The 57118-nt window shown below is 55.4% G+C and carries 50 protein-coding genes and 2 riboswitches (2 of these 52 only partly in view); of the genes, 23 read left to right on the forward strand and 27 right to left on the reverse strand.

Going from position 1 to position 57118, the window contains the following annotated elements; translation table 11 throughout:
• Both SD425_RS11010 and SD425_RS11015 read right to left on the reverse strand, forming a co-directional pair.
• On the reverse strand, positions 1 to 1048 hold the start of the coding sequence (locus SD425_RS11010; RefSeq protein ID WP_324678428.1) for a TonB-dependent receptor. The gene continues 1997 nt to the left of window position 1, outside the view; only the first 1048 of its 3045 coding nucleotides appear in the window; its start codon is at positions 1046 to 1048; the stop codon falls past the left edge of the window.
• Between the two features lie 164 nt (positions 1049 to 1212).
• A complete protein-coding gene (locus SD425_RS11015; RefSeq protein ID WP_324678430.1) occupies positions 1213 to 1473 on the reverse strand; it encodes a hypothetical protein in 261 nt (86 codons plus the stop codon).
• Between the two features lie 681 nt (positions 1474 to 2154).
• Positions 2155 to 2246, reverse strand: a riboswitch (SAM riboswitch).
• A 366-nt stretch (positions 2247 to 2612) separates the two neighbouring features.
• Positions 2613 to 2727, forward strand: a riboswitch (SAM riboswitch).
• A 143-nt stretch (positions 2728 to 2870) separates the two neighbouring features.
• Between SD425_RS11015 and SD425_RS11020 the strand changes: the two genes are divergently transcribed.
• A complete protein-coding gene (locus tag SD425_RS11020; protein ID WP_324678432.1) occupies positions 2871 to 4055 on the forward strand; it encodes a cysteine synthase family protein in 1185 nt (394 codons plus the stop codon).
• A gap of 176 nt (positions 4056 to 4231) precedes the next feature.
• Here SD425_RS11020 and SD425_RS11025 read toward each other — a convergent pair whose 3' ends face one another.
• From SD425_RS11025 to SD425_RS11045, 5 genes are all read right to left on the reverse strand, one after another.
• Positions 4232 to 4555, reverse strand: a complete 324-nt coding sequence (locus SD425_RS11025) for a hypothetical protein (protein WP_324678434.1) — start codon at positions 4553 to 4555, stop codon at positions 4232 to 4234.
• Between the two features lie 248 nt (positions 4556 to 4803).
• Positions 4804 to 5280, reverse strand: a complete 477-nt coding sequence (locus SD425_RS11030) for a hypothetical protein (RefSeq protein ID WP_324678436.1) — start codon at positions 5278 to 5280, stop codon at positions 4804 to 4806.
• A 312-nt stretch (positions 5281 to 5592) separates the two neighbouring features.
• Positions 5593 to 6942, reverse strand: a complete 1350-nt coding sequence (locus SD425_RS11035; protein ID WP_324678438.1) for a glycoside hydrolase family 88 protein — start codon at positions 6940 to 6942, stop codon at positions 5593 to 5595.
• A gap of 99 nt (positions 6943 to 7041) precedes the next feature.
• Entirely contained in the window at positions 7042 to 8379 is a 1338-nt protein-coding gene (locus SD425_RS11040; protein ID WP_324678440.1) for a rhamnogalacturonan acetylesterase, read from the reverse strand.
• Positions 8380 to 8600: 221 nt separating this feature from the next.
• The gene (locus tag SD425_RS11045) at positions 8601 to 10307 is read right to left on the reverse strand and encodes a right-handed parallel beta-helix repeat-containing protein (RefSeq protein ID WP_324678442.1); all 1707 of its coding nucleotides are present in this window, start codon (positions 10305 to 10307) and stop codon (positions 8601 to 8603) included.
• Positions 10308 to 10749: 442 nt separating this feature from the next.
• Between SD425_RS11045 and SD425_RS11050 the strand changes: the two genes are divergently transcribed.
• A complete protein-coding gene (locus tag SD425_RS11050) occupies positions 10750 to 11469 on the forward strand; it encodes a GAF domain-containing protein (protein WP_324678444.1) in 720 nt (239 codons plus the stop codon).
• A gap of 55 nt (positions 11470 to 11524) precedes the next feature.
• Here SD425_RS11050 and SD425_RS11055 read toward each other — a convergent pair whose 3' ends face one another.
• Together SD425_RS11055 and SD425_RS11060 are read right to left on the reverse strand one after the other, a co-directional pair.
• Complete coding sequence (locus SD425_RS11055; RefSeq protein ID WP_324678446.1) at positions 11525 to 11803, reverse strand: hypothetical protein; 279 nt, start codon at positions 11801 to 11803, stop codon at positions 11525 to 11527.
• Between the two features lie 536 nt (positions 11804 to 12339).
• A complete protein-coding gene (locus SD425_RS11060; RefSeq protein ID WP_324678448.1) occupies positions 12340 to 14211 on the reverse strand; it encodes a M2 family metallopeptidase in 1872 nt (623 codons plus the stop codon).
• Positions 14212 to 14408: 197 nt separating this feature from the next.
• Between SD425_RS11060 and SD425_RS11065 the strand changes: the two genes are divergently transcribed.
• The 3 genes from SD425_RS11065 to SD425_RS11075 all read left to right on the forward strand — a co-directional run bounded on the left by SD425_RS11065 (position 14409) and on the right by SD425_RS11075 (position 16443).
• Positions 14409 to 15221 carry a sterol desaturase family protein gene (locus tag SD425_RS11065; RefSeq protein WP_324678450.1) on the forward strand — a complete coding sequence of 271 codons (813 nt, stop codon included), beginning with the start codon at positions 14409 to 14411 and terminating at the stop codon, positions 15219 to 15221.
• Between the two features lie 40 nt (positions 15222 to 15261).
• Positions 15262 to 15849, forward strand: coding sequence for an O-methyltransferase (locus tag SD425_RS11070; protein WP_324678452.1), 588 nt, complete (start codon positions 15262 to 15264; stop codon positions 15847 to 15849).
• Positions 15850 to 15936: 87 nt separating this feature from the next.
• The gene (locus SD425_RS11075) at positions 15937 to 16443 is read left to right on the forward strand and encodes a hypothetical protein (RefSeq protein ID WP_324678454.1); all 507 of its coding nucleotides are present in this window, start codon (positions 15937 to 15939) and stop codon (positions 16441 to 16443) included.
• Positions 16444 to 16496: 53 nt separating this feature from the next.
• On the opposite strand, the gene SD425_RS11080 is transcribed toward SD425_RS11075, so the two are convergent.
• Both SD425_RS11080 and SD425_RS11085 read right to left on the reverse strand, forming a co-directional pair.
• On the reverse strand, positions 16497 to 17444 hold the full coding sequence (locus tag SD425_RS11080) for a zinc-dependent peptidase (RefSeq protein WP_324678456.1): 948 nt from the start codon (positions 17442 to 17444) through the stop codon (positions 16497 to 16499).
• 136 nt (positions 17445 to 17580) lie between these two features.
• Entirely contained in the window at positions 17581 to 17937 is a 357-nt protein-coding gene (locus tag SD425_RS11085) for a protein tyrosine phosphatase (RefSeq protein WP_324678458.1), read from the reverse strand.
• A gap of 232 nt (positions 17938 to 18169) precedes the next feature.
• Between SD425_RS11085 and SD425_RS11090 the strand changes: the two genes are divergently transcribed.
• The 3 genes from SD425_RS11090 to SD425_RS11100 all read left to right on the forward strand — a co-directional run bounded on the left by SD425_RS11090 (position 18170) and on the right by SD425_RS11100 (position 23206).
• Positions 18170 to 21040 (forward strand): glycosyl hydrolase, encoded by a 2871-nt coding sequence (locus SD425_RS11090; protein WP_324678460.1) that lies wholly within the window; start codon positions 18170 to 18172, stop codon positions 21038 to 21040.
• A gap of 201 nt (positions 21041 to 21241) precedes the next feature.
• Positions 21242 to 22558, forward strand: a complete 1317-nt coding sequence (locus SD425_RS11095) for a gluconate:H+ symporter (RefSeq protein ID WP_324678462.1) — start codon at positions 21242 to 21244, stop codon at positions 22556 to 22558.
• 126 nt (positions 22559 to 22684) lie between these two features.
• Positions 22685 to 23206 (forward strand): gluconokinase, encoded by a 522-nt coding sequence (locus SD425_RS11100; protein ID WP_324678464.1) that lies wholly within the window; start codon positions 22685 to 22687, stop codon positions 23204 to 23206.
• 147 nt (positions 23207 to 23353) lie between these two features.
• Here SD425_RS11100 and SD425_RS11105 read toward each other — a convergent pair whose 3' ends face one another.
• Entirely contained in the window at positions 23354 to 24736 is a 1383-nt protein-coding gene (locus tag SD425_RS11105) for a DEAD/DEAH box helicase (protein ID WP_324678466.1), read from the reverse strand.
• Between the two features lie 242 nt (positions 24737 to 24978).
• On the opposite strand from SD425_RS11105, the gene SD425_RS11110 reads away from it, so the two are divergent.
• The gene (locus tag SD425_RS11110) at positions 24979 to 26211 is read left to right on the forward strand and encodes an MFS transporter (RefSeq protein WP_324678469.1); all 1233 of its coding nucleotides are present in this window, start codon (positions 24979 to 24981) and stop codon (positions 26209 to 26211) included.
• A gap of 1 nt (position 26212) precedes the next feature.
• Here the strand turns inward: SD425_RS11110 and SD425_RS11115 are convergent, their stop codons facing one another.
• A complete protein-coding gene (locus SD425_RS11115; RefSeq protein WP_324678471.1) occupies positions 26213 to 27208 on the reverse strand; it encodes a YihY/virulence factor BrkB family protein in 996 nt (331 codons plus the stop codon).
• Between the two features lie 85 nt (positions 27209 to 27293).
• Here SD425_RS11115 and SD425_RS11120 point away from each other — a divergent pair, with 85 nt between their 5' ends.
• Complete coding sequence (locus tag SD425_RS11120; protein ID WP_324678474.1) at positions 27294 to 27803, forward strand: DUF2062 domain-containing protein; 510 nt, start codon at positions 27294 to 27296, stop codon at positions 27801 to 27803.
• A 60-nt stretch (positions 27804 to 27863) separates the two neighbouring features.
• On the opposite strand, the gene SD425_RS11125 is transcribed toward SD425_RS11120, so the two are convergent.
• The 4 genes from SD425_RS11125 to SD425_RS11140 all read right to left on the reverse strand — a co-directional run bounded on the left by SD425_RS11125 (position 27864) and on the right by SD425_RS11140 (position 30494).
• Complete coding sequence (locus tag SD425_RS11125; protein ID WP_324678475.1) at positions 27864 to 28811, reverse strand: enhanced serine sensitivity protein SseB C-terminal domain-containing protein; 948 nt, start codon at positions 28809 to 28811, stop codon at positions 27864 to 27866.
• A 131-nt stretch (positions 28812 to 28942) separates the two neighbouring features.
• Complete coding sequence (locus SD425_RS11130; protein ID WP_324678477.1) at positions 28943 to 29368, reverse strand: cytochrome c; 426 nt, start codon at positions 29366 to 29368, stop codon at positions 28943 to 28945.
• The gene (locus SD425_RS11135) at positions 29365 to 30060 is read right to left on the reverse strand and encodes an SCO family protein (RefSeq protein ID WP_324678479.1); all 696 of its coding nucleotides are present in this window, start codon (positions 30058 to 30060) and stop codon (positions 29365 to 29367) included. The genes SD425_RS11130 and SD425_RS11135 overlap by 4 nt, the downstream gene beginning before the upstream one ends.
• Entirely contained in the window at positions 30057 to 30494 is a 438-nt protein-coding gene (locus tag SD425_RS11140) for a hypothetical protein (RefSeq protein WP_324678481.1), read from the reverse strand. Before SD425_RS11140 ends, SD425_RS11135 begins: the two co-directional genes overlap by 4 nt.
• A gap of 312 nt (positions 30495 to 30806) precedes the next feature.
• Between SD425_RS11140 and SD425_RS11145 the strand changes: the two genes are divergently transcribed.
• The gene (locus SD425_RS11145; RefSeq protein WP_324678483.1) at positions 30807 to 31571 is read left to right on the forward strand and encodes a hypothetical protein; all 765 of its coding nucleotides are present in this window, start codon (positions 30807 to 30809) and stop codon (positions 31569 to 31571) included.
• Between the two features lie 39 nt (positions 31572 to 31610).
• On the opposite strand, the gene SD425_RS11150 is transcribed toward SD425_RS11145, so the two are convergent.
• Positions 31611 to 32963: a sensor histidine kinase gene (locus SD425_RS11150; RefSeq protein WP_324678485.1), complete on the reverse strand. Its 1353-nt coding sequence runs from the start codon at positions 32961 to 32963 to the stop codon at positions 31611 to 31613.
• Complete coding sequence (locus SD425_RS11155) at positions 32953 to 34335, reverse strand: sigma-54 dependent transcriptional regulator (protein ID WP_324678487.1); 1383 nt, start codon at positions 34333 to 34335, stop codon at positions 32953 to 32955. The genes SD425_RS11150 and SD425_RS11155 overlap by 11 nt, the downstream gene beginning before the upstream one ends.
• Before the next feature lie 310 nt (positions 34336 to 34645).
• On the opposite strand from SD425_RS11155, the gene SD425_RS11160 reads away from it, so the two are divergent.
• From SD425_RS11160 to SD425_RS11175, 4 genes are all read left to right on the forward strand, one after another.
• A complete protein-coding gene (locus SD425_RS11160; protein ID WP_324678489.1) occupies positions 34646 to 35905 on the forward strand; it encodes an efflux RND transporter periplasmic adaptor subunit in 1260 nt (419 codons plus the stop codon).
• A gap of 38 nt (positions 35906 to 35943) precedes the next feature.
• Complete coding sequence (locus SD425_RS11165) at positions 35944 to 36633, forward strand: ABC transporter ATP-binding protein (protein WP_324678491.1); 690 nt, start codon at positions 35944 to 35946, stop codon at positions 36631 to 36633.
• Between the two features lie 61 nt (positions 36634 to 36694).
• Complete coding sequence (locus SD425_RS11170; RefSeq protein ID WP_324678493.1) at positions 36695 to 39058, forward strand: ABC transporter permease; 2364 nt, start codon at positions 36695 to 36697, stop codon at positions 39056 to 39058.
• Between the two features lie 110 nt (positions 39059 to 39168).
• On the forward strand, positions 39169 to 41589 hold the full coding sequence (locus SD425_RS11175; RefSeq protein WP_324678496.1) for an ABC transporter permease: 2421 nt from the start codon (positions 39169 to 39171) through the stop codon (positions 41587 to 41589).
• A 574-nt stretch (positions 41590 to 42163) separates the two neighbouring features.
• On the opposite strand, the gene SD425_RS11180 is transcribed toward SD425_RS11175, so the two are convergent.
• Positions 42164 to 42358: a hypothetical protein gene (locus tag SD425_RS11180; protein WP_324678499.1), complete on the reverse strand. Its 195-nt coding sequence runs from the start codon at positions 42356 to 42358 to the stop codon at positions 42164 to 42166.
• 508 nt (positions 42359 to 42866) lie between these two features.
• Here SD425_RS11180 and SD425_RS11185 point away from each other — a divergent pair.
• On the forward strand, positions 42867 to 43730 hold the full coding sequence (locus tag SD425_RS11185; protein ID WP_324678501.1) for an AraC family transcriptional regulator: 864 nt from the start codon (positions 42867 to 42869) through the stop codon (positions 43728 to 43730).
• Positions 43731 to 43923: 193 nt separating this feature from the next.
• Positions 43924 to 44850 carry an alpha/beta hydrolase gene (locus tag SD425_RS11190; protein WP_324678503.1) on the forward strand — a complete coding sequence of 309 codons (927 nt, stop codon included), beginning with the start codon at positions 43924 to 43926 and terminating at the stop codon, positions 44848 to 44850.
• A gap of 37 nt (positions 44851 to 44887) precedes the next feature.
• On the opposite strand, the gene SD425_RS11195 is transcribed toward SD425_RS11190, so the two are convergent.
• Complete coding sequence (locus SD425_RS11195) at positions 44888 to 45394, reverse strand: DUF4112 domain-containing protein (RefSeq protein ID WP_324678505.1); 507 nt, start codon at positions 45392 to 45394, stop codon at positions 44888 to 44890.
• A gap of 163 nt (positions 45395 to 45557) precedes the next feature.
• On the opposite strand from SD425_RS11195, the gene SD425_RS11200 reads away from it, so the two are divergent.
• The gene (locus SD425_RS11200) at positions 45558 to 46547 is read left to right on the forward strand and encodes an aldo/keto reductase (protein ID WP_324678507.1); all 990 of its coding nucleotides are present in this window, start codon (positions 45558 to 45560) and stop codon (positions 46545 to 46547) included.
• 230 nt (positions 46548 to 46777) lie between these two features.
• Positions 46778 to 47176 carry a hypothetical protein gene (locus SD425_RS11205; RefSeq protein WP_324678509.1) on the forward strand — a complete coding sequence of 133 codons (399 nt, stop codon included), beginning with the start codon at positions 46778 to 46780 and terminating at the stop codon, positions 47174 to 47176.
• A gap of 22 nt (positions 47177 to 47198) precedes the next feature.
• On the opposite strand, the gene SD425_RS11210 is transcribed toward SD425_RS11205, so the two are convergent.
• Positions 47199 to 48650, reverse strand: a complete 1452-nt coding sequence (locus SD425_RS11210; protein WP_324678511.1) for a diadenylate cyclase — start codon at positions 48648 to 48650, stop codon at positions 47199 to 47201.
• A gap of 221 nt (positions 48651 to 48871) precedes the next feature.
• On the opposite strand from SD425_RS11210, the gene SD425_RS11215 reads away from it, so the two are divergent.
• Positions 48872 to 49123 carry a hypothetical protein gene (locus tag SD425_RS11215; RefSeq protein ID WP_324678513.1) on the forward strand — a complete coding sequence of 84 codons (252 nt, stop codon included), beginning with the start codon at positions 48872 to 48874 and terminating at the stop codon, positions 49121 to 49123.
• A 130-nt stretch (positions 49124 to 49253) separates the two neighbouring features.
• Here the strand turns inward: SD425_RS11215 and SD425_RS11220 are convergent, their stop codons facing one another.
• Positions 49254 to 50480, reverse strand: a complete 1227-nt coding sequence (locus tag SD425_RS11220; RefSeq protein WP_324678515.1) for a TIGR03862 family flavoprotein — start codon at positions 50478 to 50480, stop codon at positions 49254 to 49256.
• A gap of 176 nt (positions 50481 to 50656) precedes the next feature.
• Here SD425_RS11220 and SD425_RS11225 point away from each other — a divergent pair, with 176 nt between their 5' ends.
• Positions 50657 to 51844, forward strand: a complete 1188-nt coding sequence (locus SD425_RS11225; protein ID WP_324678517.1) for a cation:proton antiporter — start codon at positions 50657 to 50659, stop codon at positions 51842 to 51844.
• Between the two features lie 76 nt (positions 51845 to 51920).
• On the opposite strand, the gene SD425_RS11230 is transcribed toward SD425_RS11225, so the two are convergent.
• Positions 51921 to 53699: a chloride channel protein gene (locus SD425_RS11230; protein ID WP_324678519.1), complete on the reverse strand. Its 1779-nt coding sequence runs from the start codon at positions 53697 to 53699 to the stop codon at positions 51921 to 51923.
• Positions 53700 to 53838: 139 nt separating this feature from the next.
• Positions 53839 to 54666, reverse strand: coding sequence for a mechanosensitive ion channel family protein (locus SD425_RS11235; protein ID WP_324678521.1), 828 nt, complete (start codon positions 54664 to 54666; stop codon positions 53839 to 53841).
• A 459-nt stretch (positions 54667 to 55125) separates the two neighbouring features.
• On the opposite strand from SD425_RS11235, the gene SD425_RS30000 reads away from it, so the two are divergent.
• The gene (locus tag SD425_RS30000) at positions 55126 to 55278 is read left to right on the forward strand and encodes a transposase (RefSeq protein WP_416381038.1); all 153 of its coding nucleotides are present in this window, start codon (positions 55126 to 55128) and stop codon (positions 55276 to 55278) included.
• A 160-nt stretch (positions 55279 to 55438) separates the two neighbouring features.
• Positions 55439 to 56173 (forward strand): recombinase family protein, encoded by a 735-nt coding sequence (locus SD425_RS11240; protein WP_324678523.1) that lies wholly within the window; start codon positions 55439 to 55441, stop codon positions 56171 to 56173.
• Between the two features lie 8 nt (positions 56174 to 56181).
• Here SD425_RS11240 and SD425_RS11245 read toward each other — a convergent pair whose 3' ends face one another.
• Both SD425_RS11245 and SD425_RS11250 read right to left on the reverse strand, forming a co-directional pair.
• Positions 56182 to 56592: a response regulator gene (locus SD425_RS11245; protein ID WP_324678525.1), complete on the reverse strand. Its 411-nt coding sequence runs from the start codon at positions 56590 to 56592 to the stop codon at positions 56182 to 56184.
• A 34-nt stretch (positions 56593 to 56626) separates the two neighbouring features.
• On the reverse strand, positions 56627 to 57118 hold the end of the coding sequence (locus tag SD425_RS11250; RefSeq protein ID WP_324678527.1) for a PAS domain-containing protein. 2160 nt of this gene lie beyond the right edge of the window; the window shows 492 of its 2652 coding nt (coding positions 2161-2652); its start codon lies beyond the right edge, outside the window; its stop codon occupies positions 56627 to 56629.

The raw sequence follows: 57118 nt of genomic DNA on the forward strand, positions 1-57118 counted from the left end.
TGCCCCCCGACACCGACAAATCGTAGTTTTGCAACCGCGCCGTGCGGAACACCTGGCTCAGCCGGTCGTAGGTCGGCTGCTCCTCTGGCAATCCGCGCCCACCCTGCGACACTGGGCGATACGGCCGGTTCTCGGAGGTGTGCGGCGTGGTGCCGGTGGTGTTCAGCCAGTTTTCGTTCACTAGTGTCGCGTGCTCAGGGCCAGTAGCTAGGTCCCACAGCTTGGCCGCTTTGGCCCAACCCTCCGATGCGTTCAGGCTGATCTTCGGCTTCTGGTTGAAGTTGCCGCGCTTGGTTGTCACGAGAATGACACCGTTGGCGCCGCGGGCCCCGTAGAGCGCCGTAGCATCGGCATCCTTCAGAACTTCAATGTTCTCAATATCAGCCGGGTTTAGGTCGGCAATCGGTGAGCTAGCTTTGCCGCCGGTGCTGATGGTCTGCAGGCTGTTGTTGTTCATGAACACGCCATCCACCACGTACAGCGGCGTATTGGAGCCATTAATGGTGGTGGCGCCGCGCACCCGCACATTTGTAGCTTGGCCCGGCACCCCGCTGTTCGACGAAATCTGCACGCCGGATACCTTGCCCTGTAACTGCGCATCAAAGCTGCCGACTGGAATGTCCTTGGTATCTGAAGGGTCTACTTTCACGATGGAGCCCGTCAGATTTTTGCGCTGCTGAGTGCCGTAGCCGACCACTACCACTTCGTTGAGCTGGCCTTGGTTGGGGGCTAATCGCACGATGAGGCTGCCGTCGCGCCCAGGCGTGACTTCCTGCGACTTATAGCCGATGAATGAGAAAATAAGCGTGGCGTTTTCCGGCGTTTCGCTCAGCGTAAACGTGCCGTCTTGGTTCGTGGTAGTGCCGGCCGTAGTGCCTTTTACCCGCACCGTCACGCCCGGTAGCGCGGCGCCGTTTTCGTCTAATACTTTACCGGTAATAGGACCTGTCGCTGCTAGGTGAAAATAAGGAGCATTGGGAGCAGCCGTGCCGTGAGCCAACGCAGGTAGCCCCACGGCCAGTAAAATAAGTGGTACTAGTGATTTCATGTTACGAGAAATTTCCTGACGTGTGTCTAGGCTTGCGTAAGGCTGGTGTGCCTCCCCAACCATTGGTTGTGCAGGGTTGGAGAGGCGTTAGCAAGGATTATCTAAGCCGTTGCGGCTTGCTTAAGTGCAGCTAACCTTTTGGAATGCAGTATATTGCTGCTTCGTTATCTGTTGGAAGTGAGCGAGCCACGTCTTCGCAGCCAGCGCGTAAACTGACCTATTTGCGCCTCGCTAGGCGATTCGGTAGCTAGGTTATCCAGCAAGTCGGCGCGGTGCAGGCCGGCCAGAACTGCCTCTGCATAAGGGAAGCTGTTAAGTGAATGAGCGACTGGGGTAGCAGTCGTGATGGTGTCGTTGGGAGCAATAAACAGCGACTCATTGGCCGCAAAAACTTCACTCAGAACCTGGTTCATGATGATTGACATAGCTTGGAAAGGGTAGGAGAGCAGCGACAAGTCACTAGCTTAGTAGCAACTTCTTGTAGCAGGAGGCATGGTAGCGCTCCGTAGTCTGCAATGCGTGAATGCGCTCAGCACAAGTAAGTTGTGCTGGGGTTTAAGTAGGCTAGACATGGCTAGCCCTAGGTCCGCTCAAGAGCGGTATCCAGCCTAGGTAAGAGGTAATCTTACGGAAGAAGGAATTTTGACTATACCAGGAAGGTAGTTGCCTAGATAATCTATAGAAAGTAGGGGTTTTGTGCTTTTCCTGTTTCTAGCTTGCCTTCTTGCGCTACTGATTGCTTGTTCACGTGTTGAATAGCTCTGTTCAAGCCACACCAAAGAAGCAAAGAGAGGCGGAATAGGATTTTTCCGCTAGTATATCGCGATGGATCTTCCACAGACAAGAACTTACCAAGCAAAAGGCATGATCGTAGCGGTCCTAACAAATCTTGTTAAGATGCAGGACGCCTCAGCAGAAAGCAGTTCTTCTGTGAGAGAATGATGGCAAAAAAGGAAAAGCGGGGGCAATCAGCCTCAACAACAACCCATACAACCAGCCATGCTCATACAGACAGCTGTTGCGGACATACCACAACAGCCACGTTGCGAAGCAACGAGCATAGAAGATTGAGTGCAGAGTTGTTGGGAGTGATCCACGGCAACTTGTTTTTATATGGTCAGGATTTGGCACCGTTCCGGGTATTCCGGGGGTTGTCGGCGTATCGTCGAGCCTGTCTCTCCACGCCTCTGTATAAAAACCATCCTTCAACGAGAAGGGATTGATTGCGCCAAAGGTAAACTAGTAAGATTGAGGATTGCAAATAATTTTTTATAAAAATGTCAACCCAATGATGAGTAGGAATACACGACAGCGTGTTCGGCACCTGCGCCATTTGCGCCATACCATACCTAAGAAACGGCTTTTCTAATTAGTAGGGTTATAGCGCTAGCTGTAACCCTACAGGTCGTTCTACGCCGAACGTGCCGTGGCGCATTCCTACAAGCTGTTCAAGATCAGGACTTAAGAAAATAACATAATCTTGGCAAAAAGCTGCTTTTTTCGACGCTAGGCCTTGCATACTGTTTTTCGCCCTCTATATTTGCGATGCGCTCCTTCACCGGAGCACTTATCAAGAAAGGCGGAGGGACAGGCCCTATGAAGCCTTAGCAACCAGTAGGAATACCAGGTGCTAAATCCTGTTCTAAGTCGGCTGTGGCCAGCTTAGGAGAAGATAAGTTATAAGATGCTCATCACGCGGTGCTGCTCTTCTGACTTATCGGAAGGGCTTTTTTTATGCTCTTGCGGTAAGCTTTCTTGATCAAGTGCATACGGGAAAAGGGAGGCGTTTGTCAAACGTGTAAACCCCTCGTATTCCGCTGCTATGTCTGTTGCTACTTGCTCTCCCCGTTCCGTATCTTCTTCGTTCCTGACTGGTGCTCGTGCTGCTCGGCGCCCAACTGCTGTACATTTCAAAGTGCCGCAAGTAGCTAGCCTAGAAAACTATGCGACTTCGCTATCGAAAAACGGCTGTTGTCTTTCGCCGGAGCTGGAAGAAAAATTCAACCACCTCTGGCACCTCGTTGGCAACACGCCTATGCTGGAGCTGCATTATCGCTACCAAGGCCAGCCGGGCCGCATTTTCGTGAAGTGCGAGCACTACAACCTGACGGGCAGCCTCAAGGACCGCATGGCTCTGTACATTCTGCAAGAGGCGTACAAAAACGGTGAAATTAAGCCCGGCGACACGATTGTGGAGGCCACCAGCGGCAACACTGGCATTGCCTTCGCCGCCATCGGCAGAGCGCTGGGCCACCCCGTACGCATCATCATGCCCGACTGGCTGAGCGCTGAGCGGGTGAACATCATCAAGAGCCTAGGTGCCGAGATTACGCTGATTAGCAAAGTGCAGGGTGGTTTCTTGGGTAGCATTGCGTTGGCCGAAGAAATTGCTGCTTCCCGCTCCGATATATTTCTTCCCCGGCAGTTTGAGAACAGCTTCAATGCGAAAGCACACGCCAAAACTACCGGCGTGGAAATCTGCGCGCAACTGAAGCGGCTAGGTCGCGTACCCGATGCGTTCATTGCTGGCGTGGGCACGGGCGGTACGGTGATGGGGGTGGGCAGCTACCTGCGCAGCCAAAATTCAAATGTGCGTATCCACCCCCTAGAGCCAGCCGAGTCGCCGACGCTAACTACCGGCTACAAAGTAGGTTCGCACCGTATTCAGGGCATTTCGGACGAGTTCATTCCCGCCATTGTGAAGCTCGCTGAACTCAACGAGGTGGTGCAGGCAAATGATGGCGATGCTATTCTAGTGGCGCAAAAGCTAGCTACCGAGCTAGGCCTAGCCGTCGGTATTTCATCAGGGGCAAACGTGATTGGTGCCATCCGGCAAGCAGCTATCCTCGGCCCCGATGCTACTGTGGTAACGCTATTGTGCGACAGCAACAAGAAGTATCTCAGCACCGATCTGCTCAAGGAAGAGCCGGTGCGCGCAGGTTACTTGGCTCCCGAACTGGAGTTCACCCACTATCAACCCATTAGCCGGCTGAGTTTTCCGGTGTAGCGGGGCTAGCTTTCGCAAGAAGCCTTCTTTTAAACGTCATGCTTTGCTCCGGCTCAGCATGACGTTCTTTTTTGCCTGATTACTGCTTAGCATCTAAATGCTTGCGTAGATAATAATGCGTTTTAGATTTCGGCAGCGTTGTAGATAAACCTAAAACTGGAGTAGAAGAACCTAGGTTATTTTACCATCAGCGTCCGCACATTGCCAGTTTTTTTGTCCACTTCGAAAGCAGCGCGGTTGGGCATGCGGCCTGCCCAGTCGGTGCGGGGTACCAGCACTTGCCATTGCGTATCGATATCGACGACACTTGCCGAATCGACCACGTAGAGGTTTGCGTTGGGTTGAGCTTTCACGTAGCGCGCTATGGCTGCACGAGCCGCGGCTTCCGTGAGCGCTGCTGTTTCCGTTGGTGCCGCCGCTTGGGCTGGCATCGTGGCTTCCGCAGGCGTCGCCGCTTGGGGCGCATCAGCGGTAACCGGTTTTGCTTGTTGACAGCTCATAAGTACAGCCACTATACCCCCTAGAAAGTAGCGCGTTGGCAACGTGTAAAAAGCTGGCGTACGCAGGGGAGAAGCTAAAAATTTCATAAAAAGGACTGGCAATGAGTCGGTTGGTGAAGTACGGCGCTATCGGCGCGGCCACAAGATACAGCTTCCGCAGTAGTCGTCTTTTCAGCAAGAGGCATGCGGAAGCTAGGATAGTTAGCCTTCTGCCTTCCACCGCAACAAAAGTCTTCAGCCGTGCCGCGCTACGCCTGCCGCAGTAATAGGCGCAACGAGAGGACGCCCAGCAACAGAATAGCCGCCGCGAAACACCCGACTACTACAGCCCACAGGCTGCGAGGCACCGTCGACTTGGGAGCCGGCCGCAGCAAAAGCAGTGGTAATACCACCGGAGCTAGGGTTTGGGGGATGGTAGCGCCCGCTAGCAACTCGCACACGCCCACCGCGCAGGCCAACAGCGTCCCGGCGCCCAGTGCAAGCTGTTGCCAGAAGGGAAGAACCGGCATCGAAAACGGTTGCCACTGGTTCGGGTCGGTGGGAGCGATACGGCGGGCTGTTTTGGGGCGGGCGCCGCGGCGGTTGAACTCACTCAGCCGTCGGTTGACGTCTTTGCGGAGCCGAATCAGGGTAAACACCGCCACCACTACCACCAGGAACGTCGAGACGGCAAAGACAATCAGCAGCGGAACCAAGTGTTCTTGCTGGCCAGGAACGGCCGCCATAAGTAGAACCGAAGAAAACGCGGGCAGACTGAGATTCATCACGTGGAAAATACGCTTTTAAGGCGTTAGTCGTATGGTGTCAAGCAAAGAGGCATTCGCGCAGAAGCAGCATGCCTACCGTAAGAACGTTGGCTGGTCGCATTCTATTCTGTAACCACTCGCGCGTAACTACGTGCGCTAATTTCCTCTTGAATACTAACACACAAGAGGTCGAATTAGTGGAAGAAGTTGGTGATTATCCGCATAAAAAAGCCCCCAACCAAATCGGTCAGAGGCTTTTCGGAGTAGAGTGGCTAGGAAAACGTAGTAGGGCTACTTAGTTATCTGCACCGAGCTGTCGTTGATGTCAAATGGGTGGTTTTTGAGCAGACGAATGATTTCGGCACCCGCCAGAATGACTGGGCCGTAGCCGTGGGCTGCGTACACGTTCACCGGCCGGTAGTAGTAGAACGCCGGATCGAAGCCCATGCCCGTACCCACGCAGGTGCCTTCCACCTGCCCGCTGGCGTTTACCTTGGTGCTCACCGCATTCCAGGCGAGTATCGACATGGGGCCATACGCTTTGGCGTCGAGCCAGCCTTTGTTGATGGCGTGGGCAATGGCGTAGGCATAAATTGCCGTGGCGGAGGTCTCTAAATACGAATCGTTGCGGTCGAGCAGCTGGTGCCAGAACCCCGTGCCTGACTGCCGCATGGCGAGGCCATTAGCGTGGGCGCGCAACTGCGCTAGGATAGTGGCCCGACCCGGATGATCTTCGGGCAGCACGTCTAAGATTTCAACTTTCGTCAGCAGCGCCCAGCCGTTGGCGCGGGCCCAGTGAAACTCGGGGTGTACGGCCATATCCTGCACCCAGCCGTGCATGTAGAGGCCTTTTTCCTTGTCGAACATGCGCTGCGAAAACTGCGTGAATTGCTTCACCACCTCGTCGTAGTAGCGCCGCTCGCCGGTGAGTTTGCCCATTTGCGCCAGCGCTGGCAGGCCCATGTACATATCGTCGAGCCAGAGCGTGTTGGGCTGCGGGCGGTTGCGGGCTAGGGTGCCATCCGACAGCTTGAATTCCTTAGTCATGATGTAGCCGACGAAGCTGTCAATCAGCGGACGTAAGTCGGCGGAAAGGCCGGCCCGCTGCGCCTTGATCATGGAGGCCGTGAGGGCGCCGCCGTCGTCCAGCGCGTGCGGGTTCATGAAGCCGCGCATGGGCGTAGGGCTCTGCGGGTTGGCCGTTTGGTAAGCGCGGTAATACGGCGCCAGCTCCGAGAGGAACTTCAGGCGGCTGAAGGTGTAATCCGTGTATTTTTTGTCGCCGGTCACTTCGCCAGCCAGCAGCATGCCCGAGTACGTTACGCCCCACTCGTAGCTGGTCAGGCGGAAATCGCCGGGCTTGATAATGGCATCGGGGTTAAATTTACCGCGGGTATTAACGGCAGCATTCGTCTTTTTATCAACGAGTTCGGCTGGTGTTGACTTGTCTAGGTAGTTGTACACGCGGTCCAGTACCTGCTTCACGTCCTCGGGCTTGGTCTTGCCGTAGGGCACCGGATAATCGGGCTGCAATAGGTGCAGCGGCGTGGTGGTGTCGTTGGCCTTAGGCGGGTTCGTTTGAGCCACAGCCGTAGTAGCACCTAGCAGCAGACCTAGGTAGGGTAGACGTGTTACTCTCATAGAGCGAGGAATAGTGGTGGGAAGTTGAGTAGAAGAGAATCGCTAGAACGTGTTGTGCTTCGACTAGTACAGCATGACGTTCTGGTAAAACACGCACGCTTAATTGCCGTCTGGCTTCACCACGTCGTTTTTGGGGCTATCAGCCCAGTGCCAGCTGGCTAGCGCATCGGGGTGGTTGGGATCGAAAGTAGGCGTGTCGTTTCGGAGGAACTTCGTGAGACCTAGCTTATTGACCTTGATGCCTTCTACCACGCACTTCGCTATTTCGTAGGCGCCGTAGGGGTTGAAGTGGGTGTTATCGGCCAAGGCCTGGGTCTGGCCGGGGTAGGTGTTGGCGGGATAGTGCACCAGCGCCTTCTTCGAGTCTTCCACGCCCATGGCTTCGTAGAGCTGGGTGGTCATCTGATTGAGGTCGATGAGCGCAACATTTTCTTCCTTGGCAACTTTGCGGGCGGCGTCGGGGTAGTCACCTAGGCTGTTCACGTTTTTGCCGGTAGCCTCGTCGAAGTTGCGGCGAGCGGTGGAGGTCAGAATCACGGGCGTAGCGCCTTTCTTCTTGGCTTCGCTCACAAATAGCTTCAAGCGCTCGGTGTAGCTTTTGAAAGCGCCATCATTGGGGCCTTTCTCCTTTTGGTCGTTGTGGCCGAACTCAATGAATAAGTAATCGCCGGGCTTTATCACGCTCAATACTTTCTCTAGGCGGTGCGAGCCCATAAAGCTACCTAGAGTCAGGCCTGACTCAGCATGGTTGGCAATGGCTACGCCCGGCTTGAAGAAGCGTGGAATCATCTGCCCCCAAGCTGCCCACGGCTCATCGTCCTGGTTCACGACGGTGGAATTGCCGGCTAGGTACACCGTCACGGCGTTCTTGGCGGGTGTTATTTCCAGCGCGTTGAGGCAGGTTTTTGATCCGTTAAATTCTAGTGTCAGCTTGTCGTCCCAGTCTAGCTTGCCTAGCTCCCGGGGTTTTAGGCTTACTTCGCCGCCGGTCGAAATCTTGCGGTCTTTGATGTTGATCGTGAACGTCTGGGTAGTGAATTTGCCGGGTGCGGTGGTGGTTTGCTCCAGCAGCAAGCGCCGCGACTCCGCCTTCAACGATGTTGACGACGGTCCTTGGGCGTCACCTAGGGTCACGGTTACGTTGTAGTTGCCCTCGGGCAAGTTGACCGAGAAGTAGAAAGGTTTGTCACTGGTCACGAAGTCGCCTTTCAGCGCATCCTGGCCGGTGCGACTAACAGCCGTAGCAGTCGTGTTAAAATCGAAGCCGTAGCCGGTAGTGGGTGAGTACACGTTGGTGGGCAGCACGGGGGTGTAGCCGGGCGTCACTTTGCCGCTGCCGAAGTCAAACTTGTAGGAGGTTTTAGCAGATTGAGCGTTGGCGCTGGCCGCTAGTGCAAGGCTCAGGAGGAAGGCTGGGAAGAACGATGGGCGTGTCATGGAAGGCTTTGGGACTGGTAAGAAGGCTTTTGCCTAGCTTACAGGCTCCAATAACACCTCCGGTCTAGGCTCGTCCGTCCTGTAGTCTGCTGGTTCGTGGGAGGCTAAGTCGAATGAAAGGGCCGTAGTTAAAATGATAGTCCGACTGCCGTAGATGCAATTTGGAGGTGCATTCACAGCAGCCGGATTATCAATTCCCGGAGCAGGCTAGCTTATTGTCACTAGATTTTCACAAGCCTTTTCGACGTTACGATCTTACCCGACGTCAACTTGAGGATATAGACGCCAGCAGCCGGGAATACCTTCTCATTCAGGCTAATCTGGTGTGAGCCCGCTTTAACTTCCTCATCAAGCAAAACGGTAATTAATCGTCCCTGGGCATCATAGAGGGAAAGATTGACAGCGGCTTTTTCGGGCAAATAAAAGCTAGCCGTTGCCTGCGAGCGAACCGGAACCGGCGCAATCGACAATCCTAGTACCTGACTTTTTGCTGAGCTAGCGGTGCTCAGAATAACCCTGTCTGTCTCGAAACAACCTAGGTCAGGCGCTGTGCCGCTGTACGGAAAACCAATGTTGGTGCCTGCATCAACCATCTCGCTGGTTGGCTTCAAGCGCAGAAAATCATTCACGGGCAGACTGCCATCTGCTTGTCGCGGCGCGGTGAGCAGCTCCATATCCGTGCTCAGGAAATCATCGGCTGTCACAGTAATAGCCGAATTCAGGAAGCTGTTGTGGTCGATGGTGCAGGCGGCGAGGTCGTAATCGGTGATGTCGCGGCCCGTGGAACGCGGGGCAAAGCTGATGTTATTTTTGATGACGTGGTTGTAGCCCGGTACATCGGTGAGATAATCCGTTGTGTTCCTCGCTTTCCGGTTGAGCATGTTGTAGTTAGTAGCATTCATGTAGGCGGTATTGTTAGACCAGGTGCTACCCTCTAAGTGGTGATTGGAATAAAACCCATTGGATTTGTTGCGCACGGAAAGACAAAACTGAATCGTATTTCTAGGCACAACGGTCGGGATGGAAGTGACAGCCGCGCTGCCGTAACCACCTGCTTTGAAGCCGTTACCATCTCCCCGGCTGCCAAAAGTAGCCGTGTAACCATTGTAGAAAGACCAGCAGTTCTCAAACACCGTAGGCGCAAAGGCCGAGATGCAGTCGTAGCCGTCGTCGCTGTTGAACCAGGCTCGGCACCCCCGGAACACGTTGCCGGTGTAGTTCGCGTTGTTGGGGTGGTTGCCGAAGCCATCTACGTTGCCGCCATTCGCGGCGCCGGTGGTGTTCGGCGTGTTGATATTGTCGTTGTTGCGGTAGGCGTCGCAGTTGAGGATAAGGTTGTTCGGGCCTCTGGTCAGGTAAAAGCCAATAGCCTGCCCATCGTGCATGCTCAGCCGCTCGTAGATGTTGTTGCCGCCCGCCCCACTCTGGGAGAAGCAGATTGACTGCGTGTTGACGTTGGTGGCGACAAGTGGTACCCGCACCCCGACGATTTCCAATCCCCGCAGGTGGATGTACGAGCCTGTTACCTCAAATGCGCTGAGGCGGTAAGGGGCGGCGAAAGGGGCACCAGGGTTGGTGACATTAGGGTCAACGTTGGCGTAGTTGAAGACCGGCTGCTCGCCCGGATACGCCCAGTAGTTGATGCGCCCGGCCGTCGCCGAGCCGCTTTTACTCAGCAGCGTGACGTAGGCATACGGGTTCGAGTAACCGGCTATCTGCGAGTTCTGCATCAGGTAGGTGCCACCGCGTACCCACACCGTATCGCCGGCTACTACCGCTGTTTGGGCCCGCTGGATGGTTTTAAAAGGCAGAGAAATCGTGCCGTTGTTGTTCGCATCATCTCCGTTAGGCGCCACATAATAAGTAGCTGAGAAGGCCGGATAGAAACGAATTACCAGTAGAAGGGCGAGAAGGTAGTTTTTGGCCATTATAAATCATGGTTATATAAGGTGGAGGGGAAATTGGGGTGACTAGGAGCGCTAATAACATCTCCAACCTAGGTTTATCTGTCTTGTAGTGTGCTGGTTGAGAATGCACTTTAATTATTGCTGTTTATATATTAATTATAATTTATTCTAATTATCTTTAAATAAATTTGGTGTCTACACTAGAATACTACTGCTGTTTCTTGTTGTTCATCTTAGGAGCTAGCAGGCAGCGCAAAGTACCAGTAGTATCCGCGTGTGCCCACTCTGACAGATGCTGTTCATCGTTGCTTCACTCTGCCTTACCTACTATATAAAAGCAACTACAACGACCTAACACCACGCCAAGTGGATGCTCCGTTGCGGTAAGCATGCGCCAGTCTGGCCGAAGCTACCATGTTGCTTAGTTGCCGCCCACTCCGCCCCACCTAGTTCTCACGCCCCCATGGTCAACACTGTTACTCCTTTTCCCGCATCATTGATACCCGACAATGATGCGGTGCGGCTGCGCACGCTGCATCAATACCGTATTGTAAACACGACCCCAGAGAAGATTTTTGATGAGTACGCCGCCTGGGCCGCACAACTCTTCAACCTTCCTATTGCGCTGATCTCGCTCGTAGATGAAGATCAAGTTTGGTTTAAAGCAACTGTCGGCGCGCAGGGCATCAGAAGCCTGACGCGGGGTGACAGCATGTGCTCGGCGGCCATTCTGCATGATGATGCCGTAGTACTGTCCGACTATTCCAAGGAAAGTTGCGGCCTGATCAGCCAAACCGTTGCTGAAGAAATAGGCCTGCGTTTTTACGCGGGTGCCGCCTTGCAGATGCCCGACAAAGAGAAGATTGGGATGCTAGCGGTGATTGGACGTGAGCCGCGAGACTTCTCCGAGGCCGAATCGGAGCTGCTCGTGCGCCTGGCGCAACTAGTCAGCCAGACGATTGAGCTACGAGGCCATTACCTAGCCCACGAGCAGGCCGATGAGTGGGAAGATGCTCAACAAGAGCTAGCCCAGCGCCTCGACGATAACGCGACCTTGGCCCGCTACCTAACCACCCGCACGCACGGCATCGACCTAGCCGATGAGCAAGTAGCCCAGGTCATTTACCGTCGTTTGAATACTGTACAAGCTTTGCTGCAGAAGCGGCTGGCTGTGGCGGCGTAGGTCATTTAGGTACAGTTATAAAGATAAAAGCCAGGCGCACGCTTGGCTTTTTCTCTTAAGGTTCATTAATATTAATTTCGGTGCTCTTTGACAGAAGGTATTGCACCAATTCATAAAAGACCAAAGCGCTAATTTTTTCTGAAACTAAATTATCACAGAAAGCTAGGCTGTTAGCTTCTAGGCTGATCGTCAATGCGGGCAAGACTATGCCTGGTGCATTAATGTGCCAAGAAGATTCTTCAGCGTTATAGTGCGCCCCAAATCTACTTAGTATAAATTCTTCTAAATCAGCCTCGTTGAAGTGCTGATAAGTAATTCGAAGCTCCTTTCCCATATATAATAAAGTAGTGAAGGTTCGAGCCTAATTGGTATGAGGTATTAAAGCAGACTTAAATACGAATAGGCCCTGCAAGTAATAGTTCTTTGATATTTTCTGCCATATAAATTGTATAGTAAAGAACAACAACTACTATCATACACCTGGGTAATAAATCGAACGCTCTCAATAAATAGGAGAACTTACGTTTATTGAAGAGGGAAAGGGGTACTGCCAAAAGTCCACCGGACAAGGAAAGCACTGCACTTCTAATAAATAAATTATCGATATTATCAGTAAAGGAACCGACGGAATAATCAAATTTCATATCGGCCCTACACAATCTATATGGCTCACCACCTACATCATATACTATCCAAATAGAAAAGAGGAATCCTGCGACTGTAACCCATGGAAAGGATATGTTATTTTTTGGGCCAGGCATAATATTGGTTTTTAGTTTCTAAACAATATAATACGTAGCTAGTAGTAATAACTCATTTTGCAGACTTTCGGGAGCACCGCCTTGTCTTCTACGATGCTCCCAATAAGCCTTACATCGTGTACTTCCGCCCCTTGTTCTGCTGCTTCAGATACGCCATTAGCGGCTGGAAGTAGTCGACCATAGCGCGGGCGGAGAGGTCTTCGCCGGTCTTTTCTTTCAACACGGTGCGCCAGTCTTTGCTGGAGCCGGGACGCATGATGTCGCGCAGGAAATTGCCCACTTCTTTGTTGCCGTAGTAATTGGTGGCGTGCGGATCCTGGTGCAAGATCTGCTTGGCAATGTGGTCGTGGAGCTGGAACAGGATGACGTAGCTCAGGGCATAGTCGTAGTACTGCGCGGGGTCGTCGTTGATGTGTGTTTTGGTGGCAGGGTCTAGGTACTGCTCACCACGCGCCGTGGGGGGCACGATGCCCTGATACTTCTTCACTAGCTCCCACCACTTAGCGTTGAGTTGGTCGGCGGGCAGGTTGTCGGCATAGAAGCTGTTTTCCCACTCGCTCATCACGCCCGACGAGAACGGAATGAATGTCACGTAGTTAAGCGCTTCCTTAAGCAGGGTTTGGGTCTGGTCGGTTTGGGTTTTGGGGTCCATCAGCTCCAAGCCTACTAGGAAGGGCTTTTGGCTGGCCGCGAGGCCCATGAGGCTGCCCATGGCTTCGTGGTAGCCGCGGTTAGCACCCTGGCGCAACAGCGGCGGCACATCGGGGTTGGTGTAGGTGAGATAGTAGTAGATATGACCTAGCTCGTGGTGAGTGGTTTCGTACCACTCGGTGTTGGCCTCCACGCTCATCAGGCTGCGCACGTCCTGGTTAAGGTCGATGTGCCAGGCCGAAGCGTGATTGTTCTTCTTGTAGTTGGCGCCAGCGGGCAACGGGTACAGGCTGCTTTTCTCCCAGAATACGGCGGGCAGCGCCTGAAAACCTAGGCTTTGGTAGAAGCGTTCGGCCTGCTTTACTTGCCACTCGGGGCCTTTCTTGGCAAGCGTCGCATCGAGGTTCACACCTTTCACGTCGACCATGCTGCTCCAATCTTGGCCCCAACGGTTGGGCACCCACGAAGCGGGCAGGTAATCGGGCACTTGCTTCACGCCGTATTTCTTAGCTAGCTCGTAGCGGGCGTAGGTGTGTAGCTCGCGGTAGAGCGGGCGCAGTTCCTCGTTGATTTTGCGTACCAACGCCATCATCTCCTCACGGCTCATGCCGTAGTCGGAAGCTTGGTAAGAGAAAAAGTCGGAGTAGCCGAGGGCTTGCACGGTTTGGTTGCGCAGGCCGCGCAGGTTCAGCAGGCCTTCTTTCAGCGTGGGGCCGATGGCTTTGCTGGCTTCCCAGATAGCTTGGCGCTTCTGCGGGTTCTTTTCGGTGCGCAGCAGCTCGTCGAGGTCATTGGTCGTGACGGACTTTCCGTTGTACTGGTAGTCGAAGCCGTAGAGCTTTTCGGTTTGGGCGGCTTCGGCTTTGATGCGGCGCTTTACTACGTCGGCTACCGTTTGGGGCGAGTTGGCAGCGTTGTAGAGGGCGGTTTGCAGCTCCTTAACCTGAATCTCGGAGAGCTGGTCTTTGTGGTCCAGGAACTGGCGAAGGCGCTGAATGTTCTCGGCGCTGCCCGCAAAGGCAGCTATGCGCTCATTGGCGCGGGCCGTAGCTCCCGAATTAGTGGTGTCGCCGGGTACGATGTGCGTATTAGAACGCCATTCTGCCTCGCTCGACTCCGTATAGAGCCGCTGGTACTCAGCAGAGTACTGCTTTAGAAAGGCTTCGGCTTGCGCACGCCAGTCGGTGGAGTTAGGTTGATAGGTGAGGCCTGGTGCAGTTGCAGCAGGTGGGGCAGTAGCAGCGGCAGGGGTTTTGGTCGTAGGTGCGCACGACCATAGCGCCGTGCCCAAGGTGGCAAGAGCGAGGCCGCTTAGATAGGATTTCTTCATGGTAAAAACAGAAAAGAAGACGAAGCTAGGAGAATAGGCAGGTGCTCGTCAGCAAGTCCCGAAAATACACAATGCCGCGCGAATCAGCCGAAACGCAAAGGCTAATCGTGTTGTTCAGAGGTGCCGTGGCGCTTGCCCGAATGAGTTGGTATCTTGCTTGCAGCCTAGGCTTCGATTTTCTTTTCTCTTCGTAGTATATGTCTACGTCCATCACCCTTACCCAAGCCAGCTCCATATATGCTGGCCACTTCTTATTCACCCTCGTCCGCTACGGGCTGTTTGCCGGCGTAGCGTACTTCATCTTCTGGCGCTGGCGCAAAGACCGTTGGCAGTCGCGGCGGGTGCAGCAGAAGTTTCCTGAAGACAAGCACCTACACACCGAGGTAAAGTACTCGCTGCTTACGTGTCTGATTTTCGCGGCCGTTGGGGTTGGCATTTTTGCGGCCCGCCAAGCCGGCTACACGCGCGTCTATACCAACCTAGCTGATCACGGCCTGGGGTATTTGACCTTCAGCATGCTGGCCCTGATTGTAGCGCACGACACCTATTTCTACTGGACGCACCGCTTTATGCATCTGCCCCAAGTATTTAAGTATGTGCACCGGGTGCACCACCTGTCGCACAATCCTTCGCCCTGGGCCGCTTTCTCCTTTCACCCGCTGGAGGCCATCATCGAAGCCGGTATTGTACCGCTGATGGTGTTCATCATGCCCTTGCACCCGCTTACCCTAGGCCTCTTTATGATCTACATGATGGGCATGAACGTGCTCGGGCACCTAGGGTATGAGCCGTATCCTGCCGGTTTTCTGCGCAGTAAGTTTGGGCGCTTGCATAATACCAGCACGCACCACAACATGCATCACCAGTACGTGAAGGGCAACTACGGCTTGTACTTTAACATTTGGGACCGGCTCATGGGCACCAACCACGCCAAGTACGTGGAGCGTTTTGAAGCCGTAACGGAAGGCAAGCAGCCGCAAAAACAAAAGGCCGTGCAGAAAGCTGCGTAGGGCTAGTGTACCTAGCTTCGTTCTTATTATAAGTTGGCTTATGAATCAGATACGAGCGGAATTCCTCCGGCAGCTAGCGGAGTTTGGACAAGCGAATGACCAGCAGGCTACGCGCCGGGATGAGCGGCTACTTAACATTACGCCGGATACCGGACCGTTTCTCGCCCTACTCATCAAAGCGACGCAAGCGCGAGCTGTGCTCGAAATCGGGACATCCAATGGGTACTCTACCATTTGGCTGGCCGATGCGGTACAAGCTACGGGTGGCCACGTGACAACTGTAGAAGTGAACGAAGCTAGGGCTACGCAGGCGCGGCACAATTTTCAGCAAGCGGCATTTATCGATACGATTACGTTGGAAGTAACGCCAGCCGAAAGCTTCTTGCCTACCATCGCCAGCAACTCTTTCGACTTCATCTTCTTAGATTCGGACCGGACGCAGTACTGTGCGTGGTGGCCTCTGTTGCATCGCCTGCTACGTCCGGGCGGCCTGATGGTGGTAGATAATGCCGTGTCGCACCAGCACCAGCTCGTGGCTTTCTTGGCCTTGGTGGAAGCTACACGAGGAACAGAAACGTCGCTGGTGCCACTCGGGAAAGGCGAACTACTAATTTGGAAGCAGCGGTAAGTAGCACGGGATAAGCAAGGCTAGGTTTAAGCTATTTTACTATGCAAATGAGTAATTGAATAGATGCATAATCATAAAAAATGCATCATGCAAAAGATATCTCTTTTAGCAGTTTTTTATTTCCTTTCCTTAGGTCTTGTAATAGGCCAAGTTGAAAAAGATGCTGCTGAGATGAGTTTGGTGGTAAAAAGCGCTGAAAAGAAGTTCTCAAATGATTATCTAACTGTTGTAGTTGAATTCAAAAATATCAGCAACAAAACGATTAGGCTTCTAGAATATGACCACTCTAGACAATTAGGGGTAATGTTTTTTACACAGGTAAGTATTCAGAACGAAAGGTACAAGTTAGCTGCGGTTAAACCAGGACCTCCGAAATTTGAGTTTGTTCCTGATGATATAACTACTTATGTTGAAATTCCTAAAAATAAATCCTATTCCCAGATAGTAGATTTTAGAAATTATTTAAGAAACGGAGGATCTAAATTGCGTCCAGGATTATATAGAATAAACGCCAATTATGTAAACTGGTATGGTGGTGACTGCATCAAGGGCTTTTATAAGGCTAAAGAATTATTAGTTCGCGTAGATAAATGAATTATTAGCTGCAATTCCTCTGCTTTCAGCCTGTTCCCATTTCTTTATTTTACTCACGCTGCTTGCTTCTCCTGCTGTAATAAGTGACAGTCCTTATATTTCTTGCCGCTACCGCACGGGCACGGGTCGTTGCGTCCAAACTTGCGCTTGCTGCGCAGGGTCTTTAACCATTCACGCGGATCGACGCTAAAGCGCAAGAAACGCTTCTTGGGGTTCTGGCGCAGGGCACGGCTGAGTAGTTGGTACAGCTCCGGATGGTTTTCCTGGAGCTTCTCGGGTTTCTCGAAGAAGTACTCAGTCACGACGGCGAAGAACTCGGCTTCGTTGGTGGCGCCGTAAGGGTTAATTTCGGACTTGCCGTCGCGAATCGCCTGGATTTCGCGTTGCATCACCTCGGCCCAAGGTTGCAGCAATTCGGGTGGCAGAGCTAGCTTCGGCACGCCGTCAATCACTCCATCGGCCTGGTCGAGTAGGTGGGCAAACTCGTGGATGCCGACGTTCTGCTTGTCCATGGCGTCCCGAAAGCCTTGTTCCAGCGAAGCTTTGGAAAGGCGCATGTAGTGTTGGTTCTGAAAGTTTTGCACGCTGCCGAGCAAGGTGCCATCCAGGGGAGCTACCTCCTTGTTCGGGTCTTTTTCCTGTTTCCAGGCATCGGGCACAATCAGCACCTCACCTAGGTTGGCGTACTGCCACTCGGGGAAGCCAAATACGGGGATGATGGCCGAGGCGGCCACCAGCACGCGTGTTGTATCCTCGACCTCTACCTGCACGCCCGTGATGCGCGTCTCGGCTAAGAAAACTTGCACCGCGCGCTCAAAGCGCTGTTTTTCGTTCTTCGAAAGCGACAAATAAAAAGCCACGCGTTCCGTTAGCACCTGCCGCCAAGCGGCAGGAAAATCTTGTGCCAGCGCCGCAGCACGCACGCGGCTTTCGCGGGTGACGTAGCGGTAAAAAGCAAAAATAACGGCGGCCAGTACGGCCAGCCAGATGAAGTAGTTCATAAAGCAATGAACAACAGTTAGTAATGAACAAGGAGCAATCGAGTAAGCAAGAGCTAGCTCGGCTCAGCAATAATTTGCCTTATACGATTCGGCCGTCGTTCCGCCGAAATCAAGCAGCTTGTTCATTACGAGTGCCTCATTGCCAAGGAGTTCCTAAATGCTCTTGCAACCGCTCGCGCAGCAAATCTTGCAGTACGTGGTCGAGGAACTGAAACTTGTCGGGGATGCGCAGGCAGATGACGGGCTTGCCGGCTAGCTCGGCGGCGAACTTTTGCCGCAAAATATCTGCGTGCTTGCGCTCCATCACAAAAATAACGTCGGCCCAACCTAGGTGCCCGGCCGTGACGCGCACGCGGGCTCCGGGCTCTGTGCCCGCGGAGCGGGCCACGTAGTGTGGGTGCTGGTCGAACAGGCGCTCGGCGGTGAGGCTGCGCCAACGATTCTGGCTGCAAATAAAGAGAAGCTGGCGGGCGTCGGGGGAGATGGTCGGCAAGGCAGGCGGGCAAGTTGATGGCCGCAAAAATACGAGGCTAATTTCCGGCGCCGCTACCTAGGTACTCCCGTTTGCAAACTGCCTTGCCACCCGACCAGCAGACTTCAGGTGAGTGAGCAAGGGAAATGCGCCTTTCTTTGCTGTACCACCTAGCTTTTCGCCCAACTTTCAGCCGGCGCAAACAGCCCATAGGCTTGCGTTGCTGGCTGGTTCTTGCGCCTGAACTCATCCGATGTTGCCACTCGACCCTAAAAAACTACTTGCTACTGCGCTGTGCGCCTTGGCTTTTGCTGCCTGCCAGCAACAGATCACTGCTTCCAACACGGCTGCACTACCTACCACCGCCACTTCGATTTCGGCCGCGTGGCCCGCGGTGAAAGCCGAAACGCACCCCTGGACCCGCTGGTGGTGGATGGGCAACGCTGTGGATGAGGCCAACATCACCCGCAACCTGAAGCTCTACGCCGATGCTGGGCTAGGTGGCGTGGAAATAACGCCCATTTATGGCGCCGTCGGCTACGAGCAGTCCTACATCGATTACCTGACGCCCACCTGGATGCGCATGCTCAATACCTCGGTGCAGCAAGCGCACAACCTAGGCCTAGGCGTGGATATGAACCTAGGCACCGGCTGGCCCTACGGCGGTCCACAGATCGCGGCGGAAAGCGCGGCCGGTAAACTGGTGGTGCAAACGTATGAGGTGAAAGCCGGGCAGCGTCTCGCCGAAAAGCTCGTGGTGCAGGATCCCAAACAGCAGAAGCTAGGTGCCCCGCTCAAGGCGGTTGTGGCCTACGGGCCAAAGGGCGAACGGCTTGACTTACTGGCAAAAGTAGACGCCAGCGGCCAGCTCAACTGGCAACCCACTACGGGCGCCTGGCAGATTTACGCCGCTTTCGGCGGGCACACCGGCCAGATGGTGAAACGCGCGGCGCCCGGTGGTGCCGGCCTCACGATGGACCACTTGTCGGGAGAGGCACTGAATACATATCTGCGGCGCTTCGATACGGCTTTCGAGGGGAAGCCAGCAGGCATTCGGTCGTTTTTCAACGACAGCTACGAGGTGTACGACGCCGATTTCTCGCCTCGCTTGTTCGACGAGTTTCAGCAGCGCCGCGGCTATGATTTGCGCCTGTACTTGCGTGAGCTGGTGAGCAAGGAAAACAACGAGCAGGTGGCCCGCGTCCGCGACGACTACCGCGAAACGGTGGCCGAAATGGTGCAACAGAACTTCACCAAGCCGTGGACGAACTGGATTCACGGCCAAAAAGCGGTGTCGCGCAACCAGGCGCATGGGGCGCCCGGCAACGTGCTCGACCTGTATGCTAGCGTAGATATTCCGGAGTGTGAGACGTTTGGCCTAACCAAGTTTCCCATTCCCGACGTGCGCTACTACACCGTCGACACCAAGAACGTGCCGCCCGACCCGGTGATGATGAAGTTTGCCACGTCGGCTGCCAACGTGATGGGTAAGCCCCTGGCTTCGTCCGAAACGTTTACCTGGCTCGGGGAGCACTTCAAGGTGCCGCTGGCGCATTGCAAGCCCCAGGCTGAGCTAGCTTTCCTGACGGGCGTCAACCACATCTTCTACCACGGCACCACCTACTCGCCTGAGCAGGCCAACTGGCCGGGGTGGCTGTTTTACGCTTCAGTCAACTTTGCGCCCTCTAACAGCTGGTGGCCGCATTTAAAAGGCTTGAACGAGTACATTACGCGCTGCCAGTCGGTGCTGCAAGCCGGCCAGGCCGATAACGACGTGGTGATGTACTGGCCCGTGTACGACGTGCGGCACAACGCGCCGCCCAAGCTCGACATGATGATCAGCATCCACACGATAGAGGAGTGGCTGTATCCTACCAACTTCTACAAAAACGCCGTGCAATTGTCGAAGACGGGGTACTCAGTGGATTTCGTGTCGGATGATATGATCCGCCAGGCCCAGCCTAGCGGCAGCGGCTTGCGGGTGGCGCAGCAAGGACCTAGCTACAAAGCGCTCATCATCCCGACCACCGGCTACATGCCGGTCGAGACGCTGACCAACGTCGTGAAGCTTGCCCAGCAGGGTACCACCGTTATTCTGCAAGAGTTGCCCAAGGATGTACCCGGTTTACACAACTTGGAGGGACGTCGGCAGCAGCTGAAAGCCATTACGGCGGGGCTGAACTTCGCGGCGGCCGGCAATGGCGTGCAGGTGGCCAAAGTCGGCAGCGGCCGGATTTTGCTAGCTTCCGACGTGCAGAAAGCCTTGGAGTACAGCAAAATCAACCGCGAAACGCTCACCGATACAGGCTTGCAGTTCGTGCGCCGCAACGACAAGGGTACCCATTACTACTACCTCGTCAACCACACGGTGAACACAGTGGACTCGTGGGTGCCGCTGAACCTCAGCGCCAAGTCCGTCACGATTCTGGACCCGCAGGATGGCCGCGCGGGTGTCGCCAGCACCACCGCCGACGGCAGCCAAACCAAGGTGCGCCTACAGATTAAGCCCGGTGAATCGCTGATCCTGAAGGCTGCTGACCAGCCCGAAGTGGCCGCGCAGCCTTGGCAATACCTAGCTCCGGCTGGCACGCCAATTTCGGTGAGCGGCGACTGGAAGCTACACTTTACCGGTGGTGGCCCCGAACTGCCCAAAGACCAAACGCTCACCAAGCTGACTTCTTGGACCGACCTCGCCGACGACAACGCCAAGCGCTTCGCCGGCACCGCCGAGTACACTGTCACGTTCACGATGCCCGCCAAAACCGGCGCCGACTACCTCCTGAAGCTGGGTGACGTGCGCGAAAGCGCCCACGTCTGGATCAATGGGCAAGATGCGGGTTTCATCTGGAGCTACCCCTACGAGAAGAAGGTAGGCACGTACTTGAAGAAGGGCAAAAACACGCTGAAGCTGGAAATAGCCAACCTCATGGCGAACCGCATCATCGACTTAGACAAGCGCAAAGTGGAGTGGCGCAAGTACCACGAAATCAACTTTGTGGACTTATACTACAAACCATTTGATGCTTCTGGCTGGGAGCTGCAACCTTCTGGCTTGCTAGGCCCCGTTACGCTACAAGCGTTAGCAACGAGCAATGAGTCCCGGACAATGAACAGTGGGCAATAACCGCCGGGGAGTTGCTCAAAGCTAGCTCTAACGAAGAAACCCCTGGGCTGCGCAGCTCAGGGGTTTCTTCGTTAGGGCTTTTCATAATTTATGTTCTTACTTGCTCTCCAGACCGCGCCCTTTTAAGCAAGCTGGTTAGCCCCGACGTCAGGCTAACAGCTCTTGTTCAGTGTTTCCCACTCATTCATTGTTCATTGCTTTATGCCTTTACTTCTCGTGCTGGCGGCCGTAGTGCTACTGCTTATTCTGACGATAGGCTTTAAACTCAACGCGTTCATCGCTCTGATTCTCGTAGCCATGGCGCTGGGTTTGGCCGAAGGCATGGCGGCAAAAGCGGTATTAACCTCCATTCAGAATGGCATCGGCAGCATGCTAGGATCGGTAGCGATGATCCTGGGATTTGGGGCCATGCTCGGCACGCTGCTCATCGAGAGTGGGGCCGTGCAGCGGATTACCTACCAACTCATTCGCGCCTTCGGCACGAAGCACATCCAGTGGGCCGTGATGCTGACTGGGTTTGTGGTGGGCCTGCCGATGTACTACATGGCGGGTTTTGTGCTGTTGGTGCCGCTGGTATTTGCCATTGCGGCGTCTACGCGGCTGCCGCTGCTGTACGTGGGCGTGCCGCTGGTAGCAGCGCTGTCGGTTACGCACGGCTACCTGCCACCGCATCCCGGCCCAACAGCCATAGCGGTGCTGTTCAAGGCCGATATTTCGCTGACATTGCTCTATGGGCTAGTTATTGCCGTGCCGGCCGTCATTATCGCAGGGCCCATCTTCTCGAAGTTTCTGAAGCGCTACAATCCAACACCACCGGCTGGGCTAGCTATGCCCAAAGAGTTTACGGAAGCGGAGATGCCTAGCTTCGGGGTCAGCTTGTTTACCGTGCTCACGCCGGTGCTGCTGATGGCGCTCGGAGCCGTCGCTGCGCTAGTGCTGCCAGCCGCGTCCAAAACACGACAGTTGCTGGAGTTCATCAGCGACGCCAACCTAGCTATGCTCATCTCGGTGCTCGTGGCCATGGTGACGCTCGGGCTCAGCCGGGGCAAAAATATGAAGCAGGTAATGGACTTAATCGGAGCTTCTATCTCCGGCATTGCCATGATTCTACTGGTCATTGCTGGCGGCGGCGCCCTGAAGCAAGTGCTAGTAGATAGTGGCGTAGGAAACTACATCACGGCCATGTTCAACGACTTACATCTGTCGCCGCTGTTCATGGCGTGGGCTATTGCGGCCATTCTGCGCATCTGCTTAGGTACTTCCACGGTGGCTTCGCTGACGGCCGGCGGCGTGGTGCTGCCCCTGATAGGTACTACAGCCGTGAAGCCGGAGCTGATGGTACTGGCGGTAGGGGCGGGCAGCTTAGTGTGTTCGCACGTCAACGACCCAGGCTTTTGGATTTTTAAAGAATACTTCAACCTGACCATTCCGCAAACCCTTGCCACCTGGACGGTGCTCGAAACGGTAGTTTCAGTGATTGGCTTAGTAGGTGTATTTGCCTTGGATGTGGTAGTGTAAATTTCTGTTAAGCAAAGAGTTGATGATAAAATCAACGAAGGCAAAGCTATACGGTAGCGTGCTACATATGCTTGAGCTTTAATTATGCGTATACTGAGGTAAAGCAATCATTTCAACACACTAAGCATGGCCAGTGGCAGTATTTTCATTGTAATGGGCGTGTCGGGCAGCGGCAAGACAACGATAGGGCAAATGCTGGCGAAGAAGCTAGCCATACCGTTCCACGACGCCGACGATTTTCATTCAGCCGCTAACAAGGCCAAAATGGGCAGCGGCATCCCGCTTACCGACGACGACCGCAAAGATTGGCTCGCGCAGATGGCAGCGGGCATCACCGAGTGGGAAAAAACCGGCGGGGCGGTGCTAGCCTGCTCGGCCCTGAAAGAAGCCTACCGACAGACGCTGCAAGGTGGCGCTGAGCAGCCTATTAAGTGGATATTTCTGGATGGCTCGCGCGAACTGCTACGCAGCCGTCTGGAGCACCGGACGGATCATTACATGAAAGCTGATCTACTTGATTCGCAGCTGAATACGTTGGAAAAGCCTGGCTATGGCTTGCGCATAGAACTGAGCAATGAGCAGCGCCCGCAGGACGTGATAACCCAAATCACGCGTTATTACGATTTAGAGCAGGTTGAGCATAAGTAACTCATTGCAGCTAGGCAGTGATTTTTGCCCGTCATCCTGACGCAGGAAGGACCTTATTACGCCCGCACAACCTAGGTTTGTAGTCGGAATAAGGTCCTTCCTGCGTCAGTAGTCAGTATAACAGACGGGTTTGCCGGAGTGTGGTATTTACTCCACCAACGACACCCGAATTTTCCGGCCTTTTATTTTGGCACCCGTTACGCGTTCGGCTACTTCCTGGGCCTGCTGCCGCGGCACGGCCACGTAGCTGTAGTGGTCGAACACTTCGATGTGACCAACAGCTTCGCGCTCCAGGCCGCCGTGGGCCACGAAGGTGCCCACCAAATCGTGCGCACTCACCTTGTCCTTGCGCCCCGCCGAAACGTGTAGGGTCGTGCTAACTGGCTTGGGGGTTTTGGGGGCAGAAGGTGGCAGTTTTGGCGCCTGCATAGGCTTCCACTGAATCGTCTCGGCGACGGGCCACTTCTGCACGTGGCTTTGCTCGGCGGGCGTAGCGAGCAGGTGCGCGGTGCCTTCGGCGCCAGCGCGGGCGGTGCGGCCGGCCCGGTGTTGGAAGGCGTCGGCTTTGTCCGGCGACTCGTATTGCACCACCGTATCCAGGGCCGTCACGTCGAGGCCGCGGGCGGCTACATCGGTGGCTACCAGCACTTGGCTAGAGCCATTGCGCAATTTCATAAGAGCTTTGTCGCGCTCGGGCTGGGGCATTTTGCCGTGCAGTACCTCAGCTGCCACCCCGCGGCCTACTAGGAAGCGCGCTACCTCCTGGCACTTCTCGCGGGTGTTGCAGAATACCAGCACCCGACCGGCATCGGGCTGCTGAAGTAGGTGATACAAGGCAGCGGGCTTTTTTTCCGCCGTCCCCACGTGGCCGATCAACGTCAGATTTTCGGGAATGCGGCCTTCTTCCTCACCTAGGTTCACCACGCGCGGGCGGGTGAGGTTGGCGCGAATCAGGTTCAGCACCTTATCCGACATGGTAGCCGAAAACAGCAACGTCTGACGCCGTCGCGGCAGGCGCTTCACTATCTCCACCAACTCATCCTGAAAACCTAGCTCCAAAAGTTTGTCGGCCTCGTCGAGCACGAGAGTTTTAAGCTGGTTGGGAACAATGGTGCGCCGCTCGAAGTGGTCGAGCAAGCGACCGGGCGTGGCTACCACAATGTGCGGTGCTTGCTTCAGCGATGATGTTTCGTCGCGCATCGCGTGGCCACCGTAGAACGCCGCTACCCGCAAATTGGGCAAGTATTTACCTAGCTTTTTCAGCGCATCGCGCACTTGCAGGGCTAGCTCGCGAGCAGGCACCAGCACCAGCACCTGCATTGCATCCTGGGTCACGTCGACTTGTTGGAGCACCGAAAGACCGTAGGCGGCGGTTTTGCCCGAGCCCGTCGGTGCTTGGCCGGCCACGTCTTGCCCGGCCAGGGCCATGGGCACTACTTGCTCCTGCACGGGCGTCGGCGTGGAAAAGTTCAGCTCGGTGAGGGCTTGGAGCAGGGTGGGAGCGAGGCCTAGGTCGGCGAATGTGGTCATAAGAAAAAGAGAATGCTACGGCAAAGGTAGGAAGGTATCAGCGGCTACTCACCGTTTCACTTTTATGTCGGCCAGAACCAAGTGGTATCCGTAGTGGTTGGAGAAAATCGTAGGAACTCACCACGGCGCGTTTGGCGTCCGGATTGCCTGAACGTTTTGGTGCAAAACCGTTCAACGCCAAACGCGCCGTGACGCGTTCCTACACGATCTGTCTTAGGATTAATAAGTAGAATAGCATACGAATGACTAACAACAACACACTGACCGCCCGCGTGCCCAAATCGGAAGCGCAAACGGCTCTAGTGACCCCCATGAGCAGCGCTTTGGTGTGGCTCATGGCTATTTCCTGCGGCCTGGTAGTCGCTAATATTTACTACAACCAGCCGCTGCTGTCCGAAATAGGCCGCACGTTCGGCATGTCCGACATCAGCGTTAGCTTAGTGGCTACCGCTACGCAGATTGGCTACACCCTAGGGCTACTATTTGTAGTGCCGCTCGGCGACAAGCTAGAGCGTAAGCGGTTGATCCTAACGGAACTGGTGCTAGCAGCCGTCGTAATGGGCGTGGCTGCATGGGCTCCGTCTTTTCCTGTTCTGCTGGTGGCAAGCGTGTGGATCGGCATTTTCTCGGCGGTACCGCAGCTGTTGATTCCTATGGCGGCCAACCTCGCCAGCAGCGAAGAGCGAGGCAAGATTGTGGGGAAGGTGATGAGCGGTTTGCTGGTTGGTATTCTGCTCTCGCGTACCATCAGCGGGTATGTGGCCGCTCATTTTGGCTGGCGCATGGTATTCGGGGCGGGCGGCGTGGCCATGCTGCTACTCGTGGCAGTGCTGGCCGTTAAGTTGCCCAAAGATCAGCCCGTTTTTGAGGGAACGTATGGCAGCCTAATGAAGTCTTTGGTGACACTAACGCGCGAGTTCGTGCCTTTACGGCGGGCCGCGCTGGTAGGAGCCTTTCTGTTTGCCAGCTTCAGCGTATTCTGGACGACGCTCGGCTTTTTTCTGGAAGGTAGCCCCTACTTCTATAAGAGCGACATCGTCGGCTTTTTCGGGCTGATTGGCGCCTGTGGTGCGCTAGCGGCGCCCCTAGCTGGGAAGATGGCCGATAAGCGCGGGGCGGACTATGCCATCGGCATTGGCATTGTGGCGGCGCTGGCCTCGTTTGTAGTGCTAGGTGTCGGCGGCAACTACCTGATAGGTTTGGTAGTGGGTATTATTCTGCTTGATGTGGGTGTACAGGGCGCGCATATCTCCAATCAGTCCCGCATTTTTGCGCTGTTGCCTGAGGCCCGCAGCCGCCTAAATACGGTGTACATGACGGCGTATTTCATTGGCGGCTCGGTGGGCTCAGTGGTTGGCGGCGCCGCCTGGACCACTTGGCACTGGCCTGGCGTGTGCGCCGTGGGGCTGCTTTTTGTTCTGCTGGCCTTTCTAGCCAACAAATTCTACGGCCGCTCTGCTGAGCCAGCGCAGTAGCCTACGGTTTCGGCTCGGGGCGGTGGTGTTCGTCGTCGAGCTCCACCAGGCGGTAGCGCACCGCCGACTTCTTAGGCCTGATGTCCATGCCGACGTAGTGGGCGTAAACCTTGGTGAAGCAGGCGCCGAAGTAGAAAATGATGGCGCAATAAAACACAAACAGCAGCACCAGCACGATGCTGGAGGCGGGTCCGTAAATCGGACCTAGGTTGCGTGGTACCAGCAGAAAGCCAAGCACATGCTCACCTAGCTCAATGAGTACGGCCGTAAGCGCCGCGCCGCGCACCACGGCCCGCCAGGGTACCTTAGCGCTATTAAGGTTGCGGAATGTAGCCGCAAACCACGCTGCCAGGATTAATATCGAGGTGACAACGTTCAGGACTTGAAACAGGAAATGGCTGAAGCTAGCATTGAAGCTGCTAAAGTATTCTAGAAAGAAACTCAGCGCGGCGTCAATGAGGAAGGCCACCATCGACAGCAGGCCCGTGGCAAACAACAGGCGGAGCGAGCGGGCCCGCTGCTTCACAATTTCGTGGAAACGCCCACTGGCGCGGGCGGGCCTGATCTGCCAGAGTTGATTGAGCGAGTTCTGAATGACTACAAACAGTGTGGTCGCAATGAACAGCAGAAATCCGAAACCGAGCCACGTAACGAGGCGGCTCCGCTCGATGTTGGTGACGTTCTGAAGAATCTGCTGCACCAGTCCAGCCGCCGCCGTGCCCAGCAGCGCCGAAAGCTTGGTGAGCAATAGCACCCGCACAGCCGAGGTCGAATAAAGCGAGCCGAGCAGCTGAATCAGGATAATGAGGATAGGCGGCAGGGCGAACGTGGTGAAAAAGGCCGTCGCCGCACCCAAGCGTAAGGGGTCGTTAGCGGCAAGCTCGCGGGCAGCTCGCCGCAGCAGCAGAAAGAAATCCGTCCAAACTTTCGGCCGGGGCTGGCCCGGCTGGCGTACTTTTGTCATTGACTCGCGTACAATCCGCGGGCGTGAAGCCATGCGGAGCAGAAACGAAGGTAACGCCCGCGCTTGAATGGACTAGCGTCTGCCTTCCCAAAATTGTTGCTCAAAAACCACGACTGCTTTGTCTCTGCCGCCCGCGCCGCCTGCTACTACCTCTCGCCCTGTTGCGTGGCTGCGTCGCCGCGTAGTCGATCCGCTGCTCAACTTACTTAAGCAAGGGTTGTCGCCGGGGCAGCTATCCCTCACCGTGGCTTTAGGCGTTGTGTTCGGCCTAGTGCCTTTTTTAGGTGGAACGACGTTCCTCGTGACCCTAACGGCTGTGCGCCTACGCCTGAACGTGGCGGCTATGCTGCTCGTGAGTCATTTGCTCAGTCCCGTGCAGCTGCTGCTGCTGATTCCGCTGCTACGCCTGGGGGCGCGGCTCTTTGGAACGGGGCCTGCCCCCGACCTAACTATTGCGAAGCTGCGTCATTTGCTGGCGCACGACCTAGGTGGCGCTTTTAGTCTGCTGTGGCGCGCCGAGCTGGGTGCCCTGCTGTTGTGGGCGTTGGGCTCCGTGCCGTTAGCTGGGCTGCTGTACCTAGGTTTGCGGCCCCTGTTCAAGCGAATTATCGCGCGGCAAGCAGCCTAAACAACAGAGCGTCAGGCTTAAAAACCTGACGCTCTGTGAAACTACACCGAGTAAAACAGCTTAGGCGCGCTGATAAAGCGGCTCTACTTGCTGGAAGTACTGGTTGAGCGGTTCGTCGGAGTTAGGATCAATCAGCATCATATCTACGAATTGATGCGTGCTCGACAAGGTGCCCTGAATAACAGGACCTAGCTCTTGCAAGAAGGCAGGGTCATTTTGCTCCGTCTGGAACGCTAGCAGCAGGCGTGGGGGCTCCTGGCTGTTTTCTAGCCGCAACTCCGCTAGGTGCGCAATTTCAATGAACGAATGCTCCGCGCAATAAGCGCGTAGGGCTTCAATCAGCGCCGTTGGCTCTTCGGCGGGCGGGCCAATCAGCATCTGCGTGCCATCTGGCGCTCCGGCGCCTTGGAAAAGATTGCCCGACATCAAATCGGCAATTTCGGCGGCGGGCAGCAGCTTGCCCACTACCGAGAAGGGGTTCAGCGCGCAGTCGGCGCCCTGCACCATGTTGAACAAATCGAAGCCGCGCAAACGCAGGTAGGTCAGCGGCTCGGGCACGTTCTCGCCGTCGAAAATCCGGTCCTTTGAGGTGAACACCGGAATCTTGCCGTCGTGGAGCACTTGCAACTGAATTTCGCTGCCCGCTTCCACGGTTACTTCACCGGCTGGCACTCCTTCTTGGGGAGCCGTAATGACGATAACCTCCTCTTGCAGAAGGGCCTGGTAGAACCCTGGACGTACCTGGGGCTCGGTAGCGGCGCGCATCAATAGCTCTTCCAGAACGTTGGTAGGCTGAAAGGCTGGCGGCTGCGGCATTGGCGGTACAGGCATCGGCGGAATCACCGGTGCTACTGGTGCCTCAGGTGCTGGCGCCGTATAGTTAGAGCCTTTATAGCGTGGGCCAGCAGACGGAGCGGCCGGGGCCGGAGCAGCAGATGAATCGGCCGGCGCCGGAGTAGCAGGGGCGTCGGTAGGTTTTTTAGATTTTAGAAAGTCGAAGAGACCCATAGGTATAAATGATTTGGATTGGCAAGCTACTGAGGATTGCGGAAAAACCCGACTTGCTTTTACTATAGTTTTTCAAAGATAAGATGAGGCAAAACCAGCACAACACATGAGGGGCTAGCCCTAGCGCGAGGCTACAAGCCGCGCGCGCCGCCGCAGTACTTCAACTCGTCGGCCACCTCCCGAATTGTCCAGACTTCCCCTTTGTTGCCCCAGGAAGTTTGTACGTAGTTCAACAGGTTCGTGATTTCGGAATCGGTGAGGCTTTCGCTGCCGGGCATTAACTGGTTGTAATTCACGCCGTTCACTTCGATTTCACCCGCTAGCCCCTTGCGTAGTTGGCAGGGCAAACTACTGCGGTGTTGGGCTAAGTAATCGGAGCCAGCTAGCGGGGGAATGAGGCGCCGCAAGCCCTCTCCTTGCTCGCCGTGGCAGCTGGCACACCGTTGCGCATACAGGCGGGCGCCTTCGTCTTTGCGCTTGGTAAAGCAGCCGGCGAGCAGCAGCACCGCTACCAGCACGGCCGCGGCGCGTACCCATTGCAGTGGCCCTAGCTTCATCGGGAGGCGGTTTGCTTTTCGGCTTCTATCTCCTTCAGCAGCAACGGAATATCTTGCATGAGCTTGTTCACCTGCGTGGGCTCCATGCCATCGTACACCCCGCGGATGTGGTGTTGCGGATCAACCAGCGCGAAAGTGCCGCTGTGCGCATAACCACCTTTCACGGTAGAGTCTTTCTGCGCGCCCGTCATATAAGCGCGGGCTAAGCCGAAAATGGTATCGTGCGGGGCCGTGGCAAAGTGCCAACGGCTGGCATCCTTGATACCTAGGCGCTCGGCGTAATCGCGCAGCACCGGAATGGAATCGTGCGCCGGATCGATGGTGTGGGAGAGAAAGAGCACCCGAGGGTCGCCCTGAAACTTTTCGTACACGCGCAGCAGCTCGCTCTGCATCTTGGGGCAAATGCTTGGGCAGGTCGCGAAGAAGAAGTCCGTCACGTAGATCTTACCCTTGAAGGTGTCGTTGGTGATGGTCTTGCCTTCCTGGTTGGTGAGGGTGAAGGCTGGTACCGTGAAAATAGTATCGGCTGGGCCGGCCATGGGCGCGGGCTGCATAGCCCGGTCGCCATAGAAGGGTAAGCGCGAGGCGGTTTCGGCGGGAGCGTTCTTGGAAGAGCAAGCAGGCAAAACAAAGGTGCTAGCCAGCGCTAGCAGGCTCATCGGCAGAGCACGACGGAAAGCGGAAGAAATCATTTGGTGGAGGGTTGGGTAGCGGGTTGGGCGTGCGTGAGTGCGCGTTGCGCCGAGTCAATGCTGTGTTCCATCAGCACCCCGACGGAATCAATAAACTGTTGTTGCTTGTGAAAATAAGCGAGTTGCTGATCGGCGGTGACGGAAGCGGCAGGCTTGTGGTACTGGTGCATCCAGCCCATCATGGCTCCGTCGGCCGTCAGTAAGGCGCGCTGGCGTCGGCCAGCCTCAACGGTATCCGGCAGGCTAGCTTTCTGCAGTTGCTGACGCAAGTCGTAGAGCTGGTCCATCTTGCCCATGAGTTCATCGTGCTTGGCTAGAACGGCTTTCTCAGCAGCTTCAGCTTTTTGCTCTTCACTTTCCAGGGAGAGGCAGGCGGGCAGCGCCGTCAGGAGCGGCCAGGCTGCCAATAAGAGGATCAAACGAGAGAATTTCACGGCGCGAAGGTACAGCACACGAGCGGAAGCTTACGGGTGCATGAATACAACATCTGGCAGTGGGTGGGTTGTTCAATAAACACAGGCTTTCTGGAAGGATATTCATCAACCTAGGTCAGGCCAACGGACCCTCGCACGCGGGCCGCCTAACAATACCCGTATAGGTGCTAGGTAGGAGTAAATAAGCACCTAGCTAGAGAAGTGAATTAAGTATTTATCCTATTTGGTTTAGGGCTTTCTCCTGACGAACTTGGCTCCCTGTGCGCTATTTAGTTTTCTCAGAATTATTCTTAATTAATTACTACGTGCGTTATGCGTCATGCACTCTTGCTGATGACTTTGGTCCTCGGGTTCGTCGTTACTAGCTGTCAGAGTACAAAATCAGTTGTCCGCCTCCCGGCGGTGCGCGAGTATGGTCAGCGCCCGGGCCCCCCGCAGCTAGTAGCCTCGGCTGAGCAATCGACTCCAGGGTTAGCGGCTGCCCTGCCGGATGAAACAACAACGGCTCCGGCAAGCGACCAATGGCTTGTACCTAGGCTGTTACCGGCCAGTCACAAGCCGTTGAAGGCACCTGTTGATACCGTGAGGAAACCGTTGTTGTTGCCAGTCGGCAAGCCTGACCCAACCACTACCGTGGTAAACGTGGCGGGCGGAGTGACAACCGCTGCGGGGCTGGGTATCATGATTGCGGCTGCCAACGCTGAGACGGGAGGAGAATGGGGCGGCTTGGCAAACGCTATTGGCGGATTTATGGGGTTGATGCTGATGATTGCCGGGGTCGCTTTGCTCTTCTTCCAAGGCAAAAATGGCCGGCTACGTCGATTGCGCGAAGCACGAAAAGCGGCAAGACGGGCTATTGTGGCTCCTGCGACAGAGCAGGGCGCACCGGCACTCAATCAGCAGGATACGATACCAGCCGAGCATATGAGACACCGAAGTAAAACCGGGCTAAGTATGATAGTTGCCGCCGGTATACTAGTGCTTCTGAGCTTTCTGCCTGTAGGGTTCTTCTTACTCTTACCCGCTGCGCTTATTCTCTTTTTCGTAGGGCTAGGCTTTATGATAGCTGGGCACTAGTACTCGCGAAAACTCAAATCTAGGGTAACTATCTGGTTTTCAGAATGTGAGTCGGAATACGCTGCCTATACCTTCTTCCGACTGCACCTGGATGCTGCCCTTGTGCAAGTGCATGATTTGCTTCGCTAGGCTCAACCCAATGCCTGAGCCATGCTTGTGCGTGGTGAAGAATGGAATAAAAATACTGTCGAGCAAGGCAGTAGGAATGCCAGTGCCATTGTCGATTACCTCGAGTAGGATGCGCCCCGTGTCGTTCGTTTTAGCCACGAGCTGAATCTGCGGCTGCGGCCGGCCTTCCACCGCATGGGCAGCATTGAGCACCAAGTTGATGAGCACCTGCTCCATCAGGCGACTGTCGGCTTGCAGGAGCAAATCAGCGGGCTGCACAGAAACGGTAAGCTCCACGTGCTGCTCCGCGAGCTGGCGGGCTAGCAGCGTCTGGATGCTGCGAAAGAGCTCCTGCACGTAGATGGTGGTGAGCAGCGGCGTGGTGATCTTGCTAAAGTTGCGGTACACCTGGGCGAAGTTCAGTAGCCCTTCGCTGCGGTGCTGAATGATGCGGATGCCCTCTTCGACATCGTCGAGCAAGTTGGCGTCGTAGCCAAGCGGAACGGTCGCTTTTTCTTTCTCCAGCCGTACATGGTGGCGCAGCGTATCGGCTAGGGAGGCAATAGGCGCCACCGAGTTCATGATTTCATGCGTCATCACGCGTAGGAGCTTCTGCCAAGCCTCGGTTTCTGTTTCGTCGAGGGCGTGGCTCACGTTTTTGAACGCAATCAGCGTGAAGCTGCGATTCTGAAGCTTAAACGTGGTGGCTGATAGCAGCAGCTGCATGGTTTTCTGCCCAACAGCGAGCTTCACCACCGTCGGAACGCCGGGCGACAGTTGCATAATAGCCTCGTACAGTACCGGATGGCGTTTCGGCAGGGCGTGGATATTATGCAGATAGGGGAGTGCCAGCGTCTGCTTAAACGACTCGTTAACCCATTCCACTTGCCCCTCTGTGTCGTAGGAGATAATACCTGTGTCGATCAGGGCTAGCACCGTTTGTAGGTAAGTGAACTGGGCCTCCTTCTCGGTGCTGAGCTGGCGGAAGGTGCCATTGATTTGATTGAAAGCAGCATGCAGTTTCGCCAACGAAGGTTCCGCGGAGCTTTCGTTGAAGTGTTGGGAAAAGTCGCGGTACTTCATGGCGAGCAGGAAGCTAGCTAGCTCCTGGTTTCCGCGTGCGACGTAACGTGCCAGCTCTAGACTTAGCGCCGTCAGCAGCAAACCAAGGAACAGCGCGGGCATGTAGGAGCCTTGGTGCGCGTAGTACACCGCTGCGTACAGCAATGCAAACAGCCCAAGCAGCCGCACAAGAATGCCAACTTCGAGCCGCTTAAAGATCATGCTTTTCGAGACGGCGGTAAAGGGCGGTACGCGTGATACCTAGCTCTTTGGCGGCTTTAGTAATATTGCCGTTGTGCCGCTCGATAACGCGCAGAATCGTGTTTTTCTCTACCTCTTGCAGCTGCAAAGGGCCCGTAGTGTAGTCCGGCAGGAGCAGGCCAGGGGCAGGCCGAGGCATCTCCATGGCCGAAAACAGGAAGTCCTGCGGGCGTAGCACGTTGCCTTCGGCTAAGATGATGGCTCGCTCCACGGCATGCTGTAGCTCCCGAATATTGCCGGGCCAGCTGTGCTGCTTGAGCTTTTTGAACGTTGCCGGCTCAAACTCGGGGGTGGGCTTGTGGTTGCGAGCCGCGTATAAGCCCGCGAAGTGCTTGGCTAGCAGCAGCACGTCGTCGCCTCGCTCGCGCAGGGGCGGCAGGGTAATTTCCACGGTATTGATGCGGTAGATCAGGTCTTTACGAAACTGCCCGGTAGCCGCTAGCTCGTACAGAGGCGCATTGGTCGCCGAAATAAGCCGAATATTAACGGGCACGGGCACATTGCTACCCACCGGAATCACCTGTCGGTTTTGCAGGGCGGTCAGTAGCTTGGCTTGCTGCGGAAGGGAGATGTTCCCGATTTCATCGAGGAACAACGTGCCCGTCGAAGCGGCTTCGAAGCGGCCTACGCGGTCTTCTTTGGCGTCGGTGAAGGAGCCTCTTTTATGACCAAAAAGCTCGCTTTCAAAGATGCCTTCACTCATGGCCGCTAGGTCGGCCGTCACGAAAGGCTTGTTGGCTCGGAAAGACCGCTGGTGCAGCGCCTTAGCTACTAGTTCTTTGCCTGTGCCATTCTCCCCAAGCAGCAGCACGTTGGCTTCCGTGGGCGCCACTTTTTCTATGTTGTGCAACAGCTCCTGCATCGGCTCCGAGTTGCCCAGAATAGCTTCCGCGGCCAAGGATGCGGAGCGCTTGGGAGCGCTGCTGCTGGGGCTAGCTTTCCGGGCTTTTTGCTGCAACGCAGCGTGCAGCGTTTCCAGAAACTTTTCATTGTGCCAGGGCTTCACGATAAAATCGGTGGCGCCAGCCTTCAGGGAACGCACGGCGGTGCTGATTTCGCCGTGGGCGGTGATCATAATGACGGTAGCTTCCTTGTCGCGCTCCAAGATGCGGCTGAGCCAATAAAGCCCCTCGTTGCCGGTACCTAGGGTGCTCTTGAAGTTCATATCCAGGAAGATGGCATCGAACGATTGCCGACTCAGCAGCGAAAGCAGGTTCTCGGGGTTCTTCTCGGTCACGACTTCCTGCGCCTCGGTTTTGAGCAGCATTTTGACCGCAAACAGCACGTCGCTGTCGTCGTCAACTATCAACACGCGTGCTTTAGTGGAAGCCATCAGAAGGAGTAAAAAGGAGAGGGTACATTGCTGGCGGTAAACCTAGGTCTTACTACCTAGCTGCCCACCACAAACTATACTAATGTACAAAAACGCCGATTCCAGCCTTGCAAGCAGGCTTTAGAAACGCGGGCGGCCTAAAGTGTATCAATACCGAACAGTGAGCTGTATCGAAAGCGTACAGTTTTATCCAGTGATGTGATACTTGTTTATTTATGTAATTGAAAACCAATATTTTACGTGCATGGCATGATCCTTACGGCACGTTCAGCCATCGCAGTTGTGAAGGCAAACAACGCGTTGGGGCAACATGGATGTACTTATTCAAAAGAAGACTTGGACCTCCCGCAAGCTACTACTCATAGCTGGCGTGGTGCTCATCGCGGGCGTATTAGCCGCTAGCTTGTTCTCCACGGCGGGCCCTACCAAGCTGAACGTAGACCCGGAGCGCATTACGATCAGCGAAGTCACGAAGGGCACGTTTCAGGAGTTCATCCCCATCGACGGCACCGTGATGCCGATCAAAACCATCTACCTCGATGCTACGGAAGGTGGCACCGTGAAAAGCATTTTGGTGGAAGATGGCGCCACGCTCGCCGCGGGCCAGCCCATTTTGCAACTAGCCAACAGCGACTTGCAGCTAGAAATGGTAAACCGCGAAACGGCCGTGTTCGACCTGATGAATAACCTGCAGAACACGCGGAACGTGATGCAGCAAAACCGCATTCAGCAGCTCAACCAGCTCGCCGACGTCGACTACCAGCTGCAAGAAGCCAAGCGCATTTACGAGCTAAACAAAACACTCTACGAGCAGAAAGTCATCTCGCGCCAAGATTTCAGTCAGAGCCAAAACAACTACCAGCATCAGGTGCGCAAGCAGCATCTCACCCGGCAAACGTTGCGGCAGGATTCCGTGGCTACGCGCCAGCAGCTCAACCAAATGCAGGAGTCGGTGACGCGCATGCAGGGCAACCTAGCGTTGATGCGCAAGAAGATGGATGATCTCACCATCAAGGCGCCGGTGTCCGGACGTATCACGTCCTTAAACGCCGAAATAGGGGAGTCGAAAGCCCGCGGGCAGCGCATTGGCCAGCTCGATATGCTCAATGGGCTAAAGGTGCGCGCCAACATTGACGAGTATTATATCTCACGCATCTTTCCGGGGCAGAAAGGCGAGTTTATACTCAGCGGGCACCGCTATGTGCTCAGCGTGAAGAAGATCTATACCCAGGTTACCAAAGGCTTACAAGTCGATATGGAGTTTGTAGGGCCAACGCCGGCCGATATTCGCCGCGGCCAAACCCTGCAGGTGCGCCTAGCCCTGAGCGACCAAACCCAGGCCGTGCTGGTGCCCAAAGGTGGCTTTAACCAGAAAACCGGCGGCAACTGGGTTTTCAAGGTGAACGACAGCGGCACCAAGGCCTACAAAGCCGACATTCGCCTAGGTCGCCAAAACCCGGAATACTATGAGGTGCTTGAAGGCCTCAAACCCGGCGACAAAGTAGTGACTTCCAGTTACGAAGGCTACGAAGACATGGGCGAATTAGTACTCAAAGACAAACAGGAATAACCCGCACGACCTAGCTACAACCTGAACCAACCAGTCCCATGATCAAGATCGAAAACTTAGAAAAGATATACCGCACGGAAGAGGTGCAAACCAAGGCGCTGAACAAGGTTTCCCTGATGGTGAATGAGGGTGAGTTCGTGGCCATCATGGGCCCTTCAGGATGCGGCAAGTCTACTTTGCTCAATATCATTGGGTTGCTGGATGAGCCGGATGGGGGTAGCCTTCAGTTTGCCGGTACCGAAATAGCACACTACAATGAGCGGCGCCGGGCGGAGCTGCGCAAGAAGCACCTAGGGTTTGTGTTTCAGAGCTTCAACCTGATCGACGAACTGACAGTGGTGGAGAATGTGGAGCTGCCGCTGCTGTACCTAGGCATAGGTGCCGCCGAGCGCAAGCAGAAAGTAGAGCAGGTGCTGGAAAAAATGCAGCTTATGCACCGCCGCAACCACTTCCCGCAGCAGCTTTCGGGTGGGCAGCAGCAGCGCGTAGCCGTGGCCCGGGCCGTTATCAATTCACCCCGTCTGATTCTGGCCGACGAACCCACCGGTAACCTCGACTCCAGCAATGGCAACGAGGTGATGGAGCTGCTAACCGAGCTGAACGAAGCCGGCACCACCATCATCATGGTGACACACTCCGAGCACGACGCCCGCTACGCCCACCGCGTCATCCGCCTGCTCGACGGGGAAGTGGTGCTAGAAAATGTACACAAGCAGTTTACTGCCTGAGGGCCTAGCTGGGCTTGGGTAATGGCTTGATCGTAAACAACGTACTTTTTCGCGTGGCAGCATGTTTCAACATTCCTTACTCCTGATTTATCGCAACTTCAAGCGGCATAAAACTACGTTCTTCATCAACCTAATTGGGTTGTCGACGGGGCTAGCCTGCGCCTTGGCTATCTTCTTGTGGGTGAGCGATGAGCTGAGCTTCGACAAGTACCACGATAACGACAGCCGTCTTTACCGCGTGACAGAAAACGTGCGCACGAGCAGCGGAACGGAAACCCGGTCGGGCACCCCCGCCTTACTCGCGGAAGCACTACAGGCGGAAATGCCGGAAATTGAATATGCCGCCGCTGTTACGCCGCCCAATTTCTTTCCCAAGTTTGCGCTGGTGAATAAGGAAAAAAGACTGCAAGCCACGGGCAAGTTTGCCGCGCAGAACTACTTTCGCCTCTTTTCTTATCACCTTACTCACGGTAGCCCCACGCAAGTTCTAACGGACAAAAGCGCCATTGTTCTTTCGCAGAGCGTTGCGACGAAGTTGTTCGGCAAGGCGGCAAACGCCTTGGGAAAGTCTGTGACCTGGGAGCTAGCCAACCTGAAACAGACGAGCATTGTTTCGGGCGTATTTGGTCCCATCCCGCCTAATTCCTCTGAGCAGTTTGACTTCGTGTTGCCCTTCGCGGCCTTTAAGGACATCATGAAGATGGGCGAAAAACTAAACTGGGAGGATGATGGGCCATTCTCAACTTATGTAGTACTGCAGGCAGAGGCTGATCCAGCCCGCTTCAGCCAGAAAATAGCGGGCCTATTGCAACGCAAGGCTGCAAAAAATCAGGGACGTACCCTCTTTATTCAGCCTTTTTCGGATTCCTACCTGCATGGGGAATACAAAAATGGCGTGCCGGTAGGTGGCCGCATTGAGTACGTGAAATTGTTCGCGGCCATTGCCGTTTTCATCTTGGTTATTGCGTGCATCAATTTCATGAATCTAGCCACAGCGGCGGCTTCACGGCGCCTGAAGGAAATAGGCATTCGGAAAACACTCGGGGCAAGCAGAACTGCGCTGGTTGTGCACTTCCTAACCGAAGCGGTGCTGCTAACGTTTGGAGCGTTGTTGTTGGCCATCGTGCTGGTGCAGTTGGCGTTGCCGCACTTCAACGAAATTACAGGCAAACAATTGACTTTGCAGCCCCACACGAACCTTGTGGTCGCCTTGCTGAGCATCACGCTACTCACCGGATTACTGGCCGGCAGCTACCCGGCCTTTTACCTGTCGGGAATTCAGCCGTCCTCTATGTTCAGGGGGACGCTCGTGCGCTCGGTCGCTAATTTATGGACGCGTAAAGGCTTGGTGATCTTTCAGTTTGTGCTGTCCGTTCTATTTATAGTTTGCGTGCTGGTAGTGCATCGGCAGATAGCCTTTGTGCAAAACAAAGACCTAGGTTATAATAAGGACAACATTATTCAGTTTGAAACGGCCGGCAAAGCAGCGCAGCAGCCCGGGCCTTTTCTGCGAGAGCTAGAGCGGCTACCTGGGGTCCTGAATGCGTCAGGTATATGGGGTTCTTTTCTTGCGCAGGGGCCCGGGGGAGTTGGGGCACAAGTAGAATGGCAAGGCAAAAAGATTCCGGTCAATAACCTAGGGGTGAATTATGATTTGCTTGAAACCCTAGGCATTCAATTGAAAGCGGGCCGCAGCTTCTCCCGGCAGTTTCGCTCAGACAGTACTAAGATAATCGTCAATGAAGCCTTGGTCGCTAGCTTCGGCCTACAAGACCCCATCGGAAAAATTATTGATAAGGCGCAGATAATAGGCGTAGCTAAGAACTTTCATTACGCGTCGCTGCACGAGAAAGTAGAGCCCTTCATCTTCCGCTTAGAGCCCCAGGCTGCCGGTACTGTGTTGATAAAGCTAGCTGCCGGTCATGAGCAAGAGACTATTCAAAAGCTTCAGCGCTTTTACCAAGCCTACAACCCTGGCTTTCCCTTCGACTACCACTTTCTAGACGCCGATTATCAGGCACAGTACGCTTCCGAGCGGCGTGTGGCCACGCTTTCCAAGTACTTCGCTGGTTTGGCGGTCATCATTTCCTGCTTGGGGCTATTAGGACTCACGCTTTTCACGGCGGAGAGAAGACGCAAGGAAATTGGGGTGCGCAAAGTATTAGGAGCTAGCGAGCTAAGCATTATTTATCTATTGTCTAGCGACCTAGCTAAGGTAGTGGTAGTCGCTATTCTGCTAGCCTTGCCGCTGAGCTATCTGGTGGTAAAGCATTGGCTCGACAGCTTCGAGTACCGAATCGTGCTGGACGGTTGGTACTTTCTGGAAGCGGGCCTGCTCGCGCTGCTGGTGGCTGGGCTCACGATCAGTACGCAAGCGGCGCGTGCCGCCCGCGTCAACCCGGTTCTTTGTCTGCGAGATGAATAGGGGCTGCATCAGCCTCTTCAGAACCAAAAATTACTACCAAAAGCCTGTAGCGTACGGCCGTTTTCTTTTTCAGAGTTCGCGCGCTGCCTACCTCATTCGCTAGTACTGCCATGTTTCAGAACTACTTCAAAATCGCGCTGCGCAACCTCTGGCGCAACAAAGCATTTTCGGCCATCAACATATTGGGGCTGGCCATCGGCATTGCTACCTGCTTGCTGATCATGCTGTTCGTGCAAAACGAGCTGAGCTACGATCGCTACAACGAGAAAGCCGACCGTATTGTGCGGGTGGTGTTTCGGGGTTCGGTGCAAGGGCAGAAGATGAAGGAGGCAAACGTGATGCCCCCCGTAGCCCAAGCGCTGCAGGCCGAGTACCCGGAAGTTCAGGCCGCTACCCGCTTGAAAACCGATGGTTATCCGCGGATTATCTACGGCGATAAGTCTCTGAAAGAAAGCAACGTGGCCCTAGTCGACTCCAACTTCTTCCAGGTGTTCACCATTCCATTGCTCCAAGGCGACCCGCAAACGGCACTAGTGCAACCTTACACGGTGGTGCTTTCCCGAGCCACCGCGCACAAGTTTTTTGGTGATGCCAACCCCATTGGTAAGGTGCTGACCTTCAAGGACTGGAACCACAGCTGCAAAGTGACGGGCGTGTTCGATAAGGTACCCGCCAACTCGCATTTCCACTTCGACATCTTCGCGTCGCTGTCCAGCGTGCCCGATGCGAAATCCTCCTCCTGGATGATTTCGAGCTATTTCACCTACCTGGTGTTGCCAAAAGGGTACGACTATAAAAAGCTGGAAGCCAAGTTGCCGCCGATGGTGGAGAAATACCTAGGCCCGCAGCTACAGCCCGCGTTAGGAATAAGCTACAAGCAATTCATCCAAAAGGGCAACAACCTAGGTCTGTTCTTACAACCCCTGACGGACATTCACTTGCACTCCGACTTCACGGGTAATCTGGAGGGCGACGGCGACGTGCGCTACGTGTACATCTTCGGGTCTATTGCCGTGTTTATGCTGTTGATTGCCTGTATCAACTACATGAATCTTTCCACGGCCGGCGCTTCCAAGCGGGCGCGTGAGGTGGGAATCCGCAAAGTACTGGGGTCGCTTCAGGGGCAACTCGTCGGGCAGTTTCTGCTCGAGTCCATTCTGCTGACGCTCGTTGCACTGCTTCTGGCGCTGGTGTTGGTCAACATGGCCCTGCCTGTTTTCAACGACCTAGCCCGGCAGCAGTTAACCTTCGAGCTGACGGCTACGTGGTGGCTACTGCCAAGCCTAATGCTCTTTGGCGTGCTAGTAGGGGCGCTGGCTGGCAGCTACCCCGCTTTCTTCCTTTCTTCCTTCAACCCCGTGGCCGTGCTCAAGGGTAAGTTCACCTCGGGCAAAGGGCGGCTAGGCCTGCGAAGTGGCTTGGTGGTGTTTCAGTTCTGTGTATCCATCGTGTTGATGATCAGCACGGTGGTAGTGTATCAGCAGCTGCAGTACATCCAGCACAAAAAGCTAGGGTACGATAAAGAGCACGTGCTCGTGCTGCCCGACGCGTACTTGTTGGGCCAGCATGCCGAAGCGTTTCGGCAACAGCTGTTGCAAGATCCGCGTGTGGTGAGCGTGAGTACTTCCGGCTACTTGCCCGCGGGCCCTTCTTTCTCCAACAACTTCTTGGCCTCAGGCGACGACAACCCCACGCAAATCTTGCGGATGCTGCGCTATGAAGTGGACCCCGAGTACATTCCCACGCTTGGTATGAAGGTGATTATGGGGCGTAACCTTTCTCGGCGTTTCTCCTCCGATACGGCTGCGGCTATTCTGAATGAAACCGCCGTTCGGGTATTTGGCTGGGAGAAGAACCCCCTAGGTCGCACCCTAACCAATTCAAGCAACGAGGGGCATAGATCCACGTTTCGAGTGGTTGGCGTGGTGAAGGATTTCCACTTCAAGTCCCTGCACGAGCCGATTTCCGCGCTAGTCATGACCCTGGGTACCGCCTCCGGAACGGTGATTGTGAAAGCGAAAGCTACCGACCTTACGGGTTTGCTAGCGTCCATGAAAGCACAATGGCACACCTTTGCTCCCGAAGAGCCTTTCTCGTATTCATTCTTGGATGAGCGCTTTACCCAGACGTACGAGGCTGAAAAAAGGCTAGGTCGTATTCTCTACATTTTCGCCGGGCTGACCATCTTCGTGGCGTGCCTAGGCTTATTCGGGCTGGCCACGTTCACGGCCGAGCAGCGCACCAAAGAAATCGGCATCCGGAAGGTGCTAGGCGCTTCTGTCACTAGCATCGTGGCTTTGCTCTCCAAAGACTTTCTGAAACTGGTGCTGGTGGCGAACGTTGTGGCGTGGCCCCTTGCTTGGTGGGGCATGCACACGTGGCTGCAAGACTTTGCCTACCGTATTTCGCTGAATTGGTGGACGTTTGCCCTCGTGGGCGTCACAACGTTGCTCATTGCCCTGGCTACGGTGAGCGTGCAGGCTGCGCGAGCGGGCACTACCAATCCTATTAAGAATTTACGCGTCAACTGAGCTGTTCTCTAGGCGGGCACGAGCATGAGAAGACTAGGCGTTTTCTGATTCCCCTAAGCATATCCGCTCAGAAATTTGAGGAGTGTTTTTCGGCGCGAGGCAATCCGCTTCCGGCGAGGGTTCGTAGGTGAGCCCACGGCACTAATCCAGGTGCTGGTATGGATTAGTAAAAGCCCGGGCCATTTGGTCGGGGCTTTTCTGTTGCCACCGCCTCCGTTAGGGAATTACATCCCATACCTGTAAGAAGAGGTAGATGGCGCTGCCCATAGCTGCTAAGGCGACGTGCCTGAGTAAGCGCTCCGCTAAGTGCGGTCTGTATGTATTACGGTTAGTGTTTTCCATGCAATGGCGCGCTTTGGCAAACCACTTGCCAGCCTTCGCTGAGCGTTGCTCTAGACTAAGAAATAAGACGGTCTGCTCGTTTTTCCTTCGCCAGCATAAACAGGCAAGACGTCTCTTTGACGTCACACTATAAAGCTTGGCAGCACTGCGCAAAAGTGCCGCCAGCAGCGCTCAATGACAATAAATAGCTCTACTGCTTGTTAAGTGAGCTTTGCTACAACTTACTGATAGCTTAGATAGCGGGGGCGTAAGCTGACGCCTCGGTGTCAGACGAAAAATCTCCGATCAACAGGCCTCCCACTAGCAAGGCCGAGCCATTTTGCAGGGCATGCTGTCCGACTTCGCTGGTGACAAACTGGCCATCAATGGTGCGAAAACCGGCTTGGGTGGTGAACCAAGAGGCGAGCGTGAGGACGACAGAATTCATAATGATACGCGGCTAAGAAGGGGGACTAGTTGATGATATAAAAGTACAGGCAGTAAGCTCAGCCGTAAAGGCGAAAAAAGGGGTAATTGTGACTTGTATTCTGTTAATATATGGTAAATAATATACTTATATATAATGGCCTAGGCTTAGTTAGCTCACGCAACGAGGTGTTAGCTAATATATGATTTGTGACATGTTTATAAGCCCGACTATAAATTAGCTTGCGTCTTTTTGCAAGTGAAGAAGCAAGCATGAGAGAAAAAACTTCTGTAGAGTACTAGGAAGTGATTTTCGATATGTGGCAGAGGAAAGCGTTAGCTTGTGAGCCTATACCTAACTCCACGTTAGCTAATGGTTATTACCTAGCCTGCAGAGAAAGCTAGGTCCGTGTTTGTAACCTGCTTGGTGGCTCGCTATAGACGTGTGCAACAACATCTGCTATCGTAATCGTGCGCCAAGCAGAACAGCCAATGGGCTTTGGCGGTTAGGTACTACCAATCTGCAAGAGATGAACTACCAGTATAATTCTGAGATGTATGGTCAGCCGGCGGCCGAAACCAGTGCGCATTATGCATGGCCGGGCCTACGCGTAGAGCGTTACCAGTTGGAGGCTATGGTGCTGCCGGCGCATTATCACGCCCAGCATTTACTTCTTCTCCACCAGGGTAAGCAACCGGTTCGGTCGCGCCGTGGAAGTGGGCGCCGCTTGGAGGAAGGCGTGTTTCGGGCTGGCGATGCGGGGCTTTATCCTGCTGGTGAGTATGAGTCTATTGGTTGGGATGGCCCCGCCGACCTCATTCACCTGCATCTGGATGCGCAAGTACTGGAAGAGCGTGCCCGCCAAGAAGTAGACGCGCGGCGCTTTGGCCTGCGCGAGCAGTTTCAATTTGCCGACGGCTTTCTGAATCAGCTAGGGCAACAATTGCTGCTAACGGCTAAGGCAGAGTATCCGCTGGGCAAGTTCTATGTGGAGTCCTTGGTCACTACGCTTAGCTATCATCTGATTACCCATCATGCCACTTACGAGCACAGTTCTGGCCCAACCGGCGCCCGGCTAACGACAGCAGTTTTGGCACGGATTGAGGCTTACTTGGAAGACGCACCGGAGCAGGTTGTCTCGCTTGCTACACTAGCCGGGTTAGCGAACCTAAGCGTCTTTCACTTTGCTCGGCGGTTCAAACTGACTACTGGCAGCACACCTTATCAATATGTGCTGGCCTGGAAAATGAAGCGGGCGCAGCAACTGCTCCGGGCCGGGGAACTGCCCATTGCCCTGATCAGCGACAGCCTAGGTTTTGCGTCGCCCACGCACTTTTCGGCCGCTTTCAAACGGGCGTTGGGTTGCACGCCCCGCACGTTTCAGCGGCGCTAACACTACCGTAGGCGTAATTGCTTGCGTTGGCGCTCATGCAAGCCGGGCAGTTAAACGCGCAAAAGCAGCAAGAATGTAGCAGAAGAGCGCAAGAAACGCGCAAGCTGCCCGGCAGGCTCATAGGACCTTTGTAGCAAGAACAGATAGTCGGCGAGCGACTATCTGGTTCAGGTCACTATCAACTGCTTTTTGTATGCAACTTACCCCTTCTGCCCCTTCAGATGCTTATTCGGATGAACAGCTTTTAGAACAATTTCCTGGCTTTACGAACCACTATGCCACCGTCAATGGGATCCGACTTCACTACGTGCAAGGTGGCAGCGGCAAGCCGTTAGTTTGCTTGCCGGGCTGGCCACAAACGTGGTATTCTTTCCACCCAATAGCTGCTCAGCTGGCCGAGCACTACCATGTTATCCTGCTCGATATCCGCGGGATGGGTAGTTCCGACAAGCCTGCTACTGGCTACGACAAAAAAACGATGGCCCAGGATGTGTACGAACTTACGCGCCTGCTAGGTCTTTCGGAGGTGTCGCTCCTCGGGCACGATATCGGGGGCATGGTCGCCATGAGTTTTGCCTTTAATTACCCCGACGCAACGCACAAAGTCGTTGTGGCGGACGGAGGGCATCCGAGCGAAGGGATGCGGTACATGTCGTTGCTACCGGCGCCCGGCGCATTCGAGGCGAAGATGGATGGTAATAACCCGTACGTGTGGTGGATGTCTTTCAACCAGGTTAAAGAACTGCCTGAGCAGCTGCTGGCGGGGCGTTTCCGGTATCTGCTAGATTGGCTTTTCCGATACGTGATGGTCGACGAACACAAGATGGTAGAGTTTGACCGGCAGGTGTACGCGGCCGCCTATGATGATGCCGAGAGTATCCGGGCTGCTAATGCTTGGTACCAGGCTTTCGAGCAGGATATGCAGGACGCTAAAACGTACGCTCCGCTGGCTATGCCGGTGCTAGGCATAGCGAGCTATGTGTCCTACCAGACAATGAATAGGGGATTGCCAGACGTAGCCCAAAACCTTGAGGTGGTTGGCCTTTTGGATAGCGGGCACTACCTGTTCGAGGAAAGTCCCGCTCAGGTGCTTGCCGCCGTTCTGCGGTTTCTAGAGTAGCTCGCCGCTGGGCACCGTGCCGGCGCTTGTGGGCAGGCTAGCTCCAATGTACTTGGCCGTAGTGCCAGAGCCACGAAGTAAGTGCCCACAGGCCCCAGGCAAGTAGCCCAAAGAACACCAGCATACCGAGTAACACTAGCGTTAGCAGACCCCGGCCTCCGCCTTGGTACTTGCCCTCGGCGTAATGGCGGCGCAGCAACTCCACGTTACGGTCGTTGCTCTTATAAGCGAAGTCGAAGATGTTGCCAATGATGGGAATGGCCCCTAGGATGGTGTCAATGAAAATGTTGAGTGCCATGCGGATGACCACGTGGCGACTGGCGCCGTGGCGCATCATCGTCAGGACCAGCATACTTGACACGGCAAACGTAGATAAGTCGCCGACGAAGGGAATAAGGCCGAGCAACGGGTCGAGGCCAAACCGAAAGCGCGTGCCGGGCAACGTAAACTGGCTATCCATCAGGCGCGCCACACGCTCTACCCAGCGGAGCCGCTCATCGGTAGTAAAGGGTTGGGGACGAGTAACAACAGAAGGGACAGGCATAATACAGCGGCTTTTTCTCCTCTAACGAAAACGCCAGGAAAAAGGCAGTCGTAGGAGAGGGCATGACCTAGGGTGCTAATCAAAAATCGGCCACCGCGGTTACGTTACTGTTCTTATTCCCCTCATCAGCCCTAGCAATAGGCAACCAACCACTACTACCAATATGGAAACGCGCACTTTAGGCAACTCCGAACTCACCGTATCAGCCCTCGGTCTGGGCTGCATGGGCATGTCCGACTTCTACGGCGGCCGCAACGACGAGGAAAGCATTCGCACTATTCACCGGGCCCTGGAACTCGGGGTTACCTTCTTCGATACGGCCGATATGTACGGCCCTTTTCTGAACGAAGAGCTAGTTGGCCGAGCCTTGCAAGGCAAACGCAGCCAAGCGATTATTGCAACGAAGTTCGGGATTCAGCGCGACCCCAATGACCCCACGAAGCGTGGCATCAATGGGCGTCCCGAATACGTGCGCCAAGCCTGCGAAGGAAGCCTGCGCCGCCTCGGCACCGACCACATCGACCTATACTACCAGCACCGCGTCGACCCCAATACACCCATTGAGGAAACCGTAGGCGCCATGAGTCGCCTGGTGGAGGAAGGCAAAGTGCGCTACCTAGGCCTGTCGGAAGCTTCGTCTGATACGCTGCGGAGGGCGCATACTGTACACCCCATTGCGGCGCTGCAAAGCGAGTACTCGCTCTGGAGCCGCGACCCGGAAGATGGTACGCTGCAAACGTGTCGGGAGCTAGGTACCAGCTTAGTGGCCTACAGTCCGCTAGGCCGGGGTTTCCTCACAGGACAGATTCAGAAGTTCGAGGACTTGGCCGAAGATGACTACCGCCGCTTCACACCTCGTTTTCAGGGAGAAAACTTCCAGAAGAACCTCGACGTGGTAGCGCGCATTCGCGAAATAGCTGCGCAGAAAGGCTGCACGGCTGGGCAGCTAGCCTTGGCTTGGGTGCTAGTCCAAGACCAGAAGATTGTGCCCATTCCTGGCACCAAGCGCATTGCCTACCTAGAAGAAAACCTAGGTGCCCTGCAGGTGCAGCTCACCGACAATGATTTGCAACAAATCGAGGAAGTGGCTCCGCGCAGCGCTATTGCCGGCAACCGCTACCCCGAGGCTATGATGCAAACGCTGAACGGCTAGGTAGACGCTCTCGGATTAGTACTAGGAAACTAGAAAGCTAGCTCCCCTCCTTTTTTGAAGGAGGGGTTAGGGGTGGTCCAGTTCGATGAACGATAAGTAGATGCTAGTTCTAATTTTTAGCGCTAGTCAGACCACCCCTAGCCCCTCCTTCAAAAAAGGAGGGGAACTAGCTTTCTAGTTCTATACCCTAGATCGAAGCCAAGCAGTACTCTAACCTAAAGAGTAGTAGGATGAAAAAGTATATACTTGCCTTATTGACAATACTTTGCGTGAGCTTTGCCGGGCAGGCGCAGCGCGCCACCAGCCCACCCGCCGACTCGGTGATGATTACGGTGTTCCTGCGGCACCAGCAGGACAAAAGCCTGAAGCAAATTCAGGAAGTACAGGAGAAAAACAACCTCTGGGGCATGTTTCCGCCCAAGGAAACGCGCGTGGTATCGTGGTACGTGATGATGGGCATCGGGCAAGTCGTGACGCTGAAAGTAGCGCCCAAAGACGTGCGCACACTGAACCTAGCTATTGAGAATGGTGCCTGGGGCGCCTTCAACACCGAATTTTACCCCACCTACGACTACGTGCCGGTGTGGCGCGAATCGATGGAAAAACGCAAGGCAAGCGGAAAAAAATAAGGTAGTACGGCGCCCACTTTGCCTATTTTTGCAACGGGGGCAGCAGGTCAATCAACCCATCTTCGCTCACCACAATAGCGAGCACCGGATAGCGGCTGCTTTCCACGTAACGTACGGCTGAGTTGTAGCGCGAACCCCGCGATGAATCGCCCTTCTCGGTCGCTAAGCCGTCGAGGATGGCCCCAATGGCGTAGCAAATGCCCGTTGGGTTGATAAGCACAGCCCCATCAATATTGGTGGCCAAGCGTAGCACGGACGGCGTCATGATGCGCGGGGCTACCCGGAAGCATTGGCGCGTGAGGCGGGCCGCTTCCTGGGCGGCACCCTCCGAAATCACCAAAATAGTGCCCGTGGGCTGCCTACTAGCGTTTTGGGTAAGCTCCCAGAGGTAAGAAATGCCGTTGTCATCAAGGTGAGGAAAAACCCGCCGCACGGCCCGCGTGAAGTTAGCCTCATCGACCCGCCCCTGGGGCAAACGCGGGGTATTAGACACTACTTTCATCATCACGTACCCATCGTGGCTCAGCTCCCAGCTGTAGTGCTTGGTGAAGTGCACTGTGAAAATGGGTTCGTACTGCGGATCGGAGCGCTCTACTAAATAGCCTAGCCCAAATACGTCGCTGGCATCTGTAACGAGAGACGTGCGTCCCTCACTCAGCTCCAACAGCTTACGGATAGAGCGGTGGTCACGCAGTGGGATGGGTGTTTCGAGGGTGAGGACCGGCACTACCGCTGGGTGGTGGCGCCGGGCCACGAGCATAGTGCCAATGCCTTCGTCGCCTTCGTGGCGCAGGGCGGCCACCCCGTTGCAGGCATCATACAAGCCATGGGTGCCAGCCGCAGCACGCAGCATGAAGCGGCGTCCCGCTGCGCGTAACAGCTCGTTGTAGTCACGGTCGAGCACGGGGCGGTCGTCGTCGTCGTCGGATTCGCGCATGGCGCGGGCGCAATCCTGCAAAAATTCCTGCACAGCCGCCGCTAGCAACGAGCCACGCCGGGCGCCGGTGCTGAGTGGGGGCAGAGCGTAGTAGCTCAGATACGTATCAACCGAAAACTGCAGGGCAATGATAACCGAGTAGCCATACAGGTTGACTGGCAACGAGCAGAAGCTGATGCGGTCTTCGCCGCGCTCGGCCGCTAGGTTTTGCAGGGTCAGCTCGGTGGAGCGCCGCAGCAGGTCGTACCAACGCTGCTTCTCGTAGCGGTCGTGGTCGCCGGGGTGCAGGTGGTACACCACCTCGCGCGGGCCCTCGGGTTCGAGGGAGCTAGCCCGGTTTTTTACGCCGGCAAAATCAGTAGGCTTGTAGCGATGGGTGGGGGGTTCTACCACCACAGCCTGGGGCTCGTCAGTTTCGCGGGCCGTAGCTAGGCCCAGCAGAAAAACTTCGGGTTTAAGATTTCGGTCGAGCAGGTTAAATACACCTTCGGCAAATAACTGTGCCGTAACGCGGAAGAGGCTTTGGTGGTCCCACATGGGTGATTCGGGCGGGGCGGGCAATCAGGAAGAAGAAGGGAGAAATGAATGGTACGGAAAACGAGCCGGAAGGTAGCTGAACAATCGACAAGATTCCGACCATTTTTCGCAACTTCCGGGTAAGCACCTAGTTAATGCCGTAATAACGTAGCTAGTTAGGTTTGTAAAATGCCTAGGCTTACCGTACCTTCGAAGTAGCTCACTTAACCACCGCCGCGGCCATGATGATAGATCTTCTGTTCGGTTTTATGTGCGCCGTGTCGTTTTTGCCACTTACCACGGGCTACTGCGCCTACAGCTATGGGCGCTCTTTCTGGCTGTGGTTTGCGCTGGGCTGGGTGCTGCCGATTATCTCTTTCTTTATCCTGTTTGCCCTGATCTGCCGCAAGCAACTCAATCAGGGCGAGCGGTTGCTGTCTGAAGCCAAAGACATTCTGGCTGAGGCGGAAAAAGCTGCTGTAAACAAGAAGTAAGTACAGCACAACGCCACACCAACGAGCGCCAAACGACCACCCAAGGGTAGGGTATACCCGTCGCTAGCTAGGGCCCTAGCTTTGTGCGCGACCTAGGGAGTGCGTGACGGCAGACCAGAAACCCCAGCGGTTAGATTGTACCAGCCGCTAACCACTCCTGCATCCCTCGCGCGGCCCATGCGCCCGTGCTGAAGCACCCTTGCAGCAGATAGCCGCCCGTGGGCGCTTCCCAATCTAGCATTTCGCCGGCTACGAACGTACCAGGCCGGCGCCGCAGCATGAGCTGTTCATCGACTTCCGCAAACGGAATGCCCCCGGCCGTAGAAATAGCTTCATCCAGCGGGCGCAAGCCGGTAACCGGGAGCGGCACTTGGCGCAGTAACTGGGCTAACCTTTCGGGAGTGGCTGTGGCTTCGGGTGGGGCTACTTCGCGCAATAGCGTAGGTACCGGCTGACCGAGGTGCAGTGCCTTGACCAGAAAAGCAGCCAATGATTTGCCGCCGCGCGGCTGACCTAGCTTTTGCAAAAGCTGCGCGTCGGTGAGGTCGGGCTTGAGGTCGAGCAGGAGCGGGGCGGGCGTGTTTTGGGTTAGAGCGGCACGCAGGGCGGGCGTGAGGGCGTACACGGGGGTGCCTTCTAGCCCGTAATCCGTGAGCAAAACTTCGCCGCGTACTTGCTGATCGCCGCAGTGCAGGGCAATGTTCTTGAGCGGCGTTCGGCCAACTTTCTCCTTGAAGAAAGCAGACCACTGAATCTCGGCACCGCAGTTAGCCGGGGAAAAAGGCACCGTAGCAACTCCAGCGGCCTCCACGAGCGCAGTCCAGCGGCCGTCGGAGCCGGTCTTGCTCCAGCTGGCACCCCCAAGGGCAAGCAGCGTGGCGTCGGGCTCAAGCACGAACTCCTGCCCGCTCACGTCGTCGCGCAGACGTAGCCCTTTGGCACCGACGAATCCCAGCCAGCGGTGCCGAGTTTTCAGCTCTACCCCTAGCTCTTGCAGGCGCTTGAGCCAGGCGCGAAGCAGCTGAGCGGGTTTGTACTCATCGAGCGGAAACACGCGGCCACTGGTGCCTACGAAGGTGGGAATACCTAGGTCGGCGGTCCACTGCCGCAGTTCATCGGGCGAAAAATGCCGCAGATAAGCTGCAAACTGAGTCTGTGCCGCCCCGTAGCGCGCCGGAAATGCCGTAGTCGACTCCGCATTGGTAAGGTTGAAGCCACCGTGTCCGGCTACCAAAAACTTGCGACCGACGGTGGCTTGTGCTTCGTACACCGCAACGTGGTGCCCTGCCTCCGCCAAGCGCTGCGCCGCCAGTAAGCCTGCTGGTCCGCCGCCTACAACGGCAATAGAAAACGCCATAGAGTTAAAAAAGAAGCAAGATACGTTACCTAACTATTGGGCGACTAATAAGCAGGAGTAGTGTTAGGTAATGTACTCATTGATAAATACTTATTAAATAATGTGTGACTATTTTCTGGCGATAAGCGGAGAGCGGCCGTATAGCAGAGCTTACTAAGCCTCACCGAGCCACCTGCATGAGTTCGTACAACATCCTGATTGGGCTGAGCATAGCCGTTATTCTTTCTTATTTGTTCGATATGGCCGCGCGGGCCACGAAAGTGCCGTCCGTGCTGATGCTGCTCTTGACGGGTATCGCCCTAAGACAAGCCGCCGACTACACCGACCTGCACCTAGTCGTGCCGAAGGTAGTGCTGGAGATATTCGGGATTATTGGACTGATTATGATTGTGCTGGAAGGCTCCCTCGACCTCACCCTAGCGCGCGAGAAAGCCCCGCTGATTCGGCGTTCCTTTTTCGCTGCCGCGCTGATTCTGATCGTTCAGGCTATTGCCATTGCCTTGCTGCTGCGAGAATATGTGGGGGTGTCGTTCCAGAGCTGCTTGGTGAATGCGGTGCCGCTGGCCGTCATCAGCAGCGCTATTGCCATTCCGAGCGTGGCGAGCCTAGGTGGTGAGAAGCAGGAATTTATCGTGTACGAGAGCACCTTCTCCGACATCCTAGGTATCATGTTCTTCAACTTTGCCTTGCAGGATAACTTTGCCCAGGGCATTTCCTTTATCACCTTCACGCGCGATTCCATCGCCATTCTGTTGGTAGCGGTGGTCAGTACGGCGGTGTTGGCGTTCTTACTCGACCGGATTCGACTGCACATCAAGTTCTTCCTGATCCTAGCTTTCCTGGTGCTGATGTATAGCCTAGCCAAGGAGCTACACTTGTCGTCACTCCTGCTGGTGTTGGTGTTCGGCCTGGCGGTCAATAATGCTGAGCTGTTTCTGAAAGGACCTCTACGGCGCTGGTTCCACCCCGAGCGGCTCACCAGCGAAGTGCAGCAGCTACGCAGCATCACGGCCGAGTCGGCCTTCCTGATCCGGACCTTCTTCTTTCTAATTTTCGGTTACTCAATCACCATCAGCAGCTTGCTAAGCAGTGCCGTGATTCTTCAAGCCTTGCTGATTATAGGGGTGCTGACCGTCATTCGCTTTTTTTACCTGCGTTATATTGCTCGCACCGATCTGATTCCAGAGTTATTCATTGCCCCGAAGGGCCTGATTACGATACTGCTATTCTTCAGCATTCCGCCCAAGCACAGCATCGGCGAAATTAGCGAAAGCATCCTTTTCATGGTAATCCTGCTTACTGGCGTGCTGATGATGGTTGGCTTGCTGCTAGCCCACCGCAAACCCGAGCTAGGGGAGTATTGAGTGACTGAGTCAAACAGCCGGGCAAGGTACTAGAACAATCACTCAGTCACTCAGTGCGAAGCCACTCAGTCACTCTTCAGTCACTCTCTTTGAGGAGCTGACGGCGGTAGGCCGCTAGGATGGTCGTCTTTAAAATAAAGCCCACATACTTGCCTTTGCGCACAACTGGCAGGGCCCACGCATCGTGTTCCTCCAGCTGGTGCAAGGTGTCGAGCATGCTATCCTCAACGTTGATGATAGCGGGCGGAGGGCTCATTAGGTCGCTTACGCGAGTGGTGTCGTAGTGCTTGTCGTCGAAGAGAGCATCACGCACTTTATCCAGTGACACAATGCCTAGCAGCTGCATATCGTCGTCGAGAACGGGGAAGAGGTTGCGGGAAGCGTGCCGGAAGGCATCGACTAACTCCCCGAGCGTGTCATCGGGGTGCACGGCTACGAAATCACGTTGCACGAAAGCCAAAAGGCTAAGCTGGGCCAGAATGCCCCGGTCGCGGTCGGCGTGCATCACTACGCCACGCTGCACCAGCTTGCGGGTGTACACCGAATAGGGTTCGTAGTATTTCGTGATGAGGTAAGAGCTAGACGTCACCACCATCAGCGGCACAAACAGCGCGTAGCCGCCCGTAATTTCGGCAATCAGGAAGATGCCTGTGAGTGGGGCGTGAATCACACCGGCCAGCACTCCCGCCATCCCGAGCACCACAAAGTGCACTTCCGAAATAGGGTAGAGGCCACTCATATTGATGAGCCTAGCCAGGATGAAACCTAGGAGCGCACCAGTAAACAGCGACGAGCCAAACATGCCCCCGTTGCCGCCCGCCCCGATGGTGATGGTAGTGGCAAACACTTTGAACAGCATGCTAGCTCCCGCCATCAGCAGCAGCGTCCAGATGTTCTCGTCGCGGTACACGGCGAAGATAGACCCGTCGACGAGGCGCTCAGGCTGGCCGCTCAGCAGCAGCTGCACGATGTTGTAGCCTTCGCCGTATAGGGGCGGAAAAATAAACACCAGCCCGCCCAGAATCAGCCCGCCCACAACTACTTTGCGGAAAGCACCCGGCCAGGTAGTGAAAAACTTATCGGCTAGGAAGTAGATGCGGATCATGTACACCGACAGTAGCGCCGTGAACACCCCGAGGGTCAGGTAAAGCGGAATGGCTTCGACCGGCCACGTGGTGGTAATCAGTACGAACGGCTGGCCCACGTAAAAGGCCTTGGAAATGACGGTGGCGGTGGCTGAGGAAATCAGCAACGGGATAAAAAAGGGCGCTGATAACTCCGACAAAATCACTTCTACCGCGAACAGCACGCCCGCAATGGGACTGTTGAAGATGGCCGCCACGCCCGCGGCCGCGCCACAGCCCGTGAGCAAACGCCGTTCGCGCCGACCCACCCGCAGCAGGCGACCTAGGTTGGAGCCCAGCGCCGCACCCGTTACCGAAATAGGCGCCTCCAACCCCGCCGACCCCCCGAAGGTGACAGTCAGGAAAGAGGTGAAAAATTGTGAGTACATCTTGCTCCGCGGCACGATACTGCCTTGGCGCGCAATGTTGTAAATGATAGGAGCAATACCACGGCTGAGCTGCCCATCGAGTACGTAACGGGTAAACAGCACCGTAAGCCCAATACCAAGGATAGGGTAGAGAAAAAGGGCAAAGACGCGTTTTTGCTCGGGTATCCACTCGTACAGCCATTCCTGCGCCGTATGCACGGAACCCTTCAGGATGACGGCCGCTAGTCCGGCTACGGTACCTACCAGCACGCTCACCAAAATCAAGTACACCCGGTCGTTGATATGGCGCAGGCGCCACAGCAACAGCGGACCTAGGATGCGGTGAACGGTACTTTTGGGCATTGATGAATCGCTAAGGGCAGAGTAATAAAGCGTTGCAATAACCTAGCCGCGACACGCCAATAACCCTAGCTCGCGCAAGCGTGGAGCAAAGTAGCAGTTACTAGGATAAAATAACAGAAATACGCTAGCGTAGCGAGCCCTAGCTCACGGTAGTGGTAGGCGGGTAGCCGGCTTCGGTGAGCATCGCCTTGGTGCCCTGCATCAGGTTGCTTTTCAAGACTAGCACCTGACGGCGGTAATCCTCGGAAGGAGCCCAGAAGTACACGCGTAAGTCGGCGGTGGTGTCGGCGCTTTTTTCCAAGGTAATGTAGCTCACATACGGGGGCGTCGATTCGACACCTTCCGTGCCGTTGACGTATTGCAGGATCTTGTCGATTACCTGAGCCGGACCTGGCTGTTCGCCGTAGTCAACACTTACCAGAAAGTCCTGGCGGATATACTCGTTGCGGGTGAAGTTGGTGAGGGGCTCACGCAGCACAACGGCATTTGGCAGCGAAATTTGCTTTCCTTCAAAAGTTCTAATAATGGTCGTCCGAAGGTTCAGCGCTTCCACCTGACCTAGCATATCCCGAATCTGTACCGTGTCGTGAATGTGGAATGGGCGGTTGAACGCCAGCACCATGCCCGCCAGAAAGTTCTCGGCGATGTCCTTGAGCGCAAAGCCAACCACGAAAGCCGTGAGCCCGGCCGCACCCAACACCCCACTAACTACCCCCGAAAGCCCCACGATCTGCATGGCTAGCAGCAACCCCGTCAGGATCATCCCCCATTTTGCCACGTTCGTCAGAAAATCAGCCAGCAGTGGATCGTGGGCTTTACTCTGCAAACGGCCACTGAGCAACAGGCTGAAGCGTTTGGCAACCGCCAGCGCCAGCGAAAGAACCACTAGGGCAATGAGGAGCTTGGGTGCAATAAAGAGGAATGCCTCCCAGTAGGTGTGGAGTACGCGTTGGATGTCTTGGAACATAAGCAAACAGGTGGTGTGGGCCTACTTCGGCCGCGAAACATTTGCGTAACAGTACGGGAGGTTGCGCCTTTGGGGTTCCGTGGCTGAGCTTAGCGAACTCATTGCCGATACGCGCTATTGTAATGGCTTCAATTATGCATTCTTGGAACAGCGCGTGGTATCCAGCCTTGGGTTCCGGTCTTTGGCGCGTATAAACCAGTGGTGGATGGATTTCGCTACGAAGCCGAGATAGACGCTTTTTTGTGTCCCGCAGGCAAGTTACTGCCCGTCCGCAACTACGCCGCCCGCCAAGACGGAAACTGGGCCAAGAATTACCGCGCAGCTTACCAAGATTGTCAGCAGTACCCGTTGAAAATGAGTTGCACGCCCGCAGCACCCTAGCAAAAGTTTATGCGCTCAGCCTTTGATGCGGCTTGCCGCCGCACTTTGCACGATCAGCGAAGCTGCGCGGGCCAGCGAATGCGGCGGGTCCAGCAACGCATGGTCGAGCCTGTTTTTGGTAGCCTGATCCATCATTATGGACTACGCCGAGTCGGTACAAAGGGCTGGGTAACTGCTCATAAGGCCACGCTGCTCAGTGCAGTTGCTTATAATTTTAAAAATGGCTCATGACCAGCCAAAGCTGGTCATGAGCCGAGTCCTAGCCTTGCAGTCCGACCGAGAAAGGCAAATTAGTGACCTCTCTGGTCGCTGGTCGATAGCCAGTTCCTCCTTTCTAAACTACTTGCTTAATCGAGCAACAAGTGGTCTTAAGTTCTGCAACAGCGAGCGTATGTCCGATCCGGCCGCCATCGTAGCCTTGTTTCAGGAAGTAAAATCGGGGAAGAACAACCGGCGCCCCGAACTGGCCAAAGCCATGGCCGAGTGCTGGCGCCTGAGCGCCACGCTGCTGGTGGCCACGCTAGATCGTGTGAGCTGGGATGCCGCCTACATCCTGCGCTTAGAGGTGCCGTTTGTGGCCGTGGACCTGCTCGAGCTGAACACCTGGACCAAAGGCATCTTCGCCCGCCTGGCCCAGCACGGACGTGAGCTCATCAGCAAGCGCACTAAAGAAGCGTTGGCGGCCAAGAAAGTGTGGGGAGAACTGCTCGGAACGTGGGAAATCTCCGTGCAAAAGGCAGGTGCGCGCCTAGCAGCAAGCCAACGTGTAGTGCCAGCACCTGCTCCACTTGCTGGGCGAGAAGGGACTGAGCTTACGGGAAAGTGCCCAGGCCTTAAGCGAGAAAGGCTACCGCACGCGACGGGGGTGTATCTTTACTGGCAAAGGCGTGCTGCTCTTGCTCCAACGGCTGGTTTAGTACCCGGCGACAGGGCTCCTTTTACCTTGAAGGGTCAGCTGGCTGCAAGGATAGCGTTAGCGAGCAATCTGGTCGAGACGGGCCAGCTAACACCAGTGATGCCTCTACGTTATCAGCACCTATCCCCAAGGAGAAAGTGTTCGCGGTGCACTCTTCTCCCGCTATGGCGGCCGATAGGCTGTAGCAGCCCAGCGCCAGCGGGTACTTAATGCATGTGCTAGGCCGGGAAATACTCATCGAGCAGCTGCTGGAGCTTGGTCACTGTCAGGGGCTTTTCCAGGATGCCGTCCAAGGGTAAGCCCCGCAGTTGGTCCAGATCCCGCTCCACGGAGGCGCTGGTGAGCAGCATCACCACGATGCCCTGCCGCTGCGTGGCGGGCAAGTGCTGGTAAGCCTGCAGAAACTCGATGCCGTTGAGCACGGGCATGTTCAGGTCGAGCAGAATCAGTTCCGGGCACTGCGCTTGGCCGGGCACCTGGCAAGTCGTGGCCAGTGCGCGCAGAGCCTGTGCCCCGTCCTCAGCTACCAGCAGGTGCTCGGTCACGCCGGCGCGCTCAATGACTATCTTATTCAGAAAATTGGCGGTCTCGTCATCATCGACCAGCAGCACACTTGTTAAACGGGGCATGGAGAGGATAGAAAAAACTAGTAGAAGCCAGTCCCTAGGCGGGGAAGGTGAGGGTGAACGCCGTCCCTACGCCCTGCTGGCTGACAACGGTGATGGTCCCGCCCGCATTGTCCACAATCTTCTTGACTGTGTACAGGCCCACGCCTGAACCCTCGACATGGGTGTGCAGGCGCTGGAAGAGCTGAAACAGGCGCTGTTGCTGCGTCTCATTCAACCCCAAGCCGTTGTCCTGCACCGTGAGCACCAGCGCGTCGCCCACTGGCTGGCAGCGGATACGCACCCGGGGCACCCGCTCGGGGTGGCGGTACTTGAGGGCATTGCTCAGGAGATTGTAGATCAGGCTGCGCAGGTTCTTGGGCGAGAACACCCGCGGCTGCACACCATTCACGGCTACGTCGAGCACGGCCCTGGATTCGAGGAACTGGAAGTGCAGGTCCTGCCGCACATCCTCAATGATGGCCGCCAGGGAAACGGTCTCGGCGGGCTGGGCAAACTCGGCTTGTAGCTGGCTCACATCGGTCAGGTG

This window comes from Hymenobacter sp. GOD-10R (assembly GCF_035609205.1).
GTDB lineage: Bacteria > Bacteroidota > Bacteroidia > Cytophagales > Hymenobacteraceae > Hymenobacter.

Bases quoted from the DNA above. Each gene is read 5' to 3' on its own strand.
- SD425_RS11015 (WP_324678430.1), bottom strand. From the start codon at position 1,473: ATGTCAATCATCATGAACCAGGTTCTGAGTGAAGTTTTTGCGGCCAAT.
- SD425_RS11020 (WP_324678432.1), top strand. From the start codon at position 2,871: ATGTCTGTTGCTACTTGCTCTCCCCGTTCCGTATCTTCTTCGTTCCTG.
- SD425_RS11025 (WP_324678434.1), bottom strand. From the start codon at position 4,555: ATGAGCTGTCAACAAGCAAAACCGGTTACCGCTGATGCGCCCCAAGCG.
- SD425_RS11030 (WP_324678436.1), bottom strand. From the start codon at position 5,280: ATGGCGGCCGTTCCTGGCCAGCAAGAACACTTGGTTCCGCTGCTGATT.
- SD425_RS11035 (WP_324678438.1), bottom strand. From the start codon at position 6,942: ATGAGAGTAACACGTCTACCCTACCTAGGTCTGCTGCTAGGTGCTACT.
- SD425_RS11040 (WP_324678440.1), bottom strand. From the start codon at position 8,379: ATGACACGCCCATCGTTCTTCCCAGCCTTCCTCCTGAGCCTTGCACTA.
- SD425_RS11045 (WP_324678442.1), bottom strand. From the start codon at position 10,307: ATGGCCAAAAACTACCTTCTCGCCCTTCTACTGGTAATTCGTTTCTAT.
- SD425_RS11050 (WP_324678444.1), top strand. From the start codon at position 10,750: ATGGTCAACACTGTTACTCCTTTTCCCGCATCATTGATACCCGACAAT.
- SD425_RS11055 (WP_324678446.1), bottom strand. From the start codon at position 11,803: ATGGGAAAGGAGCTTCGAATTACTTATCAGCACTTCAACGAGGCTGAT.
- SD425_RS11060 (WP_324678448.1), bottom strand. From the start codon at position 14,211: ATGAAGAAATCCTATCTAAGCGGCCTCGCTCTTGCCACCTTGGGCACG.
- SD425_RS11065 (WP_324678450.1), top strand. From the start codon at position 14,409: ATGTCTACGTCCATCACCCTTACCCAAGCCAGCTCCATATATGCTGGC.
- SD425_RS11070 (WP_324678452.1), top strand. From the start codon at position 15,262: ATGAATCAGATACGAGCGGAATTCCTCCGGCAGCTAGCGGAGTTTGGA.
- SD425_RS11075 (WP_324678454.1), top strand. From the start codon at position 15,937: ATGCAAAAGATATCTCTTTTAGCAGTTTTTTATTTCCTTTCCTTAGGT.
- SD425_RS11080 (WP_324678456.1), bottom strand. From the start codon at position 17,444: ATGAACTACTTCATCTGGCTGGCCGTACTGGCCGCCGTTATTTTTGCT.
- SD425_RS11090 (WP_324678460.1), top strand. From the start codon at position 18,170: ATGTTGCCACTCGACCCTAAAAAACTACTTGCTACTGCGCTGTGCGCC.
- SD425_RS11095 (WP_324678462.1), top strand. From the start codon at position 21,242: ATGCCTTTACTTCTCGTGCTGGCGGCCGTAGTGCTACTGCTTATTCTG.
- SD425_RS11100 (WP_324678464.1), top strand. From the start codon at position 22,685: ATGGCCAGTGGCAGTATTTTCATTGTAATGGGCGTGTCGGGCAGCGGC.
- SD425_RS11105 (WP_324678466.1), bottom strand. From the start codon at position 24,736: ATGACCACATTCGCCGACCTAGGCCTCGCTCCCACCCTGCTCCAAGCC.
- SD425_RS11110 (WP_324678469.1), top strand. From the start codon at position 24,979: ATGACTAACAACAACACACTGACCGCCCGCGTGCCCAAATCGGAAGCG.
- SD425_RS11115 (WP_324678471.1), bottom strand. From the start codon at position 27,208: ATGGCTTCACGCCCGCGGATTGTACGCGAGTCAATGACAAAAGTACGC.
- SD425_RS11125 (WP_324678475.1), bottom strand. From the start codon at position 28,811: ATGGGTCTCTTCGACTTTCTAAAATCTAAAAAACCTACCGACGCCCCT.
- SD425_RS11130 (WP_324678477.1), bottom strand. From the start codon at position 29,368: ATGAAGCTAGGGCCACTGCAATGGGTACGCGCCGCGGCCGTGCTGGTA.
- SD425_RS11135 (WP_324678479.1), bottom strand. From the start codon at position 30,060: ATGATTTCTTCCGCTTTCCGTCGTGCTCTGCCGATGAGCCTGCTAGCG.
- SD425_RS11145 (WP_324678483.1), top strand. From the start codon at position 30,807: ATGCGTCATGCACTCTTGCTGATGACTTTGGTCCTCGGGTTCGTCGTT.
- SD425_RS11150 (WP_324678485.1), bottom strand. From the start codon at position 32,963: ATGATCTTTAAGCGGCTCGAAGTTGGCATTCTTGTGCGGCTGCTTGGG.
- SD425_RS11155 (WP_324678487.1), bottom strand. From the start codon at position 34,335: ATGGCTTCCACTAAAGCACGCGTGTTGATAGTTGACGACGACAGCGAC.
- SD425_RS11160 (WP_324678489.1), top strand. From the start codon at position 34,646: ATGGATGTACTTATTCAAAAGAAGACTTGGACCTCCCGCAAGCTACTA.
- SD425_RS11165 (WP_324678491.1), top strand. From the start codon at position 35,944: ATGATCAAGATCGAAAACTTAGAAAAGATATACCGCACGGAAGAGGTG.
- SD425_RS11170 (WP_324678493.1), top strand. From the start codon at position 36,695: ATGTTTCAACATTCCTTACTCCTGATTTATCGCAACTTCAAGCGGCAT.
- SD425_RS11175 (WP_324678496.1), top strand. From the start codon at position 39,169: ATGTTTCAGAACTACTTCAAAATCGCGCTGCGCAACCTCTGGCGCAAC.
- SD425_RS11180 (WP_324678499.1), bottom strand. From the start codon at position 42,358: ATGAATTCTGTCGTCCTCACGCTCGCCTCTTGGTTCACCACCCAAGCC.
- SD425_RS11185 (WP_324678501.1), top strand. From the start codon at position 42,867: ATGAACTACCAGTATAATTCTGAGATGTATGGTCAGCCGGCGGCCGAA.
- SD425_RS11190 (WP_324678503.1), top strand. From the start codon at position 43,924: ATGCAACTTACCCCTTCTGCCCCTTCAGATGCTTATTCGGATGAACAG.
- SD425_RS11195 (WP_324678505.1), bottom strand. From the start codon at position 45,394: ATGCCTGTCCCTTCTGTTGTTACTCGTCCCCAACCCTTTACTACCGAT.
- SD425_RS11200 (WP_324678507.1), top strand. From the start codon at position 45,558: ATGGAAACGCGCACTTTAGGCAACTCCGAACTCACCGTATCAGCCCTC.
- SD425_RS11205 (WP_324678509.1), top strand. From the start codon at position 46,778: ATGAAAAAGTATATACTTGCCTTATTGACAATACTTTGCGTGAGCTTT.
- SD425_RS11210 (WP_324678511.1), bottom strand. From the start codon at position 48,650: ATGTGGGACCACCAAAGCCTCTTCCGCGTTACGGCACAGTTATTTGCC.
- SD425_RS11215 (WP_324678513.1), top strand. From the start codon at position 48,872: ATGATGATAGATCTTCTGTTCGGTTTTATGTGCGCCGTGTCGTTTTTG.
- SD425_RS11220 (WP_324678515.1), bottom strand. From the start codon at position 50,480: ATGGCGTTTTCTATTGCCGTTGTAGGCGGCGGACCAGCAGGCTTACTG.
- SD425_RS11225 (WP_324678517.1), top strand. From the start codon at position 50,657: ATGAGTTCGTACAACATCCTGATTGGGCTGAGCATAGCCGTTATTCTT.
- SD425_RS11230 (WP_324678519.1), bottom strand. From the start codon at position 53,699: ATGCCCAAAAGTACCGTTCACCGCATCCTAGGTCCGCTGTTGCTGTGG.
- SD425_RS11235 (WP_324678521.1), bottom strand. From the start codon at position 54,666: ATGTTCCAAGACATCCAACGCGTACTCCACACCTACTGGGAGGCATTC.
- SD425_RS30000 (WP_416381038.1), top strand. From the start codon at position 55,126: ATGCGGCGGGTCCAGCAACGCATGGTCGAGCCTGTTTTTGGTAGCCTG.
- SD425_RS11240 (WP_324678523.1), top strand. From the start codon at position 55,439: ATGTCCGATCCGGCCGCCATCGTAGCCTTGTTTCAGGAAGTAAAATCG.
- SD425_RS11245 (WP_324678525.1), bottom strand. From the start codon at position 56,592: ATGCCCCGTTTAACAAGTGTGCTGCTGGTCGATGATGACGAGACCGCC.